The sequence below is a fragment of the Vibrio sp. OY15 genome, from assembly GCF_000742455.1.
Classification (GTDB): Bacteria; Pseudomonadota; Gammaproteobacteria; order Enterobacterales; family Vibrionaceae; genus Vibrio; species Vibrio alginolyticus.
The window spans coordinates 115,344-172,074 of the sequence record NZ_JPIL01000009.1 but is presented as its reverse complement, the minus strand read 5'-3'; the positions used below and the strand labels follow the sequence as shown (position 1 = coordinate 172,074).

The following is a 56,731-nucleotide window of genomic DNA, read 5'->3' as shown; positions in this document are numbered from 1 at the left end:
CATATCCGGTTTTATTGACATAGTCAGATCATTCTATTGCTTTTTGATGACGCAAATCCTCGATAAATGTCTACTATTACTCTCATACAAAATCTTGATTTAAAGAGGGATAAAATGAAAAAGACAATGTTGGCACTAACAGGCGCGGTAATCATTCTTGCAGGCTGTCAAGATGAGAAACCAGCCGAAACAAGCGCAGTTGAAGTACCTCAGGCAACGGAAACTGAAGTCACCACCAGTGCAGACGTTACGACTGAGACAATTGACACGTTACCAGTAGAAGAAGAACAGGTAATTACTGAAGAGACATTTGTAGACTCTGAACACAACGCACAAAGTGCTCTGGACTGGAACGGCACCTACAAAGGAACACTACCTTGCGCGGATTGTGCTGGTATCGATATGACCATCACACTAAATCAAGATGGCACTTACGTACTTGAAGAAAGCTACCAAGACAAAGAAGACGGTCAATCAAAATCTGAAGGTCAATTCACTTGGGACGCAAATGGCAGCATCGTAACGTTGACAAATGAAGATGCACCAAACCAATACTTTGTTGGTGAAAACGTACTTATGAAGCTAGACATGAATGGCGAAAAAGTAACGGGTGACCTAGCACCACTATACAACTTAACGAAACAGTAAGAAGTTAGTATCAATACCTGATAAATACCTCAAATCCGAGCCACCCCAGCTCGGATTTTTCGTTATTTTAACGAAAACTATTCCAGCAACCTTTCTATTCTGAAGCAACATTCTGCTTCTTACCCTGATTGTTCATTACATTTCCATACGCTTTGCCGATAGATGCTTACAACGTCATTTTGTACAGTGTTCAAAACAAAACAGAACAACTCGGAAAAATGATGAAAAAAACATTAATTGCACTACTTACTCTGACAGCTGCTGGCTCAGCTTTCGCTGGCGATACTTACATTCGTAACGGTAACATCTACAACAACGAAGGCGGTTGGAACGTAGAAGCTGGTGTGGCTCAAGGCAGCGATCTTTTCAAAGATCAAAAGCATAATACAGCACCAATTCTCAACGGTGGTTACCATGGTGACGACTTTAATGCCGACCTAAGTGGCATTAACTACCGCTTCTTCGGTAACACCAATGAGTTAATCAACATGAGTGCCTACCTTGTAGGTAGCGGTGTAATGCGCGACGGTGATACAGCGAAAAGCCTGAAAGGCACAGATAAACGCCGCTTCGCCGTCGATCTAGGTTTAAACGCAGACTTTACACTGGATCAAAACAACGTCATTTCTACGTACCTTCAGCACGATATCAGTGGTGCTTACAAAGGTTACTTAGCGGGTGCGACTTACTTCCACATCATGAAATTCGGTAGTGTTGATTTTGTTCCTTTTGCTAACCTAACTTATCAAAGTGAAGACTACGTAGATTACTACTTTGGTGTAAAACAACGCGAAGCAAACGCAAACCGCAAAGCATACAAAGGTGATTCAACGGTAAGCTATGGTGTGGGCTACAAACTTGTTATGCCAATCAACGACAACTGGCAAGTAAGCCAAATGACACAATACACGCGCCTAGGCAGCGGTATCAGCGACTCTTCTATCGTTGATAGTGCAAACCAATGGGTTGTTGGCGCAAGTGTGTCGTACAACTTCTAATCCGACACGCCCTTATAAAGCCATCATTTCGATGGCTTTATGCGTTGGACATTTGCATCATATTGCACACAGACGTTAGTGTGAATGAGCAATCCATAACCTATGTAAATCGCTATAGCCTGTATTCTTCACCTGCACACCTCGCACTTGCTGTGTTTTTGTCACTTCTTCGTAGCCAACAAACAAAGGCAAATATAGGTACTGATCGCGCAGCGCTTTCTCTAGGTTTAATAAAGACTGTAGCGAGTGATCATCTGCCATCGCCCTGCGAACCTTTTCTCTATGGCTTAGCATCTGGCTTTGATCAAAACTAAAACGCAGTCCAGTTGCTATCGACAGCCATTCGAAGATGCCATATTCAAATGGTGCTTCCATGACTTCCTCAATGAAGAGCAAGTCTGCTTGGTGAGACACTACCTCAGGAAAACTAATGTCATCAATAACAATGAGCTCCAACTCCAATCCCGTTGCACGAATCACACTGTGCAACCATTCGGAATGACGAATTAAACTCGGAATCGTCCAGACAGGTTCAGCTAATACCACTTTACCTTTCAGTTTAGGTATCACACCACCATCTGTTATTGATAAATCTTGCTCATGAGTCTCTAACTGAATGCTGTCAACGGCACTTGGCGCATCATAAATTCGCTTTTGCACATGGATGTAATCAGCAAGTTGATACCAAGTCTCTTTTGTGAGTTGGGATTCCACGCGTTCGCGGTAGGTCAGATATGAAAATGCGCTAATTTTTTCCACTTCAACGTGATCGGAGCTTTGGTTAAAGCTCAACATATTTAAGGTTTTAACATCACCATGAGACAGCGTTATTTGATCTAACAATGCGCGTGCTGAAAAATACTCTTTGTGTGCTTCAAGAGTCATACTCTCCTGGTTCCAGCCGCTAATTTTAAATGGCCCAGTCCCGATGTGGTAGGAATAACTAGAACCGAAAGAGACGACATCTCGACATAGAATAGACGCATGAGGAGTTGCTAGCATGTATGGAAACAACTTGTTCGGATACTTCAATATAATTTTTAAGCAGTTAGATGTTTCTGCAACCACGCTATCAATACACTGCCAGAGCTCGTGAACTGGTCCTTTTATCTCCCTAAGTCTTTCTATACTCCAAACCACATCCTGTATGTTAAGGGGCTCGCCATCATGGCGATATATGCCTGGCCGCAACCATAACGTCATTACCTTGCCTTCCATTTTCCATTCGTGTGCTAACGATGGCTCGATACCACCATTGGAATTTTGGGTCAGCAATACGTCATAAACGCTTTTCGCGACGTGTAATTCAGTGTGACGGTAAGTATTCGCAGGGTCGATTTTGGATACCCAAGGGTAAGAAGAAATCAAAATAGCGTTATTTGATTCATTCAATCGATTCACTTTTTCAGAAGCGATAGTTAGTGCTCTAACCGCGGTTTGACCGAACCAATCAATAAGTTTCGTTATTGAGTTCATTCTTCCTCTGCCAAGCTCCTCAACCAAAAACTCGGTCATCGCTTGTTGGAGGGAAATATTAATACTGAGACGGCTAGCGTTACTTCGGCCAATCGCAGGTTGCCAATCGACCCAATCGTAAGTGGCAAGCTTTTTCATCACAATAGAAACATTGCGCCTCGACGTGCAAATCACCGCTTCTAGCTCAGAAAGCGTAACAAGGTGATACTGGTGAGGTTCAAAGTGCTTTAACAGTAGATCCAGATACCTAAGATTGACATCGTTCACAAAGATTCCTAAGAGTTATTCCAAAGCAAAAAAATAGCACAGGACGCTTAGCAACTAAACTTCCTGTGCTATATCTAAACAAATTCAAAGCTTGGACTCAGCTCGACCAACAGAAGTCAAAAACGTTTACTAAGCCAAGAGGTAACTTGAATAAGTATTCTTAGAAACGGTAGCTCATACCTACAGAGAATACATTGATGTCTGCATCAACCGTTACTTTTTCATTGCCAAATTTCGCAATGTCTAGCTCAGGCATCATGTATTCCCATTCAACTTGTAGAGCAAAGTTTTCAGTAATAGCGAACTCTGCGCCTAAACCGTACATGCCTGTTACAGTGCTGTCAGAAATGGTGGTATGGCCTGCGCTACCGTCAATCACAGAGTTGCTAATTTTGAATTCAGCATTGAAGTAAGAAAGACCAGCTTTAGCAAAAAGGTTGAAACGATCGCCAATCGGTAGAGTCGCTTTTGGCTGAATCGATAGATACTTCATATCACCAACAGTAACAACTTTGCCGTCTAAAGCATCGTAGCCACCAATGGCTGCTTCTAGAGAAATGTATTCGTTGAATTTGTAACCACCGAATACTTTGCCTGAAAGGCTTGAGTCATCTTCAAGTTTAAGTTTAGTGCTAGCGTTAGTACCACCACCATTGATAGAGCCATTAACATCACCAAACGATGCTTGACCTACAGATGCACCAACGTAAGGAGCTGCGTTTGCAACAGAACATGTTGCTAGAAGGGCTGTCATTAGCCATGTTTTTTTAAACATTGTATTTCACTGCCTGTTAATTATTGAGGTTGTGTTTTGCCCATCCTTAAGCATGCCATGCTATCCATTTCACTTGGTTTCAAAACCAAGTGGATGTTAATGAATAAAAACTCAATAAAACATGAAATATTTAGACACAACTTTGCCACTTTCTTTCTTAATTTTGACAATTTAGTCATTTCACAAGCATTGCTGCTTCAACCAGTTAGTGAGCTTGATGATTTCCGCTTGCTTGGCTCGACTCTTTTTATGAATAAAATAAAAGCTGTCGCCGGTTTCCAATCCATGCGAAGGGATATACACCAAATCGTGCGCTTTATCTCTTTCATTAAGCATAAAATCATTCGCAAATGCGATGCCTTGGTCATAACGCGCCGCCTCTATTGCCAACAACATATGACTAAAATGTTGAACATCGACATCTTTCGGCAAGGTGTAACCGCCCGCTCTGCACCACTCAGCCCAGTCTTTTCCTCTCTCACGATAAATTGAGTCTGTCGACAAAATAGGGTATCGCCAAAGCGCTTCTGGAATCGGTTGATCTTGCAACTCTTTCCAAATTTTATGGCTGCAGACCGGATACAGCGTCTCCGCGTATAACTTTACCGACATGTAGTTTCGCTTTGGCTTTTCTACCGTGATAAAACAATCGCCAACGCTGTCTGTCTGTTCAGGATCACCAACGACCATATTGAGTGTCAGATCGATTTCTGGATGTAAGCGCTTAAAATCAGACAAACGAGGAATAAGCCACTTTACGGCAAGCGAGCTATAAATCGCCAACCGTATGCTGCCTTTGTCCCCTTCTCGCACCTTTTGGCTGGCCATCGCAATTGAGCTAATTGCTGGGCTAATATCCTCTAAATAGCGGGTGCCCGTATCGGACAAAGAGAGCTTTCTGCCTTGACGGATAAATAATGATTCACCCAAATAATCTTCTAATAGTCGTATCTGGTGACTAACGGCACTTTGCGTCACATTGAGTTCTTCAGCAGCAAGCGAAAAGCTAGAGTTTCTGGCAACAGATTCAAAACAGTGAACCGCTCTGAGTGGTGGCAATTTCATTATCTAAAAATCTCATACTTAAACTAATAAATATCACTTCACTTCATCCTATGACATCACCTACTCTTTGGCAAAGAAAGAGGAGAGGAAAAAGTGAAAGTTACATCGGTCGGAGCAGCGATGCTGCTATTAATTGTTGGAAATCTCATTGCGGTGCTTTCGGACTCTTTAATTAAAAGTGTCGGAAATGAAGTGCCTATTTTTCAATTTGTCTTTTTCCGACAAATTTCAGCGGTGCTTTTCCTGCTGCCAGTCTACTTGCTAACAAAAAATGCGCCTTTTCTTGAAGGGTTTAAGTGGCATGCTGTTCGCGCTCACGTATGGTTACTTGGTGCAATATTCATGGTTTTGGCGATCTCATCTTTACCGCTCGCAACTGCGAACGCGATCTTTTACGCCGCGCCATTGATCATGTTGCCGCTTGCAGCAATCTTTTTTGGCGAACAGCTATCTAAACAATCGGTCGCCGCAGCGATAATGGGCTTTGCCGGTGTATTGGTCATCATTCGTCCAGACCAAATCGATTGGGCAGCGATTTCAGCTTTAGTTGTTGCAATTACTTTAGCAATCAATAACTTGCTCATTCGAAAACTGCCAAAAAATCAGTCTGTGATGCAAACATTATTGATGACAAACTTGGCAGGTATTCCAGTAGCCTTCTTGCTTGTTCTGATCGAAGCAGAACCTTGGGACTGGAGTGCTTTCCCTGTTGCTGCTGGCTCAAGTCTGTTCATCATGATTTATGCAGCAACATGTGTCATCGCTTACCGCTCGATCGATAGCAACAAAATTGCCAGCGCTGAATACAGTGGCTTAATTGGTGCCGTGTTTGTGGGATTGATTTGGTTTGGAGAAGTGCCAGATATATTTATGGCAATAGGAACCATTATGATTGTTGTGCCTCTGGTTTGGCTTTCTAAACGAGAACGTCGTAAGAAAAAGTTGCAAGAGCAACAAGAAGCGCACGTTACTTAAAGTTGTGCTCTAACCCAAAGACTAAAAAACCGAGCCGTAAGTGCTCGGTTTTTTTATGTGGCTCTAATCGGTTTTTACGTAAGCGACTACGTGAGATAAAAACTGCCTTGCAAAGCGATCATTAAACCGGATGCGATATTCATGCTCGGCTTCCGACACTAGACGCCAGCCTTCAGCAAAGTATTCTTTGATATCATCAACCGCCTCTTCTTTATTTTTGATGTGTTTCGCGTTCCACTGATAAGTGCAAGAGACAACGATCAGCCCACCCACCTTGGTGGTTTTTTTTAGAGCATTGATCACGCTAAGTGGCGACTCACATTGATCAATCACATTTAAACATACGACTAAATCAAAGCGAGATTGGAGAGTATCGAGCTCAAAAGGCTGGTTAATTAGCGTCAAATCAACATGAGCACATTTCTGTACGATATCTCTATTCTCTACCTCTAAAGTGTTTAAGGTGTTCACATCGTGAAGGTAAGTAAGCTCGACGCGTTGTTCTTCTATTAATAGTTGCTTCAAGCCATCCATTAACCTATTTGAAGGCTCCACAAGCGTCGCTTCTTTAAGGTTAGGTAAGCGTTGCACTAACTCATAATAATTTCTTCCCAGCGCCGCCCCAACCTCAAGTAGGGAATACGGCTGAACGCTGCTTTCGATTACCGCCTGCGCAATAAAATCAGCAACTTGGGAGCAGTGAGGTGATGACAAAAAAGAAAGTGGGACTTGTTTTGAGCGACTGGTTATCATCTCAATCTGTTGCTCCTCAATGAACTTGTCGAACCATTGCGCCTCGAAATAACCAGCCAAACCGTGCTCGGTCAGGTAAAAATCTTCCATGTTTTTTCCGTTCGTACTTTAAGAAAAGTGATTGTATCGAACGCGGAAATTAACGGGTATTTCTGGCCGCACATTCCAATGGGAAAACAGATGAAAACGCCGCTTATGTGAAAAAGCCCTTTCATCTCAAAGATAAAAGGGCTTGTTAATCGCTTCGGTTAAGTCGCTAACTATTGTGGTAGAACAACGTTACCATCTTGAATTGGGAACGTTTTTGTCGCTGGCTTGCTCGCCAAACGAACCGTCGTTGGTGCACCTGAAACTTCGTAAGTGACGTCGTAACCCACTACTTTATCAGATGTCGTATATTCTGTATGACACTGTTTTTTCGTCGTTGTTACTACATCACCTTTTTGCACATTTTCCTGGATCTTACGACCTGTCAGTGCACCAGCAATCGTACCAGCTGCAGTTGCAATCACTTTACCTGAGCCACCACCGATTTGGTTGCCCAGCGCAGCTCCAGCTGCTGCGCCACCAACCGTACCAATAATTTTATTGTCATCCGCAGGGGCAACTTGCTCGGTTACTACCACATCTTTACATACTTGGTGCGGCTTTTTCACCGTTTCAGTCACCGCTTCAACCAAAGTAATGTTTGCTTGAGTTGGAGCTGGTGGCGTTTTGTCTTTACAGCCTGCTAGTACAGCAACAACTGCCGTTGCAATTGCGATAGATTTCATATTCATGATTTACATCCCAGTATGGTTTGCTTTGATGAGCGTTATGGTAAATCGCAAAAGGGAAATCACATCAGACGAAAACAAACCCTCTGTTATTAACAAGTAAAGAAACACTGTTTTATAAGAGATACGTCAAGAAACACTCAGCAGAATGTCAACAGAGCTAAAACTGTATCACTACTGATTATGATTGGACTGGACTAGTCTATGAGATTTATTTTTAAGCCAAGCTCAAAAATAGTTCGTCATCCGTTAAATACTTATGACGGTGGCTTAGATTACGCACGTGCATAAACATAAAATCAGGGAAACCAGGCGCTATAATGTTATTTGGTTCCCAGCATACACCGCCAACAAACACATATCGCCCCTGCTTGCCATCTTCGTGAAGGGGGTTATTAAGAGGAGAAGAAAACTCTGCTCGGCAACCTTCAACCACACAAACAATTTGTCCTTTAAAAAGGCCAATCACGCGCTTTACAAGATTTGCCTTGATACCACACTTCCATGCTTGGCGAGTGGCCATCTCATAGCCATATTTTCGGATCGCTTTCTTTTGCAAATGTACTACTAGGTTCATTTTGACTCCTGATTCAAGCAACTACGTGAAGCCCAAAGTCATAAAAGCAGATAGACGTCTATACCCGAGTGAGCTCATGGTACGTGGGAATAAACTACGTGATTAGACTGAGTTTAGTGTCGGATGAGATACACCGTCCACGATGCTGTAACGTATCGATTTACACCAATCAAAGGCAGATAACACATCAACTTTTGAGTGCTTTCCTGCGCTGTATCTGGTTACTTCTGTATATTACTATAACGAAATCACCCTCCACGTTTACCTATATAAATTTGTCGTAACGATAGAGGGTGCTTATCATGGAGAGAGGATAACGCCTACGCGTCGATGAGATAATTTTGACCTTCAGTTTCTAAACGATCAATCATTTTACGACACTCATTTAAATCAAGAGGTTGTTCAAAGCGGCGCTTGAGATTCATCAAAAAGAAGATATCTTCACACATGGCTTTCTCAGGTTCGTCACTGATTTTGGCGACCGGTGAACCATTGCACGTGACCATTTTTATCACGATAGAAAGTGGCTGGTAGGCTTCACCATCTTTATTGACATAATCACCCATATCATTGGCAAGAAAAGTACCGATACCAAAACTCACCTGAATACGTCCTTGGAAATACTCGCAAATATCTAACGCTTGTTCGAAGTTAAGTCCGTCGGTAAACACCAGTGTTTTTGTTAATGGGTCTATATTCAGCGACTGGTAGTGTGCAATCATTTTTTCACCCCAGCGATAAGGGCAACCACTATCGTGACGTACGCCGAAGTACGCGTTACTTAGTTCTTCATCAAAGTCTTTAAGGAAAGCATCGATACCAATCGTGTCGGTCAGTGCAATACCTAGTGCACCATTAAACATTTTTTGCCAACGTTGCAACGCCACTTTTTGCGAATCTCGCACATTCACCAGAGCTTGGTGTCCCATAAACCATTCATGAGCAACGGTGCCGATAGGCGTCAAGTTTAGCTCTTTTGCTAAGTGATAGTTGCTTGTTCCTGTCAAACATTCCGGCACTTCCTGGCACAAATATTCCAGCATAGTGCGCTGAGCTTGGAAGGAAAAACGTCGACGCGTCGACATGTCAGAAAATTTAAAGTTAGTAATGTTACGACGTTTTAGTTCCGACTTTAGGTGTCGAACTTTCTCTTCTAAAACAGTGGTAAATTGCGCAACAGGGATATCTGACCAACGCTGACGGCTACGAACTTCAGACACGATGCTCATGATGATCGTTTCGTACAAGATGGTATCTCGCCACAAACCGTTAATGGTAATTCTTAACTGGCTTGAGCCATCAGCCATGGCTTTATTATGGAAAGAGACATCACTTTGTGGGTTGAAACGGAAATGGCGCAGTGCATCAACAAAGTCAGGATTCAGGTAAGGCGCGACACGCTTAATATATTCAATTTCTTCTTGCGTAAATTGAATATCTTGCAGTTTAAGGACTTCGGCTTTTACCTCGGGCAAAAGCTCAGAGAGGTCTTCCTCACTGCGCACGATAAACTTATATGACACCATCGCATCAGGGTAAAGCGCTGTTACAGCGCTCATCATATTGACTTTGTAGACATCGAAATCCAAAGCGCTTTGAATGATGCGGGAAGAAAATAGTTTGGTGGTCATTAGGTGCCCTTCTACATGCCCTTCCTGGGTATATAACTTTTTGTTACTAACTAATTTGCGTAAACAATAAACACCCATCTATAGTTTGTCAACTTTTGTTACTAACCACTCATTTTTATAAGGTTTTTTTGTCTAGAATTCGAGCAAGCATTGTGAATAAGTCAGAGTCATCCGTAAATTTATGCTCAAACCGTATTAAGAACACTACCGAAAACGTTTCTAACAACTCGTTACTTACCCATTGATTGACCACTTGTTATGCGCTAGATTACTTACAAATCAATATTAGGACCCAACCATGATCGTATCTGTCGACATTATTCCATTCAGGCTATCTGGCTGTGCCGATAAGGGATTGGAAGTGTTGTTGATTAAACGTTCAAATCCAAATCGGCCATACCATGGAGTCTGGGCACTACCGGGCGGATTTGTCTTTGATAAAGACTTAACCAGTGAAGGCGGACGCCCGGCCGATGAAAACTTTGAAGCGGCGCGTCGCCGAATTTGCCGTGAGAAAATCCATACCTACCCTCGCCATTTTAGCGAAGCATTTATCGACGGTGATCCAAAGCGCGATCCAGAAGACTGGAGCTTAAACATTACGCACTACGCCTTAGTTGATCGTAACAATGTAGAGCAAATAAATAATGCAGGTGTACCGGAATGCCAACTTAAATGGTTTTCGCTACAGGCTATTCTCAATGGAGAAGAAACCCTCGCATTTGATCATCAAAAAACCATTGAAAAAGCGTGGCAAAAGCTTCGTGCATCCATTGAATACACATCGGTTCTTTTGTTTGCATTAGACAAAGAGTTTTTGGTTGCGGACATCATTTCTGCATATCAAGAGTTTGGTATTGATATCAGCCGAATGACGATTAAGCGCCGCTTGATAGATTCAGGCGTACTAAAACCCACTAATAAAGTCGCTTCAACCAACAAAGGCAAAGGTGGAAAACCCGCAATGGTATATACGCTGACTAGCGACGAAGTAACCTTTTTTCAAAACTGTTTGCGTGGATAAACGCAGACAATCAGACAGACAAGGAGTCTGCCATGACTGTTCGAGTAAACTATCAAACTACAGCAGTGATCGACGTTGATCCAGAGAAAGGCTTTAGTGAGTTATGTCCAAATGAACTGCCCGTTGCAGGTGCGTTGGAAATCGTACCGGAGCTTTTGAACAATCATGCCAAAGGCCGATTAAAACTGGTCAGTCGTGACTTGCACCCACCGAAAGCAAAATGGGATGCAGAATCGCCAGCCAATATGCTTGAGCCCGTTGGTTTACCGAATGTGGATATAAAGTGGAACCGTCACTGTGTGCTTGGCACAACAGGTTCTGAGCTGCTAGATGGCTTACCACCCGTGTTGGACTACGATTTTCAAGTTAATAAAGGTATGGATCCTGACGCGCACCCTTACGGTATTTTTTTCCATGATATTGCCGACACAAAAACGACAGGCGCGCATGAATTTCTAAAGTTCAACGGGATTGATACCTTAGTTATCGGTGGCCTTGCCTTAGACTTTTGTGTGAAAAAATCCGTCATGCAAGCGCTGGAACTTGGCTACAATGTGGTAGTTAATCTTGCTTCAACTCGTGCGGTGCTGCCTGATAATGTAGAGAATGTGCTGACAGAGCTCAGAGATAATGGCGCATTATTTGTCGAAAAAGCGGACGACATCATCGTAGAAAAGTTCGCCTAGAAACGATAGTAACCGAGAAGGATTTCACCATGCATCAACATGAAAAATTGAATTACGTTGAATTTGGTTCCACTAATGTCAGTGCGACTAAACAATTTTTTGAGCGTGCTTTTGACTGGAGCTTTACCGATTATGGTCCAGAATATTCTGCATTTTCAGGACAAGGATTGGATGGCGGATTCTTCAAATCTGAGTTTATAAACCAAATCGCAAATGGTGGCGCACTTTTAGTATTTTATAGCTCAGACATTCAGGCCACTCAGACAAAAGTAGAGCAGCATGGTGGAAAAATTATCCGCCCTATTTTCGAATTCCCCGGCGGCTGTCGATTCCACTTCACTGAACCGAGTGGAAATGAATTCGCAGTATGGTCAGAGAGCCATTAAGTGATCACAAATCAACAACACACCATCAACGTGAGCCCAAGCTAGCCAGATCCGGAACTGGCATTACATTTCTGGTTGACCTCATCCTTGGTTTAATTCACTGTTAGCGCAACAATTAATCGATGAGGCGCTAGCCCTCGACCAAGGATGTCAAATGACTGCCGTCAGTTTTTTTCGCTTACTCTGCCTCGCTGCTATTTGGGGTGGCTCGTTTCTGTTTATGCGAGTCGCCGCCAACACATTCGGGCCGGCTTACTTAATCGAATTTCGAGTTACATTTGCCGCCGTCGCTTTGTTATTGATCGCCGTATATTTGAAGAAGAAACTCACGTTAACTGCGCATACTAAACACTTCTTTATTATTGGCTTATTCAATAGCGCAGTTCCATTTTTACTCTTTGCGTACGCAGCCCAGACACTGAATGCATCAACTTTAGCAATATTGAACTCAACCGCCCCAATATGGGGAGCACTAGTTGGCTTTGTTTGGTACCGCAGCCCACTCACAGCGAAATCTGTTCTCGGTATGCTAATAGGCATTGGAGGCGTTGCAGTCTTGGTCGGCTTAGATACTTCAACCATAGGTGAAGAAGCCATGCTCCCTATTGCCGCCAGTTTGATGGCTTCTTTCAGCTATGGCATTGCTACCAACTACACTAAAAATGCGCCACAAGTACCTGCTTTTGATAATGCTCACGGCAGCATGTGGGCGGCGGTTATTTGGGTACTGCCGCTGCTACCATTCTTACCAATGCGTGCAGAACCAAGTCATTTCGAATGGAGCTCTGTTGTCACGCTCGGCGTTGTATGCACAGGGTTCGCTTATTTGCTCTATTTCCGCTTAGTTTCTGATATCGGCCCAGCGTCAGCACTGACTGTCACTTTTCTTGTTCCTGTTTTTGGTATCTTATGGGGCTACTTGGTGCTAGATGAGCCCGTCGGCTCTAACACCATCATAGGAACAATTCTAGTGCTTAGCGGCACTATGCTAGTCACCGGTTTCTCCCCAACAGCAATGCTCGCGAAGAGAAAACGAAGCGTGGCTTAATCAGCCTAATATAACTTCCACACCTCGCTTTTTGATTTGTTCAAGGTCGCTTTTCGGAGCGGCTTTGTCAGTCAGCAGCACTGATATTTCGTCAGTCTTACCAATTGATGAGGGATAAATTTGCCCAAATTTACTAGAATCCGTTAGAACAATATTGCGCCTTTTTTTCGCAATGATGGTTTCTGCAATCTCAGCGCGCATCATGTCGCGGCTAGTAAAGCCAGTGTCTTGATGGAAGCCGTCAATACCCAAGAAGGCCGTGCTGAAATGAATGTTCTCAATACACAACTTAGTCAGCGGTCCGACCAAGCTCTCGCCTTGGTGCTGATACACGCCACCAAGCAAGATAATGTTGGCAGAAGTGTTACGGATGAGATGGGCGATATACGCCGATGGCGTAATAATGGTCACATCGCCGCGCTCAGCCAATGTCCGAGCCAACAACGCATTGGCACTGCCTCCTTCAATCAGCACTGTCTCATTCGGTGCGACCAAATCCGCAGCTTGGTTTGCGAGCGATTGTTTAATATCGAAACGTACTTCTAGGCGGGCATCAATGTCATCACTTTGCAACGCGGTAGCTGCGCCGTGAACGCGCTTTAGGTAGCCCTGTTGCTCCAGAAAGTTCAAATCCTGTCTGATGGTCACGCCCGACACGCCAATGATGTCAGAAAGCTCCGTGACTTGAACGCGTTTACGGTCGTTCACTAATTGCAGGATTTCATTTTGTCTTGGGTTCACAGATTCGCTCCTTATTGATGAGCTTACAGTATACTCACCTGATGTTTCATATGAAAAGAACTTGAAAGTAAAAAGGAAAAAACGCGTGGTCTGATTAGCCAAGCTGCACCTTGCGAATATCGCTCCCATCAACAGATAATAGGGCAACGAAAATGGGATGGAAGAAGAGGGGTTAGCTCCCTACATCCCAACAACGGTAAAGACTAGGATAAAAGTAATGGAAGAAATTTACTTCGCAGGCGGTTGCCTTTGGGGCGTGCAAGAATTTATGCGCCACCTTCCGGGCGTAATCAACACAGAAGCCGGGCGAGCAAATGGCACAACGGATAACACTCAATCCGAATACGATGGCTACACAGAGTGCGTGAAAACCCAGTTCGACCCTGAGCAAGTTTCGGTTGAAACTTTAATGGGGTATTTGTTTGAGATAATCGACCCTTACAGCGTTAACAAGCAAGGTGAAGACGTAGGTGAGAAGTACCGTACTGGTGTTTATAGCCAAAACGAACAGCATCTCACCATCGCGAAAGCGTTTATCGCAGCACGACCGGACGCCGACAAGATCGCCGTAGAAGTACTGCCACTCACGAATTATGTACCAAGTGATGATGAGCACCAAGACAGACTCACAAACTTTCCGAATGATTACTGTCACATCCCATTAGATTTACTACATAAATACAGGGATAACTCGTAACCATTCAGTCAGCATCGCTTTAAAAGGCAAGATGCATATCAGTTTAAATCGATGCCTTCCACTAATGACAATGTCATTTCTGCCGCCGATATTTCCTTACAACCCGACGAGTTTTGTCCGCACCACAACGGTGTGAATTCATCTCGGTTTTGCTTTTCCATAAGCGCTCTTAGTTGAGCCATTTCAATGGAGGCGTATGGGAATTTCGGCGCAAACTCACTGATGTAGCCTAGCTCCGACATCGCGCGATTCACAATGCCTCTCGCTGGTCGGCCCGAGAAAACATTGGTCACTGCGGTATGTTGCGCGCGTTCACTGGCAATGGCATATCGATGTAAAGACGATGTTTTCGCCTCATCACACAACAAATAGACGCTGCCAACTTGAACGGCACTCGCTCCTAATCTCAACGCGGCTTCCACCCCACTTCTATCAGCGATTCCGCCTGCAGCAATAACGGGCAAATTCACCCGTTTGGCGATTTGTGGTAATAACGCCATCAAACTTAATTGAGTAGTTAAATCATCCGATAAAAACATACCTCGGTGTCCACCAGCCTCCAAGCCTTGGGCGATAATACCGTCAACGCCTTTTGCTTCTAGCCAAAGTGCTTCGTCCACCGTGGTCGCTGACGAAAGGATCTTCCCTCCCCACCCTCTAATTCGAGCTAACAGATCATCGTCTGGCAAACCAAAGTGGAAACTGATCACTGGCGGTGCAAATGGTTCAATCGCGTCAGCAATATCATGATTGAAAGGCATCCTTGTCGGAGCGTTTGGCTGAGCCTGAACGGTTGCATCAACCTCGGAAAAATACGGTTGCAGCGTTTTTTGCCACTTTTCGTGCTTGTTGGCGTCATACTCCGGCATTTCATGGCAAAAGAAATTGAGGTTAAACGGTCGGTTAGTTGCCTGCTTGATAAGTTGAAGTTCTTTTACGATGGCGTCTTTGTTCAGCATTCCACAAGGTAACGAGCCAAGCCCGCCAACATTACTGACGGCGATGGTCATTTGGCTGTCTTGCACACCGGCCATTGGCGCTTGAATAATCGGTAACTCTGTTCCCAAAAGTGTATTAAATACCTTGTTTATCATGATCTTTCCTTGAAAACTTAACCTTTACCTGTGATGGATCTGCGCCATCGTTATCCAGACTAGACTTTCACATGATTAAACACTTATAAAGTTAAAGTGATGCATTTGTGCGCTATGCACTTTTGATAGAAATGACAAAGGGAGCCTATGGCTCCCTTAATATGCTGAATAAAAAGAATCAAAGTGACTATCGTACGACATCTGATTCAAGCTCTAGCTCTGCCACAGACAGCATGGCAAACTCTTCCTCGGCGGTTGCTGCCACCAATTTGTTGCGGCTGTATAACCCATAATAAACACCACCGATAAGAAACAATCCCATTGTCATGAAAAAGGCTGAGGGATCAAAAGCATAAACACCTGTCATTGCGATCAAAGAAAGCACCAGAGAAATACTCGAAGTAATTATCCCACCAGGCGTTTTATATGGACGAGTTAATTCCGGCTGTTTAATTCGCAATAAAATATGGCTCAAGGACATTAATGCGTACGATACAGTCGCACCGACAACAGCCATCGCCAAGATTAAGTCCCCCTCACCCGTAAGTGAAACCAAGAACCCAAAAACGCCCGGAACCAAAAGCGCACGAGAAGGCACTTTTTTGTCACTGGTTAATGACAAAGTTTGCGGTAAATAACCCGCGCGGGAAAGCGCAAACACCAAGCGACTGTAACCATAAATGATTGAAAAGAAAGAAGCGATAAGGCCAGCCAATCCAAGTAAGTTCACGGCCATTGCTACCGTTGAATTGCCCGTAAGCTTTAGGGCGTCAACTAATGGCACCGCGCTATCGCCTATGACCTTTGAGCCAACCGCACCAGCCAAAAGGACGACTACGAGAGTTGCGGTTAGCAATAAAAACAGCATCGCACCAATGATGCCTTTGGGAACATCTTTTGCCGGATTTTTTGCCTCCTCTGCCGCTAAAGGCACACCTTCAACCGCAAGAAACAACCACATTGCAAATGGCAACGCAGCCCATACGCCATACCACCCAAACGGCAAGATTTCTGTTGCCTGAGCCGTCGCCGGAGCAATATCGAATAAGTTATTAACGTCAAAGTGACCAATAAGCACAGCAGCAGTAATGAGAATAGCTAGCACAGCCAAACCGCTGATGACCATCATTACTTTGAGAGCTTCGCCAACCCCTGCCATATGAATAGCGATAAAGACGGCGTAGAAAAGTGCGTAAACAACAGGGCCATCGATACCAACCAATTCATTCACTGCTGAGCCAATAAAAATCACTATCGCAGCAGGCGCGAGCGCATATTCAATCAAAACTGATAAGCCAGTGAAAAAGCCACCTGTCGGCCCCATCGCCTGTCTTGCGAAGCTGTAACCACCACCCGCAGCAGGAATAGCCGCAGACATTTCAGCTAAAGACAATACTAGCGTGAAATACATTACTGCCATCGCGATAGCAGCAATAAGAAAGCCTCCCCATCCTGCTTGAGCGATGCCAAAGTTCCAACCGGCGAAGTCACCAGATATAACATACGAGACACCTAAGCCAGCAAGTAAAATCCAACCTGCGGTGCCTCTTTTTAGCTGCCTTTTGGCCAAGTACTCCTGATGTTTAGACATAGTAAATCCTTCTACTTTGATGAAATTAAAAAGTTGTCGCTGTGTTTATCTTCAACGCTTGCGCCACTTGGCTCATTGATATCGGAGCGGTCTTTCAGGTTCACTCCTGACAGTTGTAATTTTCGAGCCTCCTTGAGCAAGTAAAATGCGCGTTCACAGGCATCGTCATAGTTGAGCCCCTGGGGACGCACATTGGAAATGCAGTTTCTTTGGGAATCTTTAGAGCCTCGTTTAGCCCCCCAAGTGAGATACATACCCATGCTATCCGGAGAAGTTAGACCGGGTCTCTCTCCAATTAAAACCAGCACGGCCTTGGCGTTAAAACATTCACCAACATCATCCCCTACCGCTACTCTTCCTTGCTTTACGATTGTGATAGGTGCGAATTTCCATTGATGTCCATCATCAGCGCTTAAAAGAGAAATCAATCGAGTAACAACAGGCACGGCATGGTTTTGAATTGCGACGGAAGAAAGTCCATCAGCAATAACAATCGCAAGATCAATGTCAGTGTTATCCTCATTTGCTATCGAGTTGAGCGTTTTCCAAGAAGATTCATCGAGCTGCCGTCCTAAATCGGGCCTTTGCAAGTACATAAGCCGATCACTCACTTGGCTTCTCACTACCACTGGAGGCTCTAAGGTATTTTCAAGAATCGAGTAAGAGTCCGACAAACCAGCAACGAGAGACTCAATATTCAAACTGCAATGCACTGCATCCATAGCTTGGGCATGATCCAGCTGAAATGAGAGTAACTCGTTGGTTGGTACACTGTTTCCGCTGCGACCCAGAGCGATCCGAGCAGAGGTGAAGTCGCGTAACTTGCCCCAAGGGTTGTGTGTGACAACTTCAGACTCATCTTGTGGGGACTGAGCAATGGTGATTACTTTACCCATGAGAATACCCCTTATTCAGTTGATTAATTGCTCCCGAAAACGAGCGAGAGATTTGCTCACTTAACCGAACGTCTTGCACGCTCTCGAAAATCTGCATCTCCATTAACCATTGTTCAAACTCTGGAGCTGGCTTCAGACCGAGTACTTTTCTTGCGTAAAGGGCATCGTGAAATGAGGTAGTTTGATAGTTGAGCATGATGTCATCAGACCCAGGAATACCCATGATGAACGAGCACTCGGCCACACCTAATAGTGTCAGCAAGTTATCCATGTCATTCTGATCGGCATAGGCATGATTGGTGTAACAGATGTCGCAACCCATAGGTAAACCAAGCAGCTTCCCACAGAAATGATCTTCAAGCCCAGCACGAATGATCTGTTTACCATCAAACAGATACTCAGGGCCAATAAACCCAACGACAGTATTAACCAACAAAGGATCAAACTGTTTCGCGACAGCATAAGCACGGGCTTCACAAGTCTGTTGATCGACCCCATGAAATGCATTCGCAGACAGCGCGGTACCTTGTCCGGTTTCAAAATACATCACATTGTTTCCTACGCTACCTCGATTCAAAGACAACGCGGCTTCATGGGCCTCTTTCAAAATCGACAAGTCGATTCCGAAGGTATCATTCGTCCCTTGCGTGCCACCTATCGACTGAAAAACGAGATCGACTGGTGCACCCATTTCAATGGCTTCGATCGTGTTCGTTACATGAGTTAACACACAAGACTGAGTCGGTATTTGATAGTGTTGAATCACCTCATCCATTAAGTTCATTAACTTGATAGCTTGAGGCACATTATCTGTTGCCGGATTGATACCGATAACCGCGTCGCCATTTCCGTACATCAGACCATCAAAAATGGTCGCTGCGATACCGTTGAGAGAATCAGTGGGATGATTCGGCTGTAAGCGAGTAGACAGGCGACTCGGCAAACCAATCGTATTCCGAAAAGCCGTGACAACTTGGCATTTTTTAGCAACGAGAATCAAATCCTGGTTGCGCATAATCTTACTGACTGCGGCCACCATTTCTGGTGTTAAACCTTGACGAATTTTAGCCAACGTTTCACCATCGGCTTCTTCACTCAGCAGCCAATTTCGAAAATCTCCGACCGTCAAGTGCTCAATCGGCTTAAAGGCTTCAAGGTCATGCGTATCGATAATTAGACGAGTGATATCGTCGCTTTCGTATGGAATAACCGCCTCGTTAAGAAACGTTTTAAGTGGTAACTCAGACAGCGCCATTTGTGCGACTACACGTTCTGCCGCTGACTGAGCACAAACCCCGGCTAACGCATCGCCTGAGCGCTCCGGTGTCGCTTTCGCCATCAAGTCAGCTAATGACTTAAAGGTATAGACTTTACTTCCTTGTTGCCGACGATAAGTTGCCGTCATTGCTCTTCCTCTTCACTATTTGGTTCGCTTTTTGCTGAACTATCAATAAGCTTTAAGAAAGTATTGCCAAATGTGTTCCGTAGCGTTATCAAAAACTGGCAACATTTATAAACCAATAATAAACAATGAGTTATGTAAATACTGCTCCAACATGACTCACAAAAAAGGAATGAGCATCACAAGGATGAGTAACCAAATACCCCAAACTGCACCAATGCTGTGCATCCATCACACTAAGGATGCAAACCAACAAGCTGCGAGTCTGATAAACTGGCAACAGGAATATGACCAACTCAGCGATGGTCGATTTTTAGGTCAAATTCGAGAACGACGATTTCCCAATTTCCATGTGTTTCGTGAAGACAGTAACCGCTCGCTAAGACAGCAATGCAGGGTTGAAGAGGGAGGTATTTGGTTGGGTTTGAGTGCGGAAAATAAGCCGCTACACCTAAATCACAGTCAGTTTAATTCAAGCCAACTTTTGCTTAGGCAAGGTGGCGCTGATTTTGAGTTAATGACACCGGAGCAGTTTTCTATCTATGGAATAGTGCTCGACAAAAACTTCGTTCACATCATAGAAAATCAACTTGAGCTTGGGAGTATCCAAAACAACACATTACACTTAACGGGTTTGACGGAAAAACACATTCAACAACTTAAATACTACTTAGGCACGTTACTTGGTTCCGCCGAGCCAAGATGGTCTGAAACCACACATCAAGCAATCTTAAAAGATATTGTGCTGGAGTTGTTCTCACTCAGTTCACTGCACACGAGCCATCCGATATCAAGCTCTCATCGTCAACACGTGATGCACCGTATAAAACAACAGCTACAGGATCTAGACTACCGTACACCGATAACCGTCAGTGAACTGTGTGACGCAGTACACGTCAGTCGTCGCACACTACAGTACACCTTTGAACATTGCTGTAATACTTCCCCAAAGCAGTTCATACATCGAATGCGCCTGAATCAAGTACGTAGAGTGCTACAAAGCCCTGAAGATAATCGAACAATTGCAGAAATTGCTTTTGACTTTGGTTTTTTCCATCTCGGGCAGTTCAGTCAAAGCTACAAGCGGCTATTTGGTGAGACGCCAACTGAAACGAGAAAATGGGAGTCCAGCAAATAAAATGACAGGCAGTATATTCTTTCAGATCCTGCGTTGGGGCCATGTTATGCAGTCGCAATGATTTGCTGAAACTTAGCATGAAACTCTTCAAGTGCCGCTTCAACATCCGGTTCTGCACGGCTCAAGTGCGAGATTAACGTCATAAAATAGCAGTCAAAAATCAGCGGTATTTTTCCCTCAAGGACGGAGCTTCCGTTTACAGATTGAAACAAAGCTTGGTTAAACGACTGATAATAATCCAAATCCCAAATCACTTCTTTCAACAAAGCTCGGCTCAGCTCAACGTTCGCAAAATAGTAGCGATAGTATTTCTCCGTCAGCGCCAAACCAATGTCGATATCGGTTTTACCTTCCACACTGACTAGCGTTTCTTGGCTGATCTGTTGCAGTTGCGCCAGCATCCCTTCGCGCAAAATCGACAGTTTAGTCGGGAAATGGCTAAACACTGTACCATCGGCTACTCCTGCTTCTCTCGCTATCTGCCTTGTGGTCGTCATGTCATAGCCATTTTGAGCAAAAGATGCCCATGCGGCTTTTAGAATTTTATCTCTGGTTTGTTGTCGCTTCGTCATTGATGTGTCTGCTTAATGAGCCTGAAAGGATCATACCTTGCGTGGTTGAGATTGACAAATTGAGCGCGCTCATTTATAAAATTGAGCATGCTCATTTTATATAAAAACAAAAGGAATCGCTCATGTACGTATTAAACAAACTAGGCCAAGGATTGATTTTCTTCCCGACCATCTTCTGCTTTTCGTATATTTTAAGACCGATATTAATGGTCATCCTTATTCCAGGAGGACTCGCACTTTTGGCGTTAATCGGTGGCGCAGAAGTCAGAGCGGAACTCAAAGCCATGCTGCTTGAGGAGTTTTTTGGCGTTAGCCCATCGCACACCACCTCGAAAAAGGCGTGAGTGCGCTACAAACGTTGGCAAGGCTAAGTAAAAAAGAAAACGCGCAGATATCGAGATCTCAATACCTGCGCGTAGATGCGGTGAAAATAAGACTGGCTTTAGTCAGTATTCATGTTCTGGCCAATTCGCCATAAAACGCCACTAGGGTCAAACAAACAACATTCGCGCATGCCCCAAGGTTGCTCGACTAGCTCTGTCAAACGCGAACCAAATTCCTCATGACCCACTTTGGATAAGTGCTGATGCCAACTTTCTGCGTCTTCTACGAGCAAGTGCATCATGAAGTTATTGCCGTGTTCTGGCTCATAAAAATTCTGTAAAAGAAACGCGCAGCTACCTTGAGAGAAGTATGCTACATCACCGAAGTCCGACGCCATTTCAAAGCCAATCGCCTCATAAAAGCGTTTTGATAGCGCGTAATCTTTCGCCGGAACAAATGATTTGATTTCAACAATATTGAGGTTTTCCATTTCCAATTTCCTAAGCCTTTTTCCATAAAACTGACTGACGTAATCTCGCTCTATGCCTTCTATTCGCCTTGCGTGATCTGCTGTGATGACAGTGGCACACACTCTGCCATTTGCGTTTGTAACCACGTGATAAATTTATGTTCGAGTTCTGTACGCTTTTTATCTTGACTCAATAAAACGTAATTGCAACTTGATGGAGAAAACCCAAATGGTGCGACCAAATTACCACGCTTAATATCGTCCATGACAAAAGGATACGATCCCATTGCGACGCCTAAGCCATCCACTGCGGCTTGTATGCAAAAATAAAAATGCGCGAATGATTGCTGAGTGTTGCCGTTGAAAGTTTCACAACGTGTTGATTGCTGCCAATCCGCCCAAGCATTCGGTCTGGTTTGGCTATTCAACAATCGAGCTGCTTTCAAATTGTCTTTAATGGATTGCCAATACTCAGGAGAAAATACCGGCCCCACCCACTCTTCCACAAGAATGGTTTTGTCGTAATCGTGATGCTGCGCAAAATCGTCTCGACGAATCGCCATCGAAAGCCCAGTTGATCCTAATGTTACCGGGCCACCAGCCGTCGACAAACGAACATCAGCACGGTGTTCATCATTAAACGCGGCCAACCTTGGCATCAACCAGCGCATGGTTAATGTCGGTTCACAAGACACTTCAAGATGCTGATGCTTCTCTTGAATAAGCGTATTCACGCCTGTTTCTAGCGTTTGGAATGCCGTTTCTGTGTATGTCTTGAGTAATTCGCCTTCTGCCGTCAACACGACTTTCCTGCCCTCTTTGAAGAACAAAGGTTGAGACAGATATTGCTCAAGTTGCTTGATCTGCTTACTCACGGCTCCGTGGGTAATGTTCAGTTTGTCAGCCGCTTCAGTGTAGCTTGAAGAACTCGCCGCAACGTGGAAGACATAAAAAGATTTCAGGTGACGCATCTGTGAGTTTTTCTCACCAATATGGGAATGTTTTTCGATTATAGTCAGTAATAAAGACGCCTACAATTTCGCTACATCCCAGACTTCATCATTCAAACAGGAAATCGATATGGAATTTGTAACTCTTGCGTTATTAGGTGTGCTTATTGTCATTAGCCCTGGCGCAGACTTTGTTTTGGTATTAAGAAATAGCTTAAATCAAGGACGAAAAGCAGGCGTATACAGTGCGATTGGTATCAGCATGGCGATCAGCATCCACATCGCTTACTCCATGCTGGGGATCAGTTACTTAATTTCACAAAATGAATGGTTGTTTAATCTCGTGCGCTATCTTGGGGCCGCTTATCTTGTCTACCTTGGGATTAAAGGAATATTCTCCTCGCAGCCTGCGTCAAACTCAGAAACCATTCAACAGAGCGAGTATTCAATGTGGCGATTTTTCATGCAGGGATTTCTGTGTAATTTACTCAATCCCAAGACGATGCTGTTTTTTCTGAGTATTTTTAGCCAAGTGATTTCTCCCGACTCTAGTCAGCAACACATCGCCTTTTTTTACGGGATTTATATGATTGCGCTGCATGGTATTTGGTTTTCTATCGTTGCTGTTTTATTCACGTCATCCCAGCTACAAGCTTTCTTGTTGAAGATTAAGCATCGACTCAATCAAGCATGTGGGGCGGGATTGATCATTTTCGGCGCGATGCTGGGCTTAAAGGTGTAGTACGCTTGCGGTCCGATTACCCCAATTCAAATTGATCATTGAACAAGTGGCAGTAATCAAATAAAAATCTACACTATCAATACTTTAAATTAGAAAAAGACAGCCAACGTACGCTGGCTGTTTCGATACAGTTAATGGATGACCCGAGCGTCCCCTTTAAATAACTGAGACAGATCGATAGTGAATATCGTCACTGTCGGACGTTTAGGCAGAGCATTTTCGATCGAAAACTCTGGCCCAGCTGGAACGAGGGGGAAGTGAATAGCAGTCGGCCACGTTGACGAAGCTTCATTACCGCCCGGCTCAGATATTGAGAAAGAAAACGCAGGTAAACGGGTCATAACACTTACCTCAAATGACTGATTAGCGGGCTCAAGCGAGCCCGCTTAGGTTTTGCAATGTTATTGTTGTTTTAACGCTTACTTAATCACTAACGATTAATGACGTTAGATATCAAGTTCTTTGTCTTCAACGTGGTTGGTGATCATCGCTTCAGTGGTGATCATCAAGCCAGCAACAGACGCAGCGAATTGAAGCGCTGAGCGTGTTACTTTCGCAGGGTCCAAGATGCCCATTTCGATCATGTTGCCGTATTCACCTGTTGCAGCGTTGTAACCGTAATCGGCATCACCCGCTTTAACAGCGTTCGCCACAACAGAAGCTTCGTCACCTGCGTTAGTTGCGATTTGACGAAGAGGCTCTTCCATTGCACGTAGCGCAACTCGGATACCCACGTTTTGGTCATCATTGTCGCCTTTTAGATCCGCCAATTCTTTCGCGATCTTAGTTAGGGCAACACCACCACCAGCAACAATACCTTCTTCAACCGCTGCGCGAGTAGCGTGTAGCGCATCGTCCACGCGGTCTTTCTTCTCTTTCATCTCAACTTCGGTTGCAGCGCCGATCTTGATCACCGCTACGCCGCCAGATAGCTTCGCAACACGTTGTTGAAGCTTATCTTTGTCGTATTGAGAAGTGGTTGTTTCTATTTGTTTTTCAATCGAAGCCACACGATCAGCAATCGCGCTTGCTTCTGCTGCGCCACCCACAATGGTTGTTGTGTCTTTGGTGATGGTCACTTTCTTCGCACTACCTAGTTGCTCTAACGTTGCTTTTTCGAGCTCTAGGCCGATTTCTTCAGAGATGACCGTACCAGCAGTTAGTACCGCAATGTCTTCCATCATCGCTTTACGGTTGTCACCAAAGCCAGGCGCTTTCACCGCGGTCGCACGCACGATGCCGCGCATGTTGTTCACAACCAATGTCGCTAACGCTTCACCTTCGATGTCTTCAGCAATGATCAATAGCGAGCGAGAAGATTTCGCCACTTCTTCTAGTACAGGCAATAGCTCGCGGATGCTGCTGACTTTTTTGTCCACCAATAGGATGTATGGGTTGTCTAGCTCGACGCTGCCATTTTCTTGGTTAGTGATGAAGTATGGCGACAAGTAACCGCGGTCGAATTGCATACCTTCAACCACAGACAATTCGTTGTTTAGACCTTGGCCTTCTTCAACCGTAATCACGCCATTGCGACCCACTTTTTCCATCGCTTCTGCAATGATTTCACCGATCGCGCGATCGCTGTTTGCAGAAATGCTACCCACTTGGGTAATGGATTCTTTGTCGCTGCATGGCTTAGACATTTCACGTAGTTTCTCAACCGCCGCTTCAGTGGCTTTGTCGATACCACGTTTTAGGTCCATTGGGTTCATGCCAGAGGCTACCGCTTTAAGACCTTCATTGATGAAAGATTGCGCCAGTACGGTAGCCGTCGTTGTACCGTCCCCCGCTTCATCATTCGCTTTGGACGCCACTTGTTTCACCATTTGTGCGCCCATGTTTTCGAACTTATCTTTCAGTTCGATTTCTTTCGCTACAGACACGCCATCTTTGGTGATGGTTGGCGCGCCGTAAGATTTATCAAGCACAACGTTGCGGCCTTTCGGGCCTAGTGTCACTTTTACTGCGTCCGCCAGTAAGTTCACACCTTTCAGCATTTTTTGACGTGCGTCATTAGCAAATAATACGTCTTTTGCAGCCATGGTTATCTCCTCAAAAAACTACTACAAAAATAATTACTCAACGATTGCTAACACATCAGATTCGGACAGAATTAAGTATTCTGCGCCGTCAATTTTCTCGGTTTTCACGCCGTAACCGTCATTGAAAATGATTTGGTCGCCCACTTTGACTTCCATCGCAGCGCGTTCGCCATTTTCAAGACGTTTACCTAAACCAACAGCAATGACTTTCCCGCGGTTTGATTTTTTCACCGACTGAGAAGTTAAAACGATTCCCCCTTCAGATTTATTTTCCACCTCTTGTCTTTCAACAATTAGCTTGTCATTTAAAGGACGAATTTTCATTTTTAAGTGCCTCCTACTTGGAACCAAAAATAAAAGACAAAATAAACATCAAGATGGATTTGCGAGTCGACAGCTCGCTTTCGATGAAAATAATAAGGTCGAAAAATGAGAGTTCAAGAGGTGAATTTGATAAAAATTTTTTATTAAATTAAATAAAATTTTCTATCGAATTATCGCATTCACAACCACTTAGCATCTCTTTATGATAGAAAATGTGCTCAATCAAATCTAGAGTGGTTACGTACTCTTAAAAAGGATAATCAAACAATGAAAAAGGCCGTATCTCTATTTCTTGCAACGTTATGCGTTGGCTTCCTCTCACCCAACGTGTCAGCTTCTGAACGCGCTGAACAAGGTTGGCAATTGATTGACGAGGGCGCGATGATTGTCGATGTGCGCACGCCGCAAGAGTTTTCTGAAGGGCATTTGGATAATGCCGTCAACTTCCCTTTATCTGAACTTGATAAACATTTTCAAGACGTCGATAAAGATCAAGCTATCGTGTTGTACTGTCGCAGTGGTAACCGCTCTGGCAAAGCGTATCAATACTTACAATCACAAGGCTTTACGAATCTGCACAATGCCGGTGGCTTAGAAGAACTACAAGACGCCAAATAGTCGTCTCCGTTCTAATATACAAAGTAAAAGCACAGAGCGTGTCGCAAGCGTATTGTAACGCGCTCTGTTTCTAAATACTTATCTACAACAACTCTACTATCTGGGCCCTGCATCAAATTGAGCCAGGTTATCCGATATCTCGATCCATGGCGCTTTCGACGCGACAAAAATATGGAAATCAGGCTTGTGAGAAGGTGTGTCATCCAAGATACCAAGGCGAATATTGACGATCCCATTGTTCTTTTTCGAATACAGACTTGATCCGCAGTGGCGACAAAAGCATAGCATGGTATTTTCGCTTTTCTGATAAGTTTGAATATCTTCTTTCCCTTGGATAATAAGCAGTTTATCCAACGCAATACCACCGGCAGATGAATAGTCAGAACCTGTGAACTTGCGGCATTCAGAGCAATGGCAATTTCCCATGTACTTGAATTCATCTGCCACTTCCAACTTTACCTTGCCGCACAGACATGAGCCTTTCAGTACTTCCATTTGAATTCCTTTTTGTTATGAATCTAATTGAATTAGATGGCTATCTCGACACCATGCCACTGCAATACGAAAAATTAAAGACAGGCAATACAGGTTTTCAAAAATGAAACGAAAATGTAAAACATTCCATTCAGAGGGAAGTGCGCTCGACACGTGAAAAATCGAGCTATTTTAGATACAAAAACACCAAGCAATAACGCTTGGTGTTTACCTCACAGAATGTCGCCTCAGAAAAGGCGCTTTCCGCTGTGCTTAAAAAATGCAGTGTTTAGTAAAGCTGGTCGCTTCGTTTGCAGTCCAGTCACCTTTCGGCTTATCTTTCAGGTTTTCACACCATTGCTCGCTGCCGACACCATCTTGCAGAACACAATGCTTTGCAAAGTCTACCGCGTTGTCTGCTGTCCATTCTGTTTTTGGCTTATCGCGCATGTCGTTACACCAGCCTTCAGTGCCCACTTCATCACTACAAGCGGTCAAAGCAGAAGCCGCCAACATCAGCATGACTAGTTTTTTCATAAATTTAAGGTTCCAGTTGCAAACAATAGTAAAATTAAACTCAATCTCTTCAACACATGCCCATTCAAGTGTCTGAATAAAGGCGTCACTAGCTGAAGTGACTTTTGTATCAACTATAACGAAATTATCAGTCTACGTGTTAAGACACCGAAAAATTATTGAGCGACTCTGTGTAAAGCGCGCCATTCTAAAAGCTATAGGCAGCGCGCTTTTGTTAGCTCACCAACCTTAAAAGAGCCAGTACCAAAGCACGCTAAACGCAGCTCTAATGCCATTTGTTCAAAGTGATCGACGACAGACTGCGTGCTGATCGTCGCAGCTTTTAATACCGCACCAGCTTGCCCAATGAGATTAGCACCCAAATGAATGGCTTTCGCCGCTTCAAGTCCGTTATGAACACCTCCCGAGGCGATCAACGGTAATGTAGGATGCAGTGCGCGGATTTGAGCCAAACATGTTGCTGTAGGGACACCCCAATCGCGGAAAAGCTCGGCTGCACGCTGCATTTTCGGATTATCTTGGCAATACCCTTCAACCGCACTCCAGCTTGTGCCACCCGCGCCCGCAACGTCAATTGCATCCACACCAGCATCAATTAATCGCTGCGCAACGTGTCCGCTAATACCAAAACCGACTTCTTTGATAATGATAGGAACCTTCACGCGAGATTTAAGCATCTCAATTGCCTGGAAAACACCAACCCAATTGTGGTCGCCATTTTTCTGAAACGCTTCCTGCATTGGATTAACGTGCACAAACAAGGCATCGGCTTGAATCGCCTCAACCGCACGTTGCGCATTATCGAGTTTACCTTTATCGAGCAATTGAGCGGCTCCAAGATTGGAATACAACGGTACTTCTTTCGCCAACTCACGAATGGTTTTACCCAAGCCCGAATGCTGACTTTCTTCTAAGCTAATCCGTTGCGAGCCCACACCCATGGCAATACCTAATTCACTTGCTGCTTCAGCTAGACGACAATTGATCGTTTCTGCGTCTTTTGCTCCGCCAGTCATCGAGCTAATCAAAAACGGTAGCGCTAATTGATGACCAAGAAACTCTGTCGATAAATCGATCGCGTGAAAGTCACATTCTGGCAGCGCACAGTGTTCAAACTCGACAGACTCAAAACCCGCCGTTTTATGCTTCATGCTCATATCATGATGTAAAACAGCATCTAGGTGTAAATCTTTTCGGTTAGTTTGCGGAGCCATAATGTCACCCTAAAGTAAAACAGTCGCGCAGTATTGCGATCCTTATCAGTAACGTCAATGCGAATTTTGTGAATTTGCCGGATTACTTTTCCGAAACGAGTAATGAGTCTCGACTGCCCCTGACATTATAAGAAAAGAAACTCGCTTTCCGTTTTAAACAAGCCGGCAAGTTTCTCTTCAAATTGAGATAATCAGCGTACGATACCCATGATGCAAATGGATCACATTGCTCTGTAGTTTACTTTACGCTGTCCGACAGAATTAGCGACACAACAGTGCTTGTCGTCGTTGGTTCAAACTGTTCGGGATCATCACAGAATTGAATTTTTCCTTTTTCTTCTACATGGAACAGCGGTACAACTGAACTACCTTTGTGATGCGCTAAATAATCTTGATACGTGAAGTTATCGCTCAATTTCGTGTGTTTAACCTCTGCACCACGACTTAACATACTGGCTAGCTGGGTATAGCTTACATTGCCGCCCATCAGCAATTTACCATGGTACTCCTGAGCCACGGAGTGCTTCTCGCTGCCATTGCTGTTGGTTTTCACTTTTTGTAAGCAGTGAACTTTATCTTCCCCGAACTCGTCGACGAATTGCATGCAAGCCATAATGTTGAAATGCTGATCGGGCGTTAATGCAACCACTTGACCTATTCCTATCAAGTTCAAGTTGTCGTCCGCGTGACTAGAAATAGGGTTGCCGTAATAGTAATCCAGTCCCAACATACGAACCTGACTGATGTACTCCCAGTTTGAGTCAGTCATTAATACGCGACGGTCATAACGCGACAACGCCTGCCCTATTTCTCTTGCTACTCGGTTAGCACCAATCAACAAGAAGCCGCGTGGTGCTGGCTCTGCGATGCCCAACGTCAGCGCTACAGGACGTGCCGTCGCACTTTGTAACACGACCGTTCCTATAATCACCATGAAGGTCATAGGGACCAGTAAAATCGCTTCATCAATGCCGTATCCAGTCAATTTGATCGCGAAAAGAGACGAAATCGAAGCAGCAACAATACCGCGCGGTGCAACCCAAGACAAAAACAGCTTATCTTTGAGACGCAAGTTGCTGCGGAAGGTTGAAAGAAAAATCGATAACGGACGCGACACTAACTGCATAAATACAAACAACAATAACGCACCGCTACCTAGCGCAGCAAAATCATCCAGACTGATTCGAGCCGCAAGGAAGATGAACAATCCGGTGATCAGTAAAATGGTTAAATGCTCTTTAAAATGCAGAATTTGCTGAATATTGATGTCTTTAGCGTTTGCGAGCCACATACCCATTACGGTGACGGTTAGTAACCCAGCTTCAGACTCAATGTGGTTAGAGACCGAAAATACACCTAGAACCACCATCAAAACCGCAAATGGCTGCAAATATTCCGGTAGCCAAGAACGACGCATGATCGTCGCAACTGCATAGCCTGAGGCCGCACCTAGCATGACACCGACAGCAATGATCGTCCCAAACACTTCGACGCTATTTATCGCACTGTGAGATACGATAAACTCGTAAACCATCACAACAAAAAGCGCACCGAGCGGGTCAATCAAAATCCCTTCCCATCGCAAAATGTTAGCAAGCGTACTGTTAGGTCTTACGGTTCGTAGAAGTGGCACGATGACCGTCGGCCCTGTTACTACGGTTAAGCTGCCGAACAACATGGCAAGCTCCCAAGTAAAGCCGAGGAAATAGTGTGTTGCGATACTGGTCGCTGCCCACGAAATGATCGCCCCGATGGAAACAATGCTCCATACCGAACCACTCACGCCACGAATTTCTTTAAAATTTAAGGTCAAACTGCCTTCAAATAAAATCACTGCCACCGCTAAAGAGACCAACGGAAAGAGCAAATTACCTAATATCTCATCAGGGTTTAACCACTGCATAAATGGCCCGACGATCAGCCCTGCCAACAACAAAAATAAAATCGCTGGCAAACGCAATCGCCAAGCTAACCATTGGCAACCTAAACCAATAACCCCAACCGCTGACAGCACCAGCGCTTCATTACCCACTTGCATCAATAATTACCTGTTTTTGTCTTTTTTCGCGTGAATGCGCTATACCCGAATACATTCAGCCTTACGGTCAAATAGAAACAACCGAACGTGCAAATCAAACGACTGACCTTCGATGACATCGCTACGAAACGCACATGTTTGAAGTCATTTGGCGATCGCATCAGAACTATGAATATAGTTGACCCCCAATGACTTAACGACTCATTTTTGTTCATCAGGTTTTAAAGTGGCACACAAGTGTGCGACTTTGTCGAATTCATCATTACGCATTGAGTTTCATTATGTAGAATGATTTCTAAAGAAAGCGCGGAACCTAGCACTATATGAGGCTAAGGCATAGAGCATGAACTAAGCTTTAGCGTAAGTGCTCAAAGTTAAGAATCGTGTGTCACGCGACGTACGCAAGGAGAAATGGATTGTACGTAATACTAGCACTGTTCATGGCGTGTCTCGCCATCCTCATCGGAGTGAAAGCCGCCAACCGAGCTGCACTTTTAGAAAAAGAACTAGCCAAACTTCGTGAGGAAGTCACATCACTACGAGCCAGTGTCCATGGGGGCTCAAACCAACAAGCGCACCAACAATTCAGCATCGAAAAAGACACACCATCTGTAGCGACGTCACCTCACATAGAATCACCACAGAAAGATGTCTCATCCTCTGGGGAACATGATCCAGCTACCAACCTAGACTTGGACCAGAGCGCTGCGAATCAAGGGTACGCCCAGACAAGAGAAGTGCAACTGGATGTTTTTAGTCAAGAAAATGAGTCATTCCTTCAGAGTAAAGTTCAGAGCCTGCTTAGCAACATTCAAGAAAATTGGTTGGTTTGGGTAGGCGCATTGGCCATGCTGATCGGTGGAGGTTATCTCGTACAGGTGATTGGTAGTCACATCCAGTTTTCGCCATTTATGCGAGTGTCCTTTGCCTTTGTGATCTCATTACTTATGGTGCTTGTTGGCGAGTGGTTTCACCGTAAAGAACAACAGAATCCGCAACGGGCAGCACGAGCCCAAGGCTTTACGTATGTTCCTGCTGCTGTTACCGGTACGGGATTAACGGGCATTTACTGCACCGTCATTTTTGCCTTTGTGGTTTATCAAATGCTAACACCGAGTATCTCGTTGATCATCTTGGCTTCAGCGGCATTTTTCAGTTTAGCATTATCATTGCGACAAGGGCCGTTAATGGCCGTGCTTGGCTTAATTGGTGGCTACACAGCACCACTGTGGATTGGGGGTAATGAACCCAACTACTTCTTGTTTGCCGGATACATCTGCGCAATTTCGTTCGCGGCGACCTTATTGATGCAAAAAGTGCGTAGGGCATGGATTACGCCAAGTATCGCGATTCCACATGTCATTTGGATGTTGCTGTTGATTGAGAGTGTACCAACAGAACGGTTGTTCTCGTGGCTCGCGATTTATCTCTCCATCACTTTGTATCTCATTTTCGCGGTTCCGAGAATGGGTTGGATGCTCAATCCTCGCTTTCGTCACTATCAAAGCAAGTGGACAAACTCGCCGACCGCTACCGCTCTCGCAACTGCTTTATTGACCTTTTCTGCCGTCACCAGAATGCCGGAGCTGAACACTCTACAAATGGCGTACTGTTATACGCTGCTTGTTGCGAGCATCTGGCTACCAGCACTTCGTACAGGCTGGTCATTACGTGTATTTTTGCCATCCATACTCGTCTCGGCAACCGCGCTGATAGTTCTTACCATCGCTTTTGATGCGCTGTATATGGTAGAGCGAGAAGCTAGCATCCTATTCGCATTGGCGGTGAGTATTGCGCTGATCTGCTATCGAACATATTGCCAATCACTTAGTGACCGTTCGCAACTCAGTGGGCTGCTTCTTCTGGTACTGGCTCCCGCGATGAGCTTAATTACGTTGTTTTATATTGACGAATTTATGCAGGGCTACCTGTGGTATTGGACTGCATTCTGCGCATTGATGGCCACTTACTACGTTGTGCTTGGTCAGCGTGCACGTTCGTTGGCATTAGAATGCTCTGCCGTTATGCATGCTTTAATCATAGGTATTGCTTTTGCTTGGTTGAGCGATACTTGGTTAACAACAGCAATCTCAATACAAGTTGCGATAATGGCCTTACAGGCTCAAGTCGGGTTATTTCGACCTGCGAGTTGGGCGATTAAAGTGGCAATGGGAATACTGGTTATCCGACTCACGCTGCTACCTTTCATCCCCGAATGGCAACCGGTAGAAGCTGGGCATTGGGCTTGGGTTCTTGTGAGTTATATGCCTTCTCTCTTCATCTTGTCTTATGCTCGTTCAACACTAAAACAAGTGGACCGAGAACTGACCAACTGGTTTGAAGGGGCGTTTTTACATGTATTCTTAATGGCATTGTTCACCCAAACTAACTACTGGTTAACGGGGCAATATGGTTACTTGGGGCACATCGACTTCACAAGTGCGGCAGTCTTTGCCAATCAAGCATTAGTTATGGGTTTGGTATACAGCTACCGCAGCCAATTTGCGCAACGCTTAAGCCGTATCTACGAAATCTATAGTTACTTGCTTTGGTGCGCGTTCGCTATATTGATTATTTTGCTTAATACGGCAGAATCGCCGTTGGTGACTGATAACGTCTCGGCACAAGCACTTCCCATCTTTAACATGCTGAGTATCGGCTGGCTGTTACCAGCTTGCATCCTGCTTATCGCAACCTTTAAACGCTGGAATACGTTGCAAGTTCATCGATTTGCGATTGCTAGTCTAGGCTTTTTACTTGCAGCCATTTGGTTGGGGATGTCTATCCGTCAATTCTGGCAAACCACATCGATGATGCTGTATCAGCCAACCAGCATGGCAGAGTTGTTCAGTTATTCAGTGGCTGGCTTGCTCGTAGGTGGATTGCTGACTTGGCGCGGCGTGACCCAACAGGGCCTGATGATGCAGCGTGTCGGTCTAGTGGTCCTTGCCTGTGTCGCACTGAAAGTATTCTTATGGGATGTGAGCTCTCTGGATGGGTTCTGGCGAGCAATAAGCTTCTTAGGCTTAGGTGCGTCTTTGATAGCACTTGGATGGCTATTCCAGAAATTGAATCGTTCGGTGGCAAAAGCACTCGAGCCCTAGACGAGTCAAAGAGAGATTCCCGACAGTGCGCTGTTTTCGTTATTGGGGGACGATAACAGTGTAAAGCCGGGAATCATTGGAGTGTTCGTTACTTCAGTAAAGCGACCACGGTATGACGACGCACGTTTGCTTGCGCATTCAATGCCTGAAAAGTTGAAGTAAACTCGCCAGACTTTTGCATGAATCCATCCAGTTTTGCATTCACTTCATTGACTGAAAGCTGTGCGGTTTTGGTTTGGATAGAACGCATTTGAGTATTCAGTTCACCATGAAAAGCTTTCGCTTCCTGCAAGCTCGTTTGAACTTGTTTCAGATGCTGATTTACTTTGGCAATCGTCTGCTTGATGCCGTCGCGTGGGCCTAGATCAAACCCGAGCTCCGCAATACCATCTGGCTCAGACTTTAAGTTCAAAACGTTAGGCTGTCCCGCAGGGAAGCGGTGCCCTTCCCCCGTTACCATCACCTTTTGCTGCATTTGTTGATAAGCGTTGTCTCTGGCTTCAAATAAAATGCTGCCATCATCGGCTAATGAGGCTCGCATTCCTAACGCAATCAAGCTGCGATCCAGCATTTTGACCGTTCGCTCACCGTCTGATTGTCCATCAAACTGAATCATCACCGCTTGACCTTGAGGAAAATCCAAACGGATTTGCTCGGCCTTGTCGCTTAAGCGATGAACATTCAAACCTGGAATAGAAAAGCGACGAATATCCGCTTTATCCAGTTTTAAGTGCAGTTCGTTATTTAGGACTTTCTGGCCATCGAAACGTGCTTGCTCAACGACTTTTTGGATGGTGGCTTTAGAACGAACCAATGTATCCTGCAAACCAGGAACATTTTGTACGCCTTGATTAATAGCTTGCGTCAAACCACGTTTAATTTGCGTGAGCTCTTTGCCAATCACCTGCAGCGATTTGGACGCGATCTGAACCGCCGTGGCTTGCTGCTGACCCTGCGTAAGCTGAATACCAGATACAGAGTAGGCTGACGCAGTGTCAGCCTGAATTTGCGCCGGGCGCGGTTTAATTGCCGTACTTGAGTCTGCAGAACGGGTCGGCATGATAGAGGCTTGTTCTTGTCCACCTAAGCGTATGCTATGGGGTCTAACCTCTACTGTACTCATTACCATAAAAAGAACTTCCTAACCTTATAAACGGTCAAACAGCGACAAACCATCGATCTTCACATAGCTTGCTTGCGTTGCTTGCAAAGCGGCCATGTAATTACTCAATCGTACCGACGCTTCACCATAGTCCAGAGCAGAGAGGTCTCCAGATACTTTGTCAACGAACAGCTTGTTTTCACTGTGCGCGCCACCAACAAGATCTAAGTTGTTGTGTCGACCACCAATCTCAGTCATGGTCCCCAGTACGTTTGAAAAAGTATCGTCGATAGCACTGATACTCGCCTCAACTTCAGCTCTGAAGTTGGCGGTAGGGCTCTCAAACTCTTTGATCAGCGCATCAATTTGGTTAAGCACGTTATGGCCTCCCCCAAGGTCCAATATTTCTTTTGCAGTCATATTGGAATCCATCGTGACACCTTTAGCAATTGTTACTACGCGCTTGTCACTATTACCTTCAATTACGTAGCTGCCGCTCGCTTTACTTACAGCCGCAGTATCCGTTTTAGTACCAGAGAAAAGGTAGTGCCCTTCTTCATCCTGCGCGTTAAAAGACGACTCAATAGAATCACGGTAACTCTTAAGCTCTGTAATCATACCGCCACGACTTTCGTCAGTAAGAGAGCCGTTCGCACCCCAAAGCGCGATGTCTCGCATGCTTTTTAAGCTTTCTTTGATCGAATCTAAATGGGTTTCTTGACTCGATAGCGTCGTTTTTACGTTTTCAATGTTGTTTTTGTACTGAGCAATCGCACTGGTTTCTCGGTCTAAGTTAAGCAACTTGATCGAAGCCATTGGATCATCAGACAGCTTGGTCAAGCGCTTGCCAGTAGACATCTGTTGCAGAGCTTCGCCTAGTCCCGCGCTATTGCTCTGCAAGCTGTGCAACATCATTTGACTAAATTGATTGTCACTAATTCGCATCTAAACTTTCCTCTTAGAATAACTGCAGAATAGAATCGAGCAGTTGATTTGCTGTGCTGATCACTTTCATGTTGGCATTGTGCGCATTAGCAAACATCATTAGGTTAGCCGCTTCTTCATCGCTGTTTACGGAACTAACATTATCGCGAGCTGCGTGCGCTTGCTTGTTCATGGCTAACTTCGCTTGATAATCAGCATTAGCTTGGCGTGCTTTAATTGCGGTTTGACCCACCATTGAACTAAAGGCATCGTTCAAGCTTACTGAGCCGTAACCTGATACCGCCACTGGCTTGTTGCTTAACTCGATCAATGATTGCAACGCATCTGCGTTACCAGGTGTTCCATCACTTGAGAACGCAAGCTCATCTGGAGTTAGCTTGGTAATATCCAAACTGGCTGCAGGGGTTGCTGGGTCATAGCTGAACAAAGGTTTACCTGGGTTGCCATTTAAGTCTTTGCCAGTCGCAAGCACGGCGTTGTATTCATCCGCGAGAGCTTTCGCCATGTCATTCAGAGCCAATTGGTTTGGTTTCAACACTTCGGTTTGATAGTCATTAATCGCACCTAATTTGCCACCAAGCGAGTCACCAATCGCAAAACTTTGATTCGAGAACGTGACGTGTAAGTCCGCCAAGTAAGGATCACTCGGGTCAGGAATGGCTTCCAGTTTGCCATGGTCCGTACCCATCACAAGCGGTTGACCAGAGGTTAGTGTGACCTGAACACTGCCGTCATGCTGCTGTGTTGTTTTGATTTCAATGGTTTGAGATAACTCACCGATTAACCTATCTCGTTCATCCATTAACTGTGATGGGTTACCACCTGTACCTTGCATCTCTACCAGTTGCTTGTTCACCTTCGCGATATTTTCCATAAGGCTATTCGCGTGGTTAAGCGCAGCATTACGTTGGTCGCTCATGTCTTTATGTTGATTGTATAAAGATTCGGTAAGCGTATTAAAACGGCGGGCCAAAGCTTCAGATTCGTTAATGATCTGCTGGCGGTAAGGTATGGATTCCGGCTTAACGGTCGCATCGTTAAGCGCAGCGTTTAGCGAGTCCAAGCCAGCCGATATACTGAAACCATCGGCACCAAGCGTATTCTCCAGCTGACTCATGTTACTGGTGTATCCAGATGCGTATGCCGCCATACTGTTAGTCGACCACGTTTGCTTAATCAGAAATTGATCAGTAACGCGGCGAATGCTAGTGACTTCTACCCCTAAACCTGGACTTAAGCGATTGGCTTTACCATCATCGACAGACGCCATCAACGCTTGTTGACGACTGTAACCCACGGTATTCACGTTTGCCACGTTTTGCGCGGTTACGTCTAGGGCCACACGGTTCGCGCCTAAACCTGAAAGGGCAATATTAACTAGGTTCATTTACAGCTCCATTTTTCTGATCAACGGCTGAGAAAACGCGGTAGTCATACCGGCCTCACCGAATACCTGTTTAACAGAGGCGACGGCTTGAGAAGCGGTATTAAATAGGCTTGAATTCTTCTCAACCTCTTTAGAATCTACTTGTGAGTTAGATTCAGAATTCGAACCTTTACCATCGTTAGCGGATGAGATGTTGCGCGCAGCATCGAAAGCAACCTCACGCATAGACGGGCTCAGCTGCTGGATGAGCATATTGGCAATGCCTGAGCTCTGTTTCTTTGCTAGTTCCATCGCCAGCTGTCCGTCATACATATCACGGAATACCCCTTGTTGCTGACTGGCAAACGGGCTGTCTTTATCAGCAAGAGCGTCACTACTGCTACGCATTTGGCGTAACACCATTTGTAGGAACATTGCCTCAAATTGACCTGCGACGACTTCAAGTGCGCCTTCTTGATCACGACTATGCTTGATGTTAGCCAATGCACTGTTGTCGTGATAAAGCATCGAATTTAACTGAGTTTGTTCATTGGTACTGTCTAGCTTCATCCTTAACTCCTTATATCACGACCAATTCAGCGTTCAATGCACCCGCTTCACTCAAAGCTTGCAGGATAGACATCAAGTCTGTAGGCGTGGCACCTAAACTATTTACCGCATTAACTATGGTGTTAAGTTCCGTGCCTGGAGGCCAAATCACCATCTGAGCGAGATCTTCATTCACATCAAGATCCGTTTGGTTAACGACTTTCGTATCGCCATTTGCAAACGCATTAGGCTGACTAACTTGTTGTGATTCAGAAATTCGCACGGTCAAGTTACCGTGACTTACTGCTGCTTCACTCACTTTGACACTCTTACCGATCACTACGGTGCCAGTGCGAGAGTTAAAGACAATACGAGCAGGTTTACGGCCTTCAACGACGCTCATTTCTTCAAGCATCGACATCATGACGACACGCTGCTGTGTATCTTTTGGTGCACGCATATCAATGCGCGCTTTATTGATCGCAACTGCAACGTTAGGCCCAAAAGTGTTGTTAATTTCACGCGCAATATTTTTTGCTGTAGTGAAGCTAGGCTTGCGCAGGTTTAGGGTGATTTCATCACGTTGGTTGAAATCGGTTTTGATTTCTCTCTCTAAAGTCGCACCATTCGGAACGCGACCCGCCGTTGGTGTGTTTACTTCTACTTTGGAGCCACTTCGCCCCTCTGCAGATAAGCCGCCCACAACCACGTTACCTTGCGCAATCGCGTACACTTCGCCATCAATACCACGTAAAGGCGTTAGCAATAACGTACCACCGCGAAGGCTCTTTGCATCACCGATTGAAGACACAACCACATCCAACGTTTGTCCTGGGCCTGCCATTGGATCAACGGACGCTGTCACACTCACAGAAGCCACATTTCGTAGCTTAGGGTTCATACTGTCATCAATTTGAACCCCAAACTGACGTAGCATGTTGGTAATAGATTGAGAGGTAAATTTCACTTGGTTTCGGTCACCTTGGCCGGCTAAGCCAACCACCAAACCATAACCAACCAGTTGGTTTTCTCGAATGCCGCGAACATCGACCAAGTCCATGATCGGAATTTCCGCTTCAGCACGTGAAGTGCCTGGTAGTCCCAAGGTCAACACCAATAGGAGAGACATAAAGAAAGATTGCATTGTCTTCATTAGAAAGGTACCCATGGGCTGTTGAAGAACTGAGTTAGCCACCCGGCTGCGTTGCTGTCAGCTAGGGCTCCGCGACCTGCGTAGGTAATTCTTGCATCAGCAATTCGTTGAGAAGAAACTTGGTTACTGCGGTTAATATCATCCACACGGACGATACCGGTTAGGCGAATAAACTCGTCGCCTTGATTAAGACGAAGCCATTTTTCACCGCTGATACGCAATACGCCATTAGGTAATACTTCGTGTACCGTTACCGTAATGGCACCTTGAAGCTTGTTGCCTTGTGAACTTGATGCACTGCCATCGAAGTTACGTTTGCCATCCACGCTAACCCCTAACTCATCGATAGTTTTCGTGCCTATGGTCGGCGCCACAAAGTTAATTGCTGAACTTTTACCGAACTTAGTACCCGCATTTTTACTCGATGAGGTTTCTTCTGATAGTTGAACCGTTAATACATCGCCAACTCGGTAAGCACGACGATCCTGAAACAGGGTCATCGTGTATTGGTGACGATAAAGGCTACCAGATTGGGTTTCCGGCAGCGTGTAATCGAGCGTTGGTGGTGCATATTCCTCAGCATTCGGCTCAGGCGGAATAAATTCCTGACGGCCAGCACATCCCACCAGCAACACGGCGGCTACTGCCCAACTCTTAGAAAGCCATTTCATTGCTTTTTCCTTCATCATCACCAATTTCATACTTACATTGATTGCGAAACAAACTTCAGCATGTCATCTGCAGCAGAGACCACTTTCGCATTCATCTCATACGCACGTTGAGTGGTGATCATGTCGACCATCTCTTCTACTACTTGTACGTTTGACCCTTCCAGTGCACCTTGCTTGATAATGCCGGCACCATCAGCTCCTGCAATCAGCTCATCAGCTGGACCGCTGGCTTCCGTTTCACGGAATAAGTTGCCACCCATGGCCTCTAAGCCGGCTGGATTGATGAATTTTGCAAGTGTAATTTGACCAAGCTGCTGAGGTGTTGGATCGTCTGCTGTTGTTGTAGTCACGGTGCCATCAACACCCACAGAGAAAGAGACCGCATTGTCAGGGATCTGGATTTGAGGCTCTAAAGGCAGGCCCTGACTGTTCACCATTAAGCCTTCTGAGTTTCGATGGAACTGACCATTACGTGTATACATGATCTGTCCGTCCGAGTTTTCTATTTGGAAGAAACCCTGACCCATTACAGCAAGATCCAACTCTTGCGTTGTGTTTTGGGTATTACCTTGCGTGAACACTTTTTGTGTGCCAACAACGCGAACACCGCTACCTAGCTGAATACCACTTGGTAGTTCGTTAACTTGGTCTACTTGAGCGCCTGGTTGACGCTGAATGCTGTAGAAAAGATCTTCAAATACGACTCGGTCACGCTTAAAGCCAACCGTGTTTACGTTTGCTAGGTTGTTAGAAATGGCAGTCATCTTCGTGTCTTGCGCTGCCATGCCTGTCTTACTTACCCATAATGCTGAATGCATTTTTTACTCCTTGCGGGGCGAGACTTAGCTCGCCGCCATTAATTTGTTACCAGCTTTTGCTAGAGTTTCCGCCGTTTTCATCATGCGAACTTGCATTTCAAAGTTGCGCGTCAGCGACATCACACTAACCAATTCATCAATAGCAGATACGTTACTGCCCTCAATGTGCTCAGGAGAGAGTTGCACGGTTTCATCTGCCGCAAATGGCACGCCATCTACGCTGTGCAGCAAGCTATCGCTCTCTTTTTGCAGTTGATTAATTTCCGGTTTAACCAACTTCAAAGTGCCTGCCACAATTTCTGCGCCGCCACCTGGTGGGATCACTGAGACTTGACCACGCTCGCTGATTTCAATCTTTTGATAATCCGGCACAACCAAAGGACCATTGTCACCGAGGACAGGGAACCCATTGATTGTTAGAGCGCCAAAAGTATCGACCTGAATATTGCCTGCACGGGTGTAAGCTTCGTTACCCGCTGGGGTTTCTACAGAGAGATATCCCTCCCCCATAACCGCAACGTCCAACGGACGTCCTGTTTTCACAATATCGCCAGCGTCGAAACGTGTTGAGGCAGAGTTGGTCACAACCATAGTGCGACCATCAAAACCTGGGCCTTGCATCTCTACACTACGCACACGCTCCATATCCGCTCGAAAACCCGCAGTATCAGCATTTGATAAGTTGTTTGAACGAACGTGCTGCGCTTTAAGAACTCGGCTGGCACCCGACGTTGCCGTAAATAACAAACTATCCATGCAAAACTCCCATTACACCGCGTTAAACAAAGCTTGAGTAAGCTTGTCGCTGGTAGAAATTGTCTTTGCGTTTGCTTGGTAGTTGCGTTGTGCAGTCATTAGAGCAACAAGCTCGCTGGTTAAGTCAACGTTAGAACCTTCTAATGCACCCGGAGTTAGGTCACCCATCGTACCTGAACCCGGAACACCCATAATTGGAGCACCTGAGCTAAAGCTTTGAGTCCATGATGTTCCACTCACTTTCGCTAAGCCTTGTGTGTTTGCAAAATCAGCAAGAACAACCTGACCTTGTAGCTGTGATTGGCCGTTAGTGTAAGTCGCGTAAACCATGCCGTTACCTTCAACGCGTACACCTGCAAGTTCACCTGATGTGTAACCGTTAGGACTATTAGTACTTACGCCAAAAGCTGCACCAAATTGCGTGCTGCCTTTCAGGTTAATGTCTACACTCATCGCGTTCGCGCCTGCTGCAGGGAATGAAACATTAAACGGCGCAGTCGGTGTTGAAAGCGATCCGTCTTTACCAAACGTTACAGGCACAGTTGCTACTGGCGTCGTACCGCCATCTACTTGAACGTTCACTTCCCACGAGTTAGAAGCAGTCTTAGTAAAGTACTGAGTTACCGTGTGCGAGTTACCCAATGAGTCGTAGACTTTTGTTGTGTAAGACGAGTTAAATGAGCTTGGATCTTTTGGATTGAATGGCGTTACGGCTTTATCAATAACAGACGCGCTTGCGTCGAAGTTCGCAACAAAATCTAAGCTGTCTGTTGCTTTAGCATTCAGTGAGGAAGTCGATACCTGAATATTACCCACAGAACCTGTCATTAGGTTGTTGTTGCTATCGACACTGTAACCTTGAAGCTTTGCACCGCTGTTAGCCGTAACAAAGTTGTTCTTATCCGTTGAGAACACACCTGAACGTGTGTACAACATTTGGCCCATATTATCTTTAGTAACAAAAAAGCCACCGCCATTAATAGCTAGGTCCATCGCACGGCCAGTTCCTGTGATACTGCCGTCTTTGTCGAAGTTCTGTGAAATTGACGCGACTTCCACACCACCAGGTTGCATGCCATTGTATACAGCGGAGAATTCTGTGCGGCCACCTTTAAAACCATACGTTGATGCGTTGGCAATGTTGTGGCTGATTGTGTTTAGCTCTGTGTTGGTCGCGTCCAGACCACTTAGTGCGATGTTAAAACTCATAAATAGACCTCTGATTTCCGTATTTGGTTAAGCACCAAACTGAGTGATTTGATAGAAAGGAACGTTGCCAACGCCATGGACATTGACTAATGCTGCGCCACCGGTATTAGGAATGCGCACTTGCTCAACAGTGCCTGCCATCAGCACATTTGGACTTGCTTGCCCTTCTTGCACTTCTACGGCCACTGAGTATTTGCCTGGTTTAAGACCAAGTTCTTCAGGATTAATTGAAAAGTCGACGTCACCTTTGCCGTGAGCACCTAGTGGCACTTTAGTTGATTGACCAAATTCATCTTTAACAACTAACGTGACTTGGTTTGAGCTATGAGCGAGTTCGATTTTTCCGTTTTGTACGTCTTCACCAAGCTGAAATTCATCCGCATTGACGTAAACCGTTTGCCCAACAAGGCCCGCTGTTGACAGCACTTGCATGTTGTCCAGTAACACCATGCTCTGTTGCATTGTCTTAGACATATTCTCGGTACTTTGTACCTGCGAGAACTGAGCCAATTGACCAACGTATTCCGTACCATCAAGGGGATTAAGTGGGTCTTGGTTTTGAATTTGAGCCACCATCAAAGAAATAAACTCATTCTCCAATGAAGAAGCGCTGTTCATGTCTTTAGGGTTTGGTGAGATACCGTTGCTGTCTTTTGCTTTTGTATTTACTGGAGCGTCAGACGATAAAGGGGTGTATTGCGCAATACTCATTAGCTGCCCTGCCCTAATCTAAGCAGACCTTGCTGCATACTTTTTACATTGGCTAATACTTCAACATTCGTTTCGAAGCTGCGTGTTGCGGACATCATGTCTGCCATTTCAGCAACTACATCAATATCTGGGTAAAACACATAGCCTTCATCATTAGCCAGTGGGTTGTTCGGCTCAAAACGCTTCTCTGCATCTCCAGCATTTTTAACAACGTCAACAATGCGAACTTCTGCATTGGGATAAGCTCCATTTTCTGTTGTCATTTGCGTTTTTTGGTACACAGTCGCAAATACTGGCTTAAGCGCTTTATAAGCATCTTCTGGATTTGCAGATACTGCATCTGCGTTTGCTAAGTTACTGGCTACCGTATTCAGACGCACAGTTTGTGCTGTCATCGCGGAACCAGTGATCGAGTAAATATCAGTGAATGACATAATTAACGTCCCTCAATCGCTTTCGCTAAGCCATTAAATTTCATGTTGAGAAACGTCAGGCTAGTTTGAAAGTCCATGTTGTTTTGCGTGAATTTTGCTTGTTCAACACCAAGCTCTACGGTGTTGCCATTTTTGCTATTCTGGTAAGGCACCGAGTATTGGGCCTGAACCTGGAACTTTGGCACCGGTTTGTTCACACCACCTGCCGTTACTTGGTTCATTACGGTGGTGAAACTTAGGTCTTTCGCCAAATACCCAGGGGTGTCAACATTTGCTAGGTTACTGGCGAGGACTTTGGTACGCTGAACGCGAAAATTAAGTGCCTCTGGATGTACTCCTAAAGCATTTTCAAATGTGATCGCCATGCATCTTCCTTACAGTTGGCTCGAATACGCCAACATACAAACAAGATACGTGCCATAAAAAATAGCTATATATATCAATGACTTACAAACAAGGATGGAAGCCAAACTTCCGGTTCTCGGAAAGCATTAAAAACAAGAGGAAAGTGTCCACTTCCTCAACAATAATGCTGACGTTACTCGCTTTGACATCAGAACAAGCATTCGCCAACACCAATGACAAAACCCTAAGCGTTGAAGAGATAAAATCCGTTGTAGCAACGGATTTCGAACAAGAGGTGGATCGCGTAGCGCTCTCCAATCAGTGGGGGAAGTACAAACTGGACTTCGACATGTGGGTGCCCGGTTCAGCCAATCACTTGCCAGAATGTGGATCGCCTTTAGTTATCACAGGTCGTGACAACAACACGTTGCCAGTCGGTAACCTCAAGCGCTCAGTCAGCTGCGACAATATCGCATCACCATGGCGAATTAACGTTACGATAAAGTCTTCGCTGACTCTGCCTGTTTTGGTCGCGACAACCACGGTTGGCCGAAATGAAGTCGTAACGGCTAAACACATAAAGCTTGAAACCCGAACCATCTCTCGCCAAGACGATTTTTATACTCGCCCCGAGCAAGCAGTAGGCTTAGAAACCTCTCGTCGTTTGCGGGCTGGACAAGTGGTTAATCCATCCAATTTGTCGGCCCCACCTCTAATCGAGAAAGGCAATGAAGTCATAGTCATTGCGAGCAAAAATGGATTTAGTGCCAGCACAAAAGGAGTCGCCTTAGAAGATGGAGCGAAAGGGCAACAAATTGACGTGGAAAACCCAAGTTCGGGCAAGGTCATAAGAGCAGTCGTAACTGGATTAAACCAGGTTCATACTCAATTTTGATTTTTTGACTCGGGGTAACATTTTTTAATTTTGGCTCTCGTCAGTAACACTGAACTTCGAGTACAAAAAAAATATTTAATGTTTATCACATTCTAACCGCCTACTTAATTTAGAACATGATGATGAGGACCACAGCATGAAAATCGACAAAGTCGCGGGCGGTCATGTCCCACAAACAAAATTACAGCAAGCAAGCAAACAGCCTGTCGACGTCGTCGAACAGAGCAAAGTACACGAGCCTGCATTTCAAGCGAATACCGTAGCGATAGATCGCGCTCAAGCTGAAATGGCATCACTACCTGATGTTGATATGGAAAAAGTAGAACAAGTACGCAACGCATTAGCGCGTGGTGAACTTAGCCTAGATACAAAAGTGTTATCCAAGGCAATCATGCAGTTCCATACAGGTCACGAGTAATAAAACGCTAGGAAGACATCATGGCAAGCGCAGTATCGCAGCGAATTCAACAATTTGTTCGCTCTATATCTGAGGATATTAAGCTTTATCAACAACTGCTTCCTTTGCTTCAGCAGCAAAAGGTATTGTACTTAAAGTTTGATGGAGAGGCACTGAACGACAATGTTCAAAAACAAATGCCGATACTCAATAAACTCAGCCGCTCCGCCAATGACAGAAGCCAGTGTATGCGAGCGCTGGGGTTAGCATGTAATGACGCCAGCGTAAAACGAATTTTCAACGCTTTGCCTGCCCAAATAGGTATGCAAGCTAGAAAACAATGGGCGCTATTGGAAACGTTGGTAAGTCAGTGCCAACAATACAATCAGAGCAATGGCCACAGCTCTGCGGCGTTCCATGAGTTGGTCAGTCAACTCAAACAACCTGTGCAACACACTTATGAAGATAAATCGTTCTAAACGATGTTCGTCTTGCCTACAGATTCAGTCGCCATCTCGGCTGAGTACTGTAGGCCTTTTTATTTTTATTGCCTTTCTGTCCTACCTTCCATTCACATGCCAGGCAAAACCAAATGCTGTCGATATTCAAACGCAGTATCAAGTATTAGCCCCATACAAGCCACAAATTGCCAAGCGTCTCGATTCATCCAAACCGGTAATTAACCACATTTTCAAACAGCTTCAAAACCACTCATTACCAAATAGCCTAGCCTTAGTGCCAATGTTAGAGTCTTCTTACAATCCCAAAGCCGTTTCTCATGCTAACGCCGCCGGACTTTGGCAATTGATACCAACCACAGCGAAACGATTCGGATTAACGATAAATACAAAACAAGACGATCGCTTTGACACAGAAGCCAGCACAACGGCCGCGCTCAAGTACCTGGCGTTTTTATACAACAAATTCGATCAAAATATGGCTCTGACCTTAGCTGCATACAATGCCGGAGAAGGACGCGTTGCACGTGCTATTCAGCAAGCAGGAAGTCGAGATTTCCAACAACTCACGCTGCCTAACGAGACTCGTCAATACGTCAGCCGCTTCTATGCATTGGAAAAGTTGATAGATATCGGTCAGTTACAATCCTCATCATTTCAACCTTTACTCTTGTTTGCTCCAGACACTCCTATGATTTCACAACCGCTGGTCGACTTTAGCCGACTGCCTCCGCTAGTTAATTTGTGATAAAAGCTACGACAGAGCCCAATGTCAGAGAAACGTAAAATTACAAGATCCTGTTCGGCGAATTTGAAAACTCGTGATCTCTATGCAAACGTGTGCAAAAAAGTTGAGGTAAGGTATCTCAAAGATAAGAAAGAGTAGTGGTTTACTAAAAAGCGCCCCAATTGCGCTTGGCAATTGGGTAGATATGCGTCACATTGCGTTTGCAAAAAACATGAAAACCAATGGTCAGACCTAATAATTATTTACACACTAAATGTAAAACAGCTATTGTTTTCATAGTTCGAAACAAATCTAACATATCAAGATGACGCTTCGCTTGCGCGTCTGGAATAAGTCCGGGTTCCGGGGGGGAGTCCGGACTTTTTATTGCTCTAAAATCTTTGCCCACAATAGAGCCAACAGAAGCTAAGTCGTAATAATGCAAGCTAGCTGCTTATAGTAATTCTTTAGAAATCAACTGAAGTAAAAACGTTTCGCGCTCAATGCTCATGCCTTTTTTCGGGCTTTCTGCCATCGTTTTTTCATTGTGTGCAATTGCTTCGTGTATGTTCATCCATACCGGGCGCATTCCATTTTTAACTTCGTAATCTTCATACGCCGTTTCGCCAAGCTCACGTTCGATTTTACATGTATAACAATACGACACCATGTGCATCACGTCAGCGTCATCCTTGTACCACGGACGAAACTCCTCAAAGATTCCGAAAGGCTTAATACCATGTATATTTTGGGCGCCCGTTTCTTCCTCTAATTCACGGACTAATCCAGCAATGACATCTTCACCATCATCAATACCACCGCCTGGTAACGTGTAGTCATGGTAACGTTCTGTATAGAGCAACAGCACATCTTCACCATCAAGTACAATGGCTCGCGCTGCATTGCGCTGAAAAACAATTTTGTCATCCAAATGCTCTATGTCTGGATGAACGGTCGATTTTAAATGTCTCATCGAAAATACCACGGTCAATGTTTTGTGCGCATATTACCGAATTTCACACTTTAAATCATTGTTGTAGGCCAGGTACGTTCGAGCGCTTGTCAGGAAGTGATTGATATGACCTTCACAACAATACGCCAAGAACAGAAGTGTGACGTGCTAATCAGCAATAAATGAGAATATCTAAATTCTTATACGTCCCTCTTACTTTTAACATCGATAAGACAATAATCTCTTAAAGTTGCCTATAATCAATACAATACTCGCCCACCCCATGCGGAGATAAAGAATGAAAAAGACAAATTTAATGATGGCTATGGCTGCAACATTGGTACTGGCTGGTTGTTCAACTTACGAGGGAGCGACCCGATCAACTGAGTATACCTCCGTTGCAAATCCCGCAGCCGTATACTGTGTTCAGCAAGGTGGTGAGCTGGATACCGTGTCGGAAAACGGCGAACGTGTCACTTACTGTGTGCTGTCGGACAATGAACGCGTCGAGCAATGGGAATACTATCGCGAGAATCACAAAGAAAATGAGGGTGACAACTACTAATTATTTTTATCGATACGTCACCTTCCCTCTATCACTTAGGAGCCTTTGGGCTCCTTTTTTATTTGATTTATCAAAGTGTTCTTACGTTGTTTTTACATATCTCTGACTTTACCGCACATCGACCCTATATCGAACAGTGTTCTATTCTTGACATTCCCCTGACATAACTTTCCACTTGGACAATAAAATTCCAAACACAGATCACACTAATTCACATTTCTTCCACATTTTCTGGGACAGGTGAGCAAGATGAAAACACAAATAGTAAAAGAAGCCGAGTCAGCCCCAAGCAACGTTGTTACTGAAAAATCAAAGCGCATTATTTATAAATCGAGTTTAAACGCCTTGATGATTGTCGCTATAAGTATTCTCGTTAACCTTAGTCTTCGTCTTGATTATGTCGTGTTGGGATCAAGCCTTGGCGAGCTTTCCGTTACAGAAACGCTCCAGCTTGTGATGCTTGCTATTGCATCATGGTCGTTTTTCAGCTTATCGAAACAACAGCCTCAGCTAAAGCATGCGGCTATTTTGATTGCAGGATTTTTTGCAGTACTGATTATTCGCGAAACGGACTATTGGACAGACATGATTCATCATGGCTCTTGGGTTTTCCCAGCACTTGCTGTCACCGCACTGGCTTGCGCCAAAGCTTACCAAGGTGGTAAAGGTACCATGAACGAAATGGCGACCATTTTAACGGTGCCACATATGAAGCTATTAGTTGGTGCTGTAATGCTATTATTAGTCTTCTCTCGTTTGTATGGTATGGGTAGTTTTTGGCAACAAGTGATGGACGAAAATTACATCCGTGATGTTAAAAATATCTCAGAAGAAGGTATAGAACTGCTTTGCTACTGTTTGATCGCATTAAGCGCCGTCCGTACAAAACGCGAGCTTAATGAATAGACTCAGGATCAAAGCGACGGTTCAATGCAGTCAGTATCGGATGGAAGATACTTAATGCCTTTTCCGCAGCACCTACAGATTCATCCAAGGCCGTCATTTCGACGGCCTTTTTCATTTCTTCAATATCTTGCAAAGCCTCTTTATCGAGCGGGAAAGAGAGCAATTTGTGAATAGCATCTCTTGCGATCATCAGTGGCTTTTTTCGGACAATTGATAAATCTCGGAAAAATACGCCATGCTTGACCCCTTCTAAATAAACTCGGTAGGTTGTGAGTTCATCGAGTAGCAAGAATGTCTCCGCCATAAGCCCTTTATGTGGGTATGGCACGCTAATATGTTTGCTGATATCCAGTGGAATATTGAGGGTCACCCCCATGGATTCGCAATCGGATTTAAGTACTCGTAATAAGCCTTGCTCATCCATCAAATTCTGGATATCAATGATTCGTTCGAGGTGGTAGTCATTAGACAGCAAGATAACCTCAACCGGATGCCCCGACCATAACTCGAACAACCCACTTTTGCACAAAACTTGGGAAACATAACGCATGTTTTGAAACGTGTTCAACGACTCCGTTTCTAAGAGTATATGACGTTCAGGGAACGGATTCACAGAGTCTGCGTTTAGGGTTCTAAAATACGCGTACATCGCCTCTGCTTCAGAAACACTTTGTCCTTGCGTTACTCCGCCACAAAAAATAATCGCCGTTCGCTCTGTCAGTAGTGATGCAGTCCTACAAGACAAAGCTTCGACTCTTGTTATGCCCTCAGAGGTCAACCTGTTATTGACGAGACGTTTACCTAAAACGATGGCGATGTTGTCTAACTTCATTTTAAAATCTCGCGCTTAGTTGGCAGTGTTACAAAAATCTTCTTTCACTCCCGACCCACAAGCTTTAACATCTAGTTAACAACACTGTTCTAGAGACCTTTATAAAGGTTCACTGCTAAAGGAAGTCAATTATGCTGTCGATTTTCGATATATTTAAAATTGGTGTCGGGCCATCCAGCTCCCATACTAATGGTCCTATGCTTGCCGGATTCCATTTCACTCAGCTAGTTAGCGACTCTATGGCGAAAGTGCATCGGGTGCAAGTGGACCTTTATGGCTCATTGTCACTGACAGGTCGAGGGCACCATACAGACCGAGCCACGGTCCTTGGTTTGATGGGAAATAAACCTGATACCATCAAAATGAGCAGTGCCAAAAGTGCGCTACAAAATACCATAGACAATAATACGCTCATGCTCGCCGGTACACACCAAATTGAGTTTAGCTACGACCATGACATCGTCTTTCATAGCGACAACCTTCCCTTGCATGAAAATGGCATGACGATTACGGCATTAGACGCTGCTGGAGATCAAGTAGCGTTTGAAATTTATTACTCCATTGGGGGCGGATTCATCGCCACCGCCGACGAACTAGAGAACGGCACGCAACAAGATGAGGTCGCAGTACCATTTCCGTTTACATCCGCAGATGAGATGCTGGAAAAAGCCGAGACGAACGGTTTCAGCTTGGGAGGCATGATCCTCCAAAACGAACTCGCATTTCGCTCAGACGAAGAAATCAACCAAAGAGCAGAGCAAATTTGGAAAGTGATGTCGCTCTGCATGCAACGTGGCTTCGACACGGAAGGGATTTTGGAAGGTGGTCTAAATGTCACTCGTCGAGCACCAAACCTTTTGAAAAAGCTCGAAGCCAACGCTGCAGTTGAAAACGATCCGATGGAGATCATGGATTGGATCAATCTCTTCGCCTTTGCGGTTAGTGAAGAAAATGCAGCAGGAGGGCAAGTCGTCACTTCTCCAACGAATGGTGCAGCAGGGGTGATTCCGGCGGTATTGATGTACTACCATCGCTTCATCAAAGAGCTCGATGTTAAACAGCTAAAAGACTTTCTCGCAGTCGCCGGCGCTATCGGCATCTTATATAAAACTAACGCGTCAATTTCTGGTGCAGAAGTGGGGTGTCAGGGAGAAGTTGGGGTTTCTTCATCCATGGCTGCCGCTGGCTTAACAGCGCTAAGAGGGGGCAGTAACGAGCAGATTTGTATTGCTGCGGAAATTGCGATGGAGCATTCATTGGGTATGACTTGTGACCCGATTGGCGGCTTGGTTCAAGTACCTTGTATTGAAAGAAATGCCATGGGAGCAATGAAAGCGATTAATGCATCGCGTATGGCATTAAAGCGCACAAGTAAATGCTTAATTTCGTTAGATAAAGTTATCGAAACCATGTATCAGACTGGTAAAGATATGAATAAAAAATACCGTGAAACCTCTTTGGGGGGCTTAGCTGTCATTCATATGGCACCGCCATGCGAATAATGGCAGGTGGTCATTGCGCTTAGCTTCTCACCATGCGCTTATCTGGTAATTGTGATCTGATGATATTACATATAGAAATGCCGCGTTCTTCGCGGCATTTTCTTAACAAGAAACTATTCGATTAATCACGTCGACCACGAAGTTCAATTTTTTGAGTTGCAGCATCCGAATGGATTGTTACACCGCCATAGGCCATTTCATTGCGACCCTTCAGCGTCAATTGAGAATCTGCACGCTCTACGTCAACCTGATTTTTCGTTGCCATCGTCATATCAATCGTGCCCGTGTATGACCCATCGCCAGCAAATGCTACGTTTGTTGAGCAAACCATCAAAACAAGTGCGATTAGTTTTTTCATACATCACCTCTATTATCGTTCTAACTTTCTTTCGGTGGAAAAACTGTAACAACAGAAACGCGCTCATACGAGGAAAGCCATTATTTACCAAATGGAAATCCATGCTAATAAACTGGTGTAACCAAGAATAACTTATCGTTACCTTCAATAAATCAGGGATAAGGCAGCAACTTAAATTGACCGAGCGTTGTCTTTTCTTAAGAAATTCAGCGATATGATTTGTCGACAAAAGCCAAGCGAGAGAATGTATGAGCGTTAATCTGGATATTCAAAACATTTTGGTATTAAAACGGATGTATGAGCTACGTAACGTCCGGTTAGTCGCAGAATCACTCGGTAAAACGTCAGGAGCAATCAGCAAAAATCTGACTAAGATGAAAACTCAGCTCAATGATCCGCTATTCGTTCAGACCAAAAATGGCTTTGAACCAACAGCTTTTGTGGAAGCGAACATTGCGCATTTTGAGCAAATAATCAACAGTATTGATTCCATCAAACCACAGCATTTTTCACCAGCTCATTTTGACGGTTCAATCACTATTTATGCCAACACATTGTTTTGGGAGTACTTTGGTGACAAGTTTTACTTGGAGTTACTAAAGCACGCCCCAAGCGCAAAATTCTCATGTTTGCGCTGGGGTAGCGAAGCAAAAAAACGATTAATTGACGGTGAAAACGCCACTGCGATTCATTACTTTGATGAAGATCTGCCACAGTCAATTGTTCAGACCGAACTAGGGCGAGGCAAAGCGGTATTTTTTGTTCGACAAGATCATCCCGCTCAAAACTCCCAAGAACTAGAAGAATACCCTTTTATACTTTTTAAAACGCCGGGATGGAACGACTACCGATACCCTGTGTTGGAAAGGCTCAAACATATGGGTTTTAGAACCACACCTAAAGTGGAAATTGAGCATCCAGCGATGATTCAAAAAGTGCTTCTGCAAACGAATCATTTTGGCATAACGATGAGTGGACATGTTCCTAAGGGTTGCCGAAGTATCGCGCTTCCTGCTGGGCTAGAGCTTGATGTTCGCTACGTGATGAGCTGCCGTCGCTCTCAACAGCAAGCTCCGGTAAATCAGTGGTTATTAGATGTCATTAAGCATGTCGCTCAGTCCTAGACTGATGACTTGCCATTGCTAATAAGAGCCAAACCACACATGCGCTCTACTCACTCGCTGAACGAACATTAAAGACTCTGTATTAACCATTGAGCAAAGGTGTTTACATGTGATTTTTCGGATGCTCGAACCATCATATAATGTGCACCAGAACTTGGCATATTCCAATTTCCAGCCTGGACTAATACGCCCTGTTGCAGCTCATCCTCAACAAGAAAGTCTCTTACCAACAACACGCCAAGTTGATTAATCGCAGCATGAATAGCAAGCAATGAGTGTTCAAACTCGGCGACGACTTTGCTCACCTTCCCTTGGTAACCTTGGTGCGTAAGCCACTCTTGCCAAGATTCATGATAACCGCTAGTACAGATTTTAGGCGCTTTAGTTAACTGCAAGAGGTCATTTATCGGGTTTAAATGCATAAAGCCCGGGCTTGCGACAACGATCCAGCTTTCTTGGGTTAATCGTATGGCTTCTTGCTCTTGCCAATCTCCATCTCCGTTAATAATTTCGATATCCGCAATCGCACTGGCGTTTGGAACCGTATTAGCAGTGGTCGAGATTTTAAAGGAAATGTCTGGGAATTGTCGCTGAAAATCAGCCAACCTTGGCATTAACCACTGAGAGCAAAAGCTGTGAGCGACATGTAAGTTAACTTGCGTATTTGTGGGACGAGTAAATAAATGCTGCGTCGTGGTCGATAATGTTTGAAGCACATGATTAACCACAGGCCAGTATTCTTGTGCTGAGCAGGTCAGCGTAAGGTGCGTGCCCTTGCGCTCGAATAACGTCGCATTGAGCTGTGACTCTAGCGATTTCACCTGTTGGCTTACGGCCGCACGAGTCACATTTAGCTCCTCTGCGGCTTTTGTAAAACTCTGTAGTCGCGCCGTGGCTTCAAAAGCTCGGAGCAAATTGAGCGGCGGTAAACTTTGCATATCATTCTCCCAAACACTTGGCTGTCATGCTATGAACTGGTGATGACAAATTGATGAAGGTGCTGAGTTTACGTATGTTGAGCACATGTCAAAGCGTCCCGATATAACTATGTTTCTACACAACTACTGAGTTAGTTAAGCGGGATCAAAAAAGCCAGCGTGATACACGCTGGCTTTTGGAACTTTATCTTAAGCAGGAATTATTCTGCTTTTTCAGTTGTTTGGTATTCAAACGCAGGAACAACCACTTCAACACGACGGTTCATTTGACGACCTTGACGTGTCTCGTTGCTTGCCACTGGGTTAGCTTCACCCATGCCTTTCACTGTCATACGCTCAGCCGCAATACCTTTTGCTTGGAACTCGTCAGCAACGGCTTTCGCACGTTTTTCTGTGAGTTGCTTGTTGTAAGCAGCAGAACCTGTCGTATCGCTGTAACCCGTGATCTCAACTTGAGCTTGTGGGTAAGTATTCATCAAATCAACGGTACCAGAAAGGTTCGACGCGTCTTTCACTTCTGCACTTTCTAAGTCGAATTGTACTGTCGCTGTTGTTTGAGCAGGGTAAACATGATCTACAATGCGTGTTGCAGGACGTGCTTCTACTACCTCTTCAACGGCTTTTTCTTGAACGACAGGCTCAGAACCAAACTTGTAGTTGAAACCAATACCGAAGAAATCTGAATCCATGTCTTCAATTACATCATCAGACATATCTTGGTAGCGTTGGTATTCAGCACGTAGGCTCCAGTTGTAGTTGATTTGGTATTCAGCACCCAGAGAGCCAGTTGGTACGAAATCTTTCTCGTCACCAGCCATCATGTATGCAGCACCAACTTTCGCGAATAGATTCCAAGAATCCGTTAGTGGTAGGTTAAATTTAGGAGCAAGCGTCAACGCCCAAAGATCACCATCAACAGTGTTTAGGCCAGGCTTTTTGAAGTTTGCAGTGAAGTCACCAAGGTAATCAACACCATACTCTGCTGCAACGTACTTGTTGAAGCTGTAGCCTAAATGCATAGATGCTGCAAAACTGTCGTCGTCACAAGGTTCGTTTAGGTAACACGCATCGTTTAGAGAGTTGTAACCTACTTTACCGCCCATGTAAGTGTCAGCAAGTGCAACGTTTGAGATCACACCACCAGCAAGTACAGTAGCCACTGCTATAGCGATTTTTTTCATTATTCTTTTCCTTTTTCTTGTACACAAAGCAACACACCGCGGCAGCATACTGCCGTAAAATATGAAGCCGTAACTTTCTCTTTTCTTCGAATAGAAATAGCTAAATAGCGTAGGAAAGAATCAAAAATGATATTCAAACGCCAATGACGTAAAACGGAAAAAGGTAACCTCAAGACCATCTATTCATGAGCTTCATCCGCATACCCAACCGAAAAATAAAGTTCGTTGCGTTGGTTTAGCCATAGTCAATTCGTTGCGGAGAATATCACAAAGAAGCCAACTTTCTGTGACGCAAATCACCATAAAAAGCCACTTTCTCAAATTTAAGAATCATCATTTAAGCTTGTGAATGGCAACAAATTTTTACAGGGGAGCGTGGATATGGAGAGCACAAAAAAACAGCTCATTTAAAATGAGCTGTTTTCGAAATAATGAAAAAGCGTTAACTCGTCGCGCTAAATTTTATCTGCTACGGTTAACGTTGCAGCTAATACATCTTGCCCAAACAAGACACTACGCTCAGGAGACCAACCGTAAAGTGGATCAGGGTGATTGTTGTTATCTTTAAATGGCATTTCGATTGTGTAAGACAAGCATTTGAACTGCTCTGCAACCCAATTTGAACCCACAGTCAAATTCGCTTTACCAGGCTCATCTTTATCGTAACCAATCTCATCTTGGAACTCTGGCGTAATTGTCAGTAACGCTTGCTTAAATGATGTCTCTAAAGCGGCAAGATTTTCATCGTAAGAAGGAATACCTTCTGAGCCAGCGACGAAGTTATAAGGAATCGCTTCATCGCCATGGATATCTAAAAACATGTCAACACCCGTTTCCAGCATGCGCTGACGCACAAGGTAGACTTCTGGGCTCTTTTCCATTGATGGCGTTTGCCATTCACGATTTAGGTTTACACCTACTGCGTTGGTACGCAAGTGACCGCGAATACCACCGTCTGGGTTCATGTTTGGTACGACGTAAAGCACCGCTTTTTCAAGCAATGCACGCGCAACCGTGTCGTTTTCATCTAACAGACGTTGGATCATACCTTCCATGAACCATTCCGCCATTGTCTCACCTGGGTGCTGACGTGCAATCATCCAGATTTTCTTTTTACCTTCTTCTGGCTCACCGAAAGTAAGCAGGCTCATATCATTGCCGTCTAATGTGTGGCCTAGTGTTTCAAGTTGGCAATGGTGCGCGCTTTGTGCCATGTGTAACAAGTCTAAATGACGATCGTACGTGTATGGCGCAAAGTACGCGAAGTAAATTGAACTGCGCTCAGGGATTACAGTGAAAGTCAGCGTGTCGCCATCGAACTCTGCCGGTACTCGGAACCATTCTTCACGATCGTAAGACGCAACCACATCGTAACCTTGCCATCCTTCTGGATAAGCCGATTTAGCCAAATCAAGCAATTTGATGGTGTGTGATTGCTCGGCTTCTGTCTCAAGACGGAAGTGGAACCACTGGTAGAATTCCGACATATTGTCGTTAGGAATTTTGAGTTGGATGTCGTTTTTGTCGTCCGCTTTCACTACGTGAATGCTGCCGCTATCGAAGTTGCTGAATACTTTCATTTTATGACTCACCTTTTAAATCTGAGCTTGAAAGACAGAGGCTAACACAAGGCTTCATCGCGCCCCAATGACTTTCACTGCAAACTGTCTCGTTTGTGGCTAAAGTCTTCAGTTTGGTCAAGCTTATCCGCTTTGCCTGCTGGTCCCGCGAGTTTTGCTAGCCACTTATCCCAGATGAATGGCGTTTTCTCGTTATCTTCTG

Annotated in this window: 62 protein-coding genes (1 of these 62 running past the window's edge); 21 read left to right on the top strand and 41 right to left on the bottom strand. The window is 44.8% G+C overall.

Annotated elements, in window-relative coordinates; genetic code table 11:
* Positions 1–114: 114 nt before the first annotated feature.
* Positions 115–648: a copper resistance protein NlpE gene (locus tag IJ23_RS11280; protein ID WP_005373930.1), complete on the top strand. Its 534-nt coding sequence runs from the start codon at positions 115–117 to the stop codon at positions 646–648.
* Between the two features lie 221 nt (positions 649–869).
* Positions 870–1,646 carry an outer membrane protein OmpV gene (gene ompV, locus IJ23_RS11275; RefSeq protein ID WP_017635134.1) on the top strand — a complete coding sequence of 259 codons (777 nt, stop codon included), beginning with the start codon at positions 870–872 and terminating at the stop codon, positions 1,644–1,646.
* Positions 1,647–1,721: 75 nt separating this feature from the next.
* On the opposite strand, the gene IJ23_RS11270 is transcribed toward ompV, so the two are convergent.
* The 3 genes from IJ23_RS11270 to IJ23_RS11260 form a co-directional block, all read right to left on the bottom strand.
* Positions 1,722–3,389, bottom strand: a complete 1,668-nt coding sequence (locus IJ23_RS11270; protein WP_017635133.1) for an ABC transporter substrate-binding protein — start codon at positions 3,387–3,389, stop codon at positions 1,722–1,724.
* A 160-nt stretch (positions 3,390–3,549) separates the two neighbouring features.
* Positions 3,550–4,164 carry an outer membrane beta-barrel protein gene (locus IJ23_RS11265; RefSeq protein WP_005373936.1) on the bottom strand — a complete coding sequence of 205 codons (615 nt, stop codon included), beginning with the start codon at positions 4,162–4,164 and terminating at the stop codon, positions 3,550–3,552.
* 180 nt (positions 4,165–4,344) lie between these two features.
* Complete coding sequence (locus IJ23_RS11260) at positions 4,345–5,229, bottom strand: LysR family transcriptional regulator (RefSeq protein WP_005387224.1); 885 nt, start codon at positions 5,227–5,229, stop codon at positions 4,345–4,347.
* Between the two features lie 93 nt (positions 5,230–5,322).
* On the opposite strand from IJ23_RS11260, the gene IJ23_RS11255 reads away from it, so the two are divergent.
* On the top strand, positions 5,323–6,204 hold the full coding sequence (locus IJ23_RS11255) for a DMT family transporter (RefSeq protein ID WP_005373940.1): 882 nt from the start codon (positions 5,323–5,325) through the stop codon (positions 6,202–6,204).
* A 63-nt stretch (positions 6,205–6,267) separates the two neighbouring features.
* Here the strand turns inward: IJ23_RS11255 and IJ23_RS11250 are convergent, their stop codons facing one another.
* The 4 genes from IJ23_RS11250 to pncB form a co-directional block, all read right to left on the bottom strand.
* Positions 6,268–7,047 (bottom strand): methyltransferase domain-containing protein, encoded by a 780-nt coding sequence (locus IJ23_RS11250; protein ID WP_033906303.1) that lies wholly within the window; start codon positions 7,045–7,047, stop codon positions 6,268–6,270.
* 170 nt (positions 7,048–7,217) lie between these two features.
* Positions 7,218–7,736, bottom strand: a complete 519-nt coding sequence (locus IJ23_RS11245) for a glycine zipper 2TM domain-containing protein (RefSeq protein WP_005373945.1) — start codon at positions 7,734–7,736, stop codon at positions 7,218–7,220.
* Between the two features lie 214 nt (positions 7,737–7,950).
* Entirely contained in the window at positions 7,951–8,310 is a 360-nt protein-coding gene (locus tag IJ23_RS11240; RefSeq protein ID WP_033906302.1) for a hypothetical protein, read from the bottom strand.
* Positions 8,311–8,630: 320 nt separating this feature from the next.
* On the bottom strand, positions 8,631–9,941 hold the full coding sequence (pncB, locus tag IJ23_RS11235; protein ID WP_033906554.1) for a nicotinate phosphoribosyltransferase: 1,311 nt from the start codon (positions 9,939–9,941) through the stop codon (positions 8,631–8,633).
* Between the two features lie 298 nt (positions 9,942–10,239).
* Here pncB and IJ23_RS11230 point away from each other — a divergent pair, with 298 nt between their 5' ends.
* From IJ23_RS11230 to IJ23_RS11215, 4 genes are all read left to right on the top strand, one after another.
* Positions 10,240–10,965 (top strand): NUDIX domain-containing protein, encoded by a 726-nt coding sequence (locus tag IJ23_RS11230; protein ID WP_005373953.1) that lies wholly within the window; start codon positions 10,240–10,242, stop codon positions 10,963–10,965.
* A 32-nt stretch (positions 10,966–10,997) separates the two neighbouring features.
* Positions 10,998–11,651, top strand: a complete 654-nt coding sequence (locus tag IJ23_RS11225) for an isochorismatase family protein (RefSeq protein WP_033906301.1) — start codon at positions 10,998–11,000, stop codon at positions 11,649–11,651.
* A 29-nt stretch (positions 11,652–11,680) separates the two neighbouring features.
* On the top strand, positions 11,681–12,037 hold the full coding sequence (locus IJ23_RS11220; protein ID WP_033906300.1) for a VOC family protein: 357 nt from the start codon (positions 11,681–11,683) through the stop codon (positions 12,035–12,037).
* Between the two features lie 154 nt (positions 12,038–12,191).
* A complete protein-coding gene (locus IJ23_RS11215; protein ID WP_005373960.1) occupies positions 12,192–13,085 on the top strand; it encodes a DMT family transporter in 894 nt (297 codons plus the stop codon).
* Here IJ23_RS11215 and IJ23_RS11210 read toward each other — a convergent pair whose 3' ends face one another.
* Positions 13,086–13,826, bottom strand: a complete 741-nt coding sequence (locus tag IJ23_RS11210; protein WP_017635127.1) for a DeoR/GlpR family DNA-binding transcription regulator — start codon at positions 13,824–13,826, stop codon at positions 13,086–13,088.
* 217 nt (positions 13,827–14,043) lie between these two features.
* Between IJ23_RS11210 and IJ23_RS11205 the strand changes: the two genes are divergently transcribed.
* Entirely contained in the window at positions 14,044–14,523 is a 480-nt protein-coding gene (locus IJ23_RS11205) for a peptide-methionine (S)-S-oxide reductase (RefSeq protein ID WP_033906299.1), read from the top strand.
* Between the two features lie 38 nt (positions 14,524–14,561).
* Here the strand turns inward: IJ23_RS11205 and IJ23_RS11200 are convergent, their stop codons facing one another.
* The 4 genes from IJ23_RS11200 to IJ23_RS11185 all read right to left on the bottom strand — a co-directional run bounded on the left by IJ23_RS11200 (position 14,562) and on the right by IJ23_RS11185 (position 19,509).
* Positions 14,562–15,617, bottom strand: a complete 1,056-nt coding sequence (locus IJ23_RS11200; RefSeq protein WP_033906298.1) for an NAD(P)H-dependent flavin oxidoreductase — start codon at positions 15,615–15,617, stop codon at positions 14,562–14,564.
* A 187-nt stretch (positions 15,618–15,804) separates the two neighbouring features.
* On the bottom strand, positions 15,805–17,208 hold the full coding sequence (gene eat, locus IJ23_RS11195; protein ID WP_005373969.1) for an ethanolamine permease: 1,404 nt from the start codon (positions 17,206–17,208) through the stop codon (positions 15,805–15,807).
* Positions 17,209–17,219: 11 nt separating this feature from the next.
* Positions 17,220–18,104: an ethanolamine ammonia-lyase subunit EutC gene (gene eutC, locus IJ23_RS11190; RefSeq protein WP_033906297.1), complete on the bottom strand. Its 885-nt coding sequence runs from the start codon at positions 18,102–18,104 to the stop codon at positions 17,220–17,222.
* On the bottom strand, positions 18,097–19,509 hold the full coding sequence (locus tag IJ23_RS11185; RefSeq protein ID WP_005388715.1) for an ethanolamine ammonia-lyase subunit EutB: 1,413 nt from the start codon (positions 19,507–19,509) through the stop codon (positions 18,097–18,099). Before IJ23_RS11185 ends, eutC begins: the two co-directional genes overlap by 8 nt.
* A 184-nt stretch (positions 19,510–19,693) precedes the next feature.
* On the opposite strand from IJ23_RS11185, the gene IJ23_RS11180 reads away from it, so the two are divergent.
* Positions 19,694–20,644, top strand: coding sequence for a helix-turn-helix domain-containing protein (locus tag IJ23_RS11180; protein ID WP_033906296.1), 951 nt, complete (start codon positions 19,694–19,696; stop codon positions 20,642–20,644).
* A 44-nt stretch (positions 20,645–20,688) separates the two neighbouring features.
* On the opposite strand, the gene IJ23_RS11175 is transcribed toward IJ23_RS11180, so the two are convergent.
* Positions 20,689–21,216 (bottom strand): TetR/AcrR family transcriptional regulator, encoded by a 528-nt coding sequence (locus IJ23_RS11175; protein WP_033906295.1) that lies wholly within the window; start codon positions 21,214–21,216, stop codon positions 20,689–20,691.
* 122 nt (positions 21,217–21,338) lie between these two features.
* On the opposite strand from IJ23_RS11175, the gene IJ23_RS11170 reads away from it, so the two are divergent.
* A complete protein-coding gene (locus IJ23_RS11170; RefSeq protein WP_017635120.1) occupies positions 21,339–21,560 on the top strand; it encodes a hypothetical protein in 222 nt (73 codons plus the stop codon).
* A gap of 98 nt (positions 21,561–21,658) precedes the next feature.
* On the opposite strand, the gene IJ23_RS11165 is transcribed toward IJ23_RS11170, so the two are convergent.
* Positions 21,659–22,030, bottom strand: a complete 372-nt coding sequence (locus tag IJ23_RS11165) for a VOC family protein (RefSeq protein ID WP_005373979.1) — start codon at positions 22,028–22,030, stop codon at positions 21,659–21,661.
* Between the two features lie 59 nt (positions 22,031–22,089).
* Positions 22,090–22,980: a LysR family transcriptional regulator gene (locus IJ23_RS11160; protein ID WP_005388706.1), complete on the bottom strand. Its 891-nt coding sequence runs from the start codon at positions 22,978–22,980 to the stop codon at positions 22,090–22,092.
* Between the two features lie 109 nt (positions 22,981–23,089).
* Here IJ23_RS11160 and IJ23_RS11155 point away from each other — a divergent pair, with 109 nt between their 5' ends.
* On the top strand, positions 23,090–23,701 hold the full coding sequence (locus IJ23_RS11155) for a LysE family translocator (protein WP_033906294.1): 612 nt from the start codon (positions 23,090–23,092) through the stop codon (positions 23,699–23,701).
* Between the two features lie 131 nt (positions 23,702–23,832).
* Here the strand turns inward: IJ23_RS11155 and IJ23_RS24130 are convergent, their stop codons facing one another.
* The 3 genes from IJ23_RS24130 to IJ23_RS11145 all read right to left on the bottom strand — a co-directional run bounded on the left by IJ23_RS24130 (position 23,833) and on the right by IJ23_RS11145 (position 26,070).
* A complete protein-coding gene (locus tag IJ23_RS24130; RefSeq protein WP_005373984.1) occupies positions 23,833–24,042 on the bottom strand; it encodes a hypothetical protein in 210 nt (69 codons plus the stop codon).
* Positions 24,043–24,147: 105 nt separating this feature from the next.
* Positions 24,148–25,746, bottom strand: a complete 1,599-nt coding sequence (gene groL / locus IJ23_RS11150) for a chaperonin GroEL (RefSeq protein ID WP_005388702.1) — start codon at positions 25,744–25,746, stop codon at positions 24,148–24,150.
* A 33-nt stretch (positions 25,747–25,779) separates the two neighbouring features.
* Entirely contained in the window at positions 25,780–26,070 is a 291-nt protein-coding gene (locus IJ23_RS11145) for a co-chaperone GroES (RefSeq protein WP_005373989.1), read from the bottom strand.
* 267 nt (positions 26,071–26,337) lie between these two features.
* Between IJ23_RS11145 and IJ23_RS11140 the strand changes: the two genes are divergently transcribed.
* Positions 26,338–26,688: a rhodanese-like domain-containing protein gene (locus IJ23_RS11140; protein ID WP_033906293.1), complete on the top strand. Its 351-nt coding sequence runs from the start codon at positions 26,338–26,340 to the stop codon at positions 26,686–26,688.
* A gap of 96 nt (positions 26,689–26,784) precedes the next feature.
* Here the strand turns inward: IJ23_RS11140 and IJ23_RS11135 are convergent, their stop codons facing one another.
* The 4 genes from IJ23_RS11135 to IJ23_RS11120 all read right to left on the bottom strand — a co-directional run bounded on the left by IJ23_RS11135 (position 26,785) and on the right by IJ23_RS11120 (position 30,951).
* The gene (locus IJ23_RS11135; protein ID WP_033906292.1) at positions 26,785–27,183 is read right to left on the bottom strand and encodes a GFA family protein; all 399 of its coding nucleotides are present in this window, start codon (positions 27,181–27,183) and stop codon (positions 26,785–26,787) included.
* A gap of 252 nt (positions 27,184–27,435) precedes the next feature.
* Positions 27,436–27,699: a DUF3012 domain-containing protein gene (locus IJ23_RS11130; RefSeq protein ID WP_005373992.1), complete on the bottom strand. Its 264-nt coding sequence runs from the start codon at positions 27,697–27,699 to the stop codon at positions 27,436–27,438.
* Positions 27,700–27,893: 194 nt separating this feature from the next.
* Positions 27,894–28,913 (bottom strand): type 2 isopentenyl-diphosphate Delta-isomerase, encoded by a 1,020-nt coding sequence (gene fni, locus IJ23_RS11125; RefSeq protein ID WP_005388695.1) that lies wholly within the window; start codon positions 28,911–28,913, stop codon positions 27,894–27,896.
* Positions 28,914–29,151: 238 nt separating this feature from the next.
* Positions 29,152–30,951, bottom strand: a complete 1,800-nt coding sequence (locus IJ23_RS11120; protein WP_033906291.1) for a cation:proton antiporter — start codon at positions 30,949–30,951, stop codon at positions 29,152–29,154.
* A 440-nt stretch (positions 30,952–31,391) separates the two neighbouring features.
* On the opposite strand from IJ23_RS11120, the gene IJ23_RS11115 reads away from it, so the two are divergent.
* The gene (locus IJ23_RS11115; RefSeq protein WP_050550084.1) at positions 31,392–34,055 is read left to right on the top strand and encodes a DUF2339 domain-containing protein; all 2,664 of its coding nucleotides are present in this window, start codon (positions 31,392–31,394) and stop codon (positions 34,053–34,055) included.
* An 88-nt stretch (positions 34,056–34,143) separates the two neighbouring features.
* On the opposite strand, the gene IJ23_RS11110 is transcribed toward IJ23_RS11115, so the two are convergent.
* From IJ23_RS11110 to flgB, 12 genes are read right to left on the bottom strand one after another with little or no spacing between them, the layout of a single operon-like run.
* On the bottom strand, positions 34,144–35,184 hold the full coding sequence (locus IJ23_RS11110; RefSeq protein ID WP_033906289.1) for a flagellin: 1,041 nt from the start codon (positions 35,182–35,184) through the stop codon (positions 34,144–34,146).
* 18 nt (positions 35,185–35,202) lie between these two features.
* On the bottom strand, positions 35,203–36,102 hold the full coding sequence (gene flgL, locus IJ23_RS11105) for a flagellar hook-associated protein FlgL (protein WP_005373998.1): 900 nt from the start codon (positions 36,100–36,102) through the stop codon (positions 35,203–35,205).
* 13 nt (positions 36,103–36,115) lie between these two features.
* On the bottom strand, positions 36,116–37,489 hold the full coding sequence (gene flgK, locus IJ23_RS11100; RefSeq protein ID WP_033906288.1) for a flagellar hook-associated protein FlgK: 1,374 nt from the start codon (positions 37,487–37,489) through the stop codon (positions 36,116–36,118).
* Entirely contained in the window at positions 37,490–38,038 is a 549-nt protein-coding gene (locus tag IJ23_RS11095) for a rod-binding protein (RefSeq protein WP_033906287.1), read from the bottom strand. It lies immediately after the preceding gene.
* Positions 38,039–38,048: 10 nt separating this feature from the next.
* Positions 38,049–39,185 (bottom strand): flagellar basal body P-ring protein FlgI, encoded by a 1,137-nt coding sequence (locus IJ23_RS11090; RefSeq protein ID WP_086026720.1) that lies wholly within the window; start codon positions 39,183–39,185, stop codon positions 38,049–38,051.
* On the bottom strand, positions 39,170–39,841 hold the full coding sequence (gene flgH / locus IJ23_RS11085) for a flagellar basal body L-ring protein FlgH (protein ID WP_017635111.1): 672 nt from the start codon (positions 39,839–39,841) through the stop codon (positions 39,170–39,172). The genes IJ23_RS11090 and flgH overlap by 16 nt, the downstream gene beginning before the upstream one ends.
* Positions 39,842–39,873: 32 nt before the next feature.
* Positions 39,874–40,659: a flagellar basal-body rod protein FlgG gene (gene flgG / locus IJ23_RS11080; protein ID WP_005374008.1), complete on the bottom strand. Its 786-nt coding sequence runs from the start codon at positions 40,657–40,659 to the stop codon at positions 39,874–39,876.
* Between the two features lie 24 nt (positions 40,660–40,683).
* A complete protein-coding gene (flgF, locus tag IJ23_RS11075; protein WP_005374009.1) occupies positions 40,684–41,415 on the bottom strand; it encodes a flagellar basal-body rod protein FlgF in 732 nt (243 codons plus the stop codon).
* A 12-nt stretch (positions 41,416–41,427) separates the two neighbouring features.
* Positions 41,428–42,624, bottom strand: a complete 1,197-nt coding sequence (flgE, locus tag IJ23_RS11070; protein WP_017635110.1) for a flagellar hook protein FlgE — start codon at positions 42,622–42,624, stop codon at positions 41,428–41,430.
* Positions 42,625–42,651: 27 nt separating this feature from the next.
* Positions 42,652–43,335, bottom strand: a complete 684-nt coding sequence (gene flgD, locus IJ23_RS11065; protein WP_005384410.1) for a flagellar hook assembly protein FlgD — start codon at positions 43,333–43,335, stop codon at positions 42,652–42,654.
* Positions 43,335–43,769 (bottom strand): flagellar basal body rod protein FlgC, encoded by a 435-nt coding sequence (gene flgC, locus IJ23_RS11060; protein WP_005374012.1) that lies wholly within the window; start codon positions 43,767–43,769, stop codon positions 43,335–43,337. The genes flgD and flgC overlap by 1 nt, the downstream gene beginning before the upstream one ends.
* A gap of 2 nt (positions 43,770–43,771) precedes the next feature.
* A complete protein-coding gene (flgB, locus tag IJ23_RS11055; protein ID WP_005374013.1) occupies positions 43,772–44,134 on the bottom strand; it encodes a flagellar basal body rod protein FlgB in 363 nt (120 codons plus the stop codon).
* Between the two features lie 77 nt (positions 44,135–44,211).
* Between flgB and flgA the strand changes: the two genes are divergently transcribed.
* The 4 genes from flgA to IJ23_RS11035 all read left to right on the top strand — a co-directional run bounded on the left by flgA (position 44,212) and on the right by IJ23_RS11035 (position 46,612).
* A complete protein-coding gene (gene flgA / locus IJ23_RS11050; protein ID WP_033906286.1) occupies positions 44,212–45,009 on the top strand; it encodes a flagellar basal body P-ring formation chaperone FlgA in 798 nt (265 codons plus the stop codon).
* A 136-nt stretch (positions 45,010–45,145) separates the two neighbouring features.
* Complete coding sequence (flgM, locus tag IJ23_RS11045; protein WP_005374016.1) at positions 45,146–45,427, top strand: flagellar biosynthesis anti-sigma factor FlgM; 282 nt, start codon at positions 45,146–45,148, stop codon at positions 45,425–45,427.
* A gap of 20 nt (positions 45,428–45,447) precedes the next feature.
* A complete protein-coding gene (gene flgN, locus IJ23_RS11040) occupies positions 45,448–45,885 on the top strand; it encodes a flagellar export chaperone FlgN (RefSeq protein ID WP_005374018.1) in 438 nt (145 codons plus the stop codon).
* On the top strand, positions 45,866–46,612 hold the full coding sequence (locus tag IJ23_RS11035) for a lytic transglycosylase domain-containing protein (RefSeq protein ID WP_021707687.1): 747 nt from the start codon (positions 45,866–45,868) through the stop codon (positions 46,610–46,612). The genes flgN and IJ23_RS11035 overlap by 20 nt, the downstream gene beginning before the upstream one ends.
* Positions 46,613–47,045: 433 nt before the next feature.
* Here the strand turns inward: IJ23_RS11035 and IJ23_RS11030 are convergent, their stop codons facing one another.
* Positions 47,046–47,564: an NUDIX hydrolase gene (locus tag IJ23_RS11030; RefSeq protein WP_005374021.1), complete on the bottom strand. Its 519-nt coding sequence runs from the start codon at positions 47,562–47,564 to the stop codon at positions 47,046–47,048.
* 277 nt (positions 47,565–47,841) lie between these two features.
* Here IJ23_RS11030 and IJ23_RS11025 point away from each other — a divergent pair, with 277 nt between their 5' ends.
* Together IJ23_RS11025 and IJ23_RS11020 are read left to right on the top strand one after the other, a co-directional pair.
* Positions 47,842–48,108: a putative hemolysin gene (locus IJ23_RS11025; protein WP_005374023.1), complete on the top strand. Its 267-nt coding sequence runs from the start codon at positions 47,842–47,844 to the stop codon at positions 48,106–48,108.
* Positions 48,109–48,357: 249 nt separating this feature from the next.
* Positions 48,358–49,014 carry a hypothetical protein gene (locus IJ23_RS11020; RefSeq protein WP_005374025.1) on the top strand — a complete coding sequence of 219 codons (657 nt, stop codon included), beginning with the start codon at positions 48,358–48,360 and terminating at the stop codon, positions 49,012–49,014.
* On the opposite strand, the gene IJ23_RS11015 is transcribed toward IJ23_RS11020, so the two are convergent.
* Positions 49,004–49,846 (bottom strand): YdcF family protein, encoded by an 843-nt coding sequence (locus IJ23_RS11015; RefSeq protein ID WP_033906285.1) that lies wholly within the window; start codon positions 49,844–49,846, stop codon positions 49,004–49,006. The two genes, IJ23_RS11020 and IJ23_RS11015, sit on opposite strands and share 11 nt — an antisense overlap.
* Positions 49,847–49,977: 131 nt before the next feature.
* On the opposite strand from IJ23_RS11015, the gene IJ23_RS11010 reads away from it, so the two are divergent.
* Positions 49,978–51,348 carry an L-serine ammonia-lyase gene (locus tag IJ23_RS11010; RefSeq protein WP_017819764.1) on the top strand — a complete coding sequence of 457 codons (1,371 nt, stop codon included), beginning with the start codon at positions 49,978–49,980 and terminating at the stop codon, positions 51,346–51,348.
* A 121-nt stretch (positions 51,349–51,469) separates the two neighbouring features.
* Here IJ23_RS11010 and IJ23_RS11005 read toward each other — a convergent pair whose 3' ends face one another.
* On the bottom strand, positions 51,470–51,706 hold the full coding sequence (locus IJ23_RS11005) for a hypothetical protein (RefSeq protein ID WP_005374030.1): 237 nt from the start codon (positions 51,704–51,706) through the stop codon (positions 51,470–51,472).
* Positions 51,707–51,954: 248 nt separating this feature from the next.
* Here IJ23_RS11005 and IJ23_RS11000 point away from each other — a divergent pair, with 248 nt between their 5' ends.
* Complete coding sequence (locus IJ23_RS11000; protein ID WP_033906284.1) at positions 51,955–52,830, top strand: LysR family transcriptional regulator; 876 nt, start codon at positions 51,955–51,957, stop codon at positions 52,828–52,830.
* Between the two features lie 68 nt (positions 52,831–52,898).
* On the opposite strand, the gene IJ23_RS10995 is transcribed toward IJ23_RS11000, so the two are convergent.
* From IJ23_RS10995 to IJ23_RS10980, 4 genes are all read right to left on the bottom strand, one after another.
* On the bottom strand, positions 52,899–53,768 hold the full coding sequence (locus IJ23_RS10995) for a LysR substrate-binding domain-containing protein (RefSeq protein ID WP_033906283.1): 870 nt from the start codon (positions 53,766–53,768) through the stop codon (positions 52,899–52,901).
* 200 nt (positions 53,769–53,968) lie between these two features.
* Positions 53,969–54,949, bottom strand: a complete 981-nt coding sequence (locus IJ23_RS10990; protein WP_005374035.1) for an OmpA family protein — start codon at positions 54,947–54,949, stop codon at positions 53,969–53,971.
* Between the two features lie 455 nt (positions 54,950–55,404).
* Positions 55,405–56,529: a M14 family metallopeptidase gene (locus tag IJ23_RS10985; protein ID WP_017819760.1), complete on the bottom strand. Its 1,125-nt coding sequence runs from the start codon at positions 56,527–56,529 to the stop codon at positions 55,405–55,407.
* A 74-nt stretch (positions 56,530–56,603) separates the two neighbouring features.
* Positions 56,604–56,731: the 3' portion of an FAD-dependent oxidoreductase gene (locus tag IJ23_RS10980; protein ID WP_050550083.1), read on the bottom strand. Its footprint extends 1,312 nt past the window's final position; 128 of the gene's 1,440 nt are visible here — the last part of the coding sequence; its start codon lies off the right edge, out of view; its stop codon occupies positions 56,604–56,606.

Coding starts and splice junctions, on each gene's coding strand:
- IJ23_RS11215 (WP_005373960.1), top strand. CDS start 12,192: ATGACTGCCGTCAGTTTTTTTCGCTTACTCTGCCTCGCTGCTATTTGG.
- IJ23_RS11245 (WP_005373945.1), bottom strand. CDS start 7,736: ATGAATATGAAATCTATCGCAATTGCAACGGCAGTTGTTGCTGTACTA.
- IJ23_RS11135 (WP_033906292.1), bottom strand. CDS start 27,183: ATGGAAGTACTGAAAGGCTCATGTCTGTGCGGCAAGGTAAAGTTGGAA.
- pncB (WP_033906554.1), bottom strand. CDS start 9,941: ATGACCACCAAACTATTTTCTTCCCGCATCATTCAAAGCGCTTTGGAT.
- IJ23_RS10990 (WP_005374035.1), bottom strand. CDS start 54,949: ATGAAAAAAATCGCTATAGCAGTGGCTACTGTACTTGCTGGTGGTGTG.
- groL (WP_005388702.1), bottom strand. CDS start 25,746: ATGGCTGCAAAAGACGTATTATTTGCTAATGACGCACGTCAAAAAATG.
- IJ23_RS10985 (WP_017819760.1), bottom strand. CDS start 56,529: ATGAAAGTATTCAGCAACTTCGATAGCGGCAGCATTCACGTAGTGAAA.
- IJ23_RS11230 (WP_005373953.1), top strand. CDS start 10,240: ATGATCGTATCTGTCGACATTATTCCATTCAGGCTATCTGGCTGTGCC.
- IJ23_RS11015 (WP_033906285.1), bottom strand. CDS start 49,846: ATGAAGTTAGACAACATCGCCATCGTTTTAGGTAAACGTCTCGTCAAT.
- flgB (WP_005374013.1), bottom strand. CDS start 44,134: ATGGCGATCACATTTGAAAATGCTTTAGGAGTACATCCAGAGGCACTT.
- IJ23_RS11130 (WP_005373992.1), bottom strand. CDS start 27,699: ATGAAAAAACTAGTCATGCTGATGTTGGCGGCTTCTGCTTTGACCGCT.
- flgN (WP_005374018.1), top strand. CDS start 45,448: ATGGCAAGCGCAGTATCGCAGCGAATTCAACAATTTGTTCGCTCTATA.
- IJ23_RS11005 (WP_005374030.1), bottom strand. CDS start 51,706: ATGAAAAAACTAATCGCACTTGTTTTGATGGTTTGCTCAACAAACGTA.
- flgG (WP_005374008.1), bottom strand. CDS start 40,659: ATGCATTCAGCATTATGGGTAAGTAAGACAGGCATGGCAGCGCAAGAC.
- IJ23_RS11000 (WP_033906284.1), top strand. CDS start 51,955: ATGAGCGTTAATCTGGATATTCAAAACATTTTGGTATTAAAACGGATG.
- IJ23_RS11220 (WP_033906300.1), top strand. CDS start 11,681: ATGCATCAACATGAAAAATTGAATTACGTTGAATTTGGTTCCACTAAT.
- IJ23_RS11265 (WP_005373936.1), bottom strand. CDS start 4,164: ATGTTTAAAAAAACATGGCTAATGACAGCCCTTCTAGCAACATGTTCT.
- IJ23_RS11225 (WP_033906301.1), top strand. CDS start 10,998: ATGACTGTTCGAGTAAACTATCAAACTACAGCAGTGATCGACGTTGAT.
- IJ23_RS11035 (WP_021707687.1), top strand. CDS start 45,866: ATGAAGATAAATCGTTCTAAACGATGTTCGTCTTGCCTACAGATTCAG.
- IJ23_RS11010 (WP_017819764.1), top strand. CDS start 49,978: ATGCTGTCGATTTTCGATATATTTAAAATTGGTGTCGGGCCATCCAGC.
- flgM (WP_005374016.1), top strand. CDS start 45,146: ATGAAAATCGACAAAGTCGCGGGCGGTCATGTCCCACAAACAAAATTA.
- IJ23_RS11025 (WP_005374023.1), top strand. CDS start 47,842: ATGAAAAAGACAAATTTAATGATGGCTATGGCTGCAACATTGGTACTG.
- IJ23_RS11090 (WP_086026720.1), bottom strand. CDS start 39,185: ATGGGTACCTTTCTAATGAAGACAATGCAATCTTTCTTTATGTCTCTC.
- IJ23_RS11145 (WP_005373989.1), bottom strand. CDS start 26,070: ATGAAAATTCGTCCTTTAAATGACAAGCTAATTGTTGAAAGACAAGAG.
- fni (WP_005388695.1), bottom strand. CDS start 28,913: ATGGCTCCGCAAACTAACCGAAAAGATTTACACCTAGATGCTGTTTTA.
- IJ23_RS11200 (WP_033906298.1), bottom strand. CDS start 15,617: ATGATAAACAAGGTATTTAATACACTTTTGGGAACAGAGTTACCGATT.
- flgH (WP_017635111.1), bottom strand. CDS start 39,841: ATGAAATGGCTTTCTAAGAGTTGGGCAGTAGCCGCCGTGTTGCTGGTG.
- IJ23_RS11205 (WP_033906299.1), top strand. CDS start 14,044: ATGGAAGAAATTTACTTCGCAGGCGGTTGCCTTTGGGGCGTGCAAGAA.
- IJ23_RS11260 (WP_005387224.1), bottom strand. CDS start 5,229: ATGAAATTGCCACCACTCAGAGCGGTTCACTGTTTTGAATCTGTTGCC.
- IJ23_RS11170 (WP_017635120.1), top strand. CDS start 21,339: ATGTACGTATTAAACAAACTAGGCCAAGGATTGATTTTCTTCCCGACC.
- ompV (WP_017635134.1), top strand. CDS start 870: ATGAAAAAAACATTAATTGCACTACTTACTCTGACAGCTGCTGGCTCA.
- IJ23_RS11095 (WP_033906287.1), bottom strand. CDS start 38,038: ATGAAGCTAGACAGTACCAATGAACAAACTCAGTTAAATTCGATGCTT.
- flgL (WP_005373998.1), bottom strand. CDS start 36,102: ATGCGAATTAGTGACAATCAATTTAGTCAAATGATGTTGCACAGCTTG.
- IJ23_RS11165 (WP_005373979.1), bottom strand. CDS start 22,030: ATGGAAAACCTCAATATTGTTGAAATCAAATCATTTGTTCCGGCGAAA.
- IJ23_RS11280 (WP_005373930.1), top strand. CDS start 115: ATGAAAAAGACAATGTTGGCACTAACAGGCGCGGTAATCATTCTTGCA.
- IJ23_RS24130 (WP_005373984.1), bottom strand. CDS start 24,042: ATGACCCGTTTACCTGCGTTTTCTTTCTCAATATCTGAGCCGGGCGGT.
- IJ23_RS11155 (WP_033906294.1), top strand. CDS start 23,090: ATGGAATTTGTAACTCTTGCGTTATTAGGTGTGCTTATTGTCATTAGC.
- flgD (WP_005384410.1), bottom strand. CDS start 43,335: ATGAGTATTGCGCAATACACCCCTTTATCGTCTGACGCTCCAGTAAAT.
- IJ23_RS11140 (WP_033906293.1), top strand. CDS start 26,338: ATGAAAAAGGCCGTATCTCTATTTCTTGCAACGTTATGCGTTGGCTTC.
- IJ23_RS11240 (WP_033906302.1), bottom strand. CDS start 8,310: ATGAACCTAGTAGTACATTTGCAAAAGAAAGCGATCCGAAAATATGGC.
- flgF (WP_005374009.1), bottom strand. CDS start 41,415: ATGGATAGTTTGTTATTTACGGCAACGTCGGGTGCCAGCCGAGTTCTT.
- eutC (WP_033906297.1), bottom strand. CDS start 18,104: ATGGGTAAAGTAATCACCATTGCTCAGTCCCCACAAGATGAGTCTGAA.
- IJ23_RS11120 (WP_033906291.1), bottom strand. CDS start 30,951: ATGCAAGTGGGTAATGAAGCGCTGGTGCTGTCAGCGGTTGGGGTTATT.
- IJ23_RS11030 (WP_005374021.1), bottom strand. CDS start 47,564: ATGAGACATTTAAAATCGACCGTTCATCCAGACATAGAGCATTTGGAT.
- IJ23_RS10995 (WP_033906283.1), bottom strand. CDS start 53,768: ATGCAAAGTTTACCGCCGCTCAATTTGCTCCGAGCTTTTGAAGCCACG.
- IJ23_RS11115 (WP_050550084.1), top strand. CDS start 31,392: ATGGCGTGTCTCGCCATCCTCATCGGAGTGAAAGCCGCCAACCGAGCT.
- flgE (WP_017635110.1), bottom strand. CDS start 42,624: ATGAGTTTTAACATCGCACTAAGTGGTCTGGACGCGACCAACACAGAG.
- flgA (WP_033906286.1), top strand. CDS start 44,212: ATGACTTACAAACAAGGATGGAAGCCAAACTTCCGGTTCTCGGAAAGC.
- IJ23_RS11020 (WP_005374025.1), top strand. CDS start 48,358: ATGAAAACACAAATAGTAAAAGAAGCCGAGTCAGCCCCAAGCAACGTT.
- IJ23_RS11160 (WP_005388706.1), bottom strand. CDS start 22,980: ATGCGTCACCTGAAATCTTTTTATGTCTTCCACGTTGCGGCGAGTTCT.
- IJ23_RS11185 (WP_005388715.1), bottom strand. CDS start 19,509: ATGACGGCAACTTATCGTCGGCAACAAGGAAGTAAAGTCTATACCTTT.
- flgC (WP_005374012.1), bottom strand. CDS start 43,769: ATGTCATTCACTGATATTTACTCGATCACTGGTTCCGCGATGACAGCA.
- flgK (WP_033906288.1), bottom strand. CDS start 37,489: ATGAACCTAGTTAATATTGCCCTTTCAGGTTTAGGCGCGAACCGTGTG.
- eat (WP_005373969.1), bottom strand. CDS start 17,208: ATGTCTAAACATCAGGAGTACTTGGCCAAAAGGCAGCTAAAAAGAGGC.
- IJ23_RS11180 (WP_033906296.1), top strand. CDS start 19,694: ATGAGTAACCAAATACCCCAAACTGCACCAATGCTGTGCATCCATCAC.
- IJ23_RS11110 (WP_033906289.1), bottom strand. CDS start 35,184: ATGGTAATGAGTACAGTAGAGGTTAGACCCCATAGCATACGCTTAGGT.
- IJ23_RS11250 (WP_033906303.1), bottom strand. CDS start 7,047: ATGGAAGATTTTTACCTGACCGAGCACGGTTTGGCTGGTTATTTCGAG.
- IJ23_RS11175 (WP_033906295.1), bottom strand. CDS start 21,216: ATGACGAAGCGACAACAAACCAGAGATAAAATTCTAAAAGCCGCATGG.